This window comes from Arsukibacterium tuosuense (assembly GCF_900215315.1).
Classification (GTDB): domain Bacteria; phylum Pseudomonadota; class Gammaproteobacteria; order Enterobacterales; family Alteromonadaceae; genus Alishewanella; species Alishewanella tuosuense.
This window is the reverse complement of sequence record NZ_OBEB01000001.1, coordinates 173014-230684: the sequence shown is the minus strand read 5'-3', so window position 1 is coordinate 230684 and position 57671 is coordinate 173014. Positions and strand designations below refer to the sequence as shown.

Annotated in this window: 52 protein-coding genes and 6 tRNA genes (2 of these 58 only partly in view); 43 read left to right on the top strand and 15 right to left on the bottom strand. The window is 46.9% G+C overall.

The features are described from left to right. Nucleotides 1-8 carry the beginning of an alanine dehydrogenase gene (gene ald, locus CRO03_RS01030; protein ID WP_097110346.1) on the bottom strand. It extends 1114 nt beyond the left edge of the window, so only the first 8 of its 1122 coding nucleotides appear in the window; it begins with the start codon at nt 6-8; its stop codon lies off the left edge, out of view. Nucleotides 9-143: 135 nt separating this feature from the next. Between ald and lrp the strand changes: the two genes are divergently transcribed. The 5 genes from lrp to serS all read left to right on the top strand — a co-directional run bounded on the left by lrp (nt 144) and on the right by serS (nt 6752). Next, complete coding sequence (gene lrp, locus CRO03_RS01025) at nt 144-632, top strand: leucine-responsive transcriptional regulator Lrp (RefSeq protein ID WP_097109718.1); 489 nt, start codon at nt 144-146, stop codon at nt 630-632. A gap of 204 nt (nt 633-836) precedes the next feature. Continuing rightward, on the top strand, nt 837-3320 hold the full coding sequence (locus CRO03_RS01020; protein ID WP_097109717.1) for a DNA translocase FtsK: 2484 nt from the start codon (nt 837-839) through the stop codon (nt 3318-3320). Then, nucleotides 3321-3992 (top strand): outer membrane lipoprotein periplasmic chaperone LolA, encoded by a 672-nt coding sequence (gene lolA / locus CRO03_RS01015; protein WP_097109716.1) that lies wholly within the window; start codon nt 3321-3323, stop codon nt 3990-3992. 5 nt (nt 3993-3997) lie between these two features. Next, nucleotides 3998-5350, top strand: coding sequence for a replication-associated recombination protein A (locus CRO03_RS01010; RefSeq protein WP_097109715.1), 1353 nt, complete (start codon nt 3998-4000; stop codon nt 5348-5350). 112 nt (nt 5351-5462) lie between these two features. Beyond that, the gene (gene serS, locus CRO03_RS01005; RefSeq protein ID WP_097109714.1) at nt 5463-6752 is read left to right on the top strand and encodes a serine--tRNA ligase; all 1290 of its coding nucleotides are present in this window, start codon (nt 5463-5465) and stop codon (nt 6750-6752) included. 53 nt (nt 6753-6805) lie between these two features. Here the strand turns inward: serS and CRO03_RS01000 are convergent, their stop codons facing one another. The 5 genes from CRO03_RS01000 to CRO03_RS00980 form a co-directional block, all read right to left on the bottom strand. Continuing rightward, a complete protein-coding gene (locus tag CRO03_RS01000; RefSeq protein WP_097109713.1) occupies nt 6806-7147 on the bottom strand; it encodes a TusE/DsrC/DsvC family sulfur relay protein in 342 nt (113 codons plus the stop codon). Then, nucleotides 7138-7404, bottom strand: a complete 267-nt coding sequence (locus CRO03_RS00995) for a DsrH/TusB family sulfur metabolism protein (RefSeq protein WP_097109712.1) — start codon at nt 7402-7404, stop codon at nt 7138-7140. Before CRO03_RS00995 ends, CRO03_RS01000 begins: the two co-directional genes overlap by 10 nt. Further along, nucleotides 7405-7761 carry a sulfurtransferase complex subunit TusC gene (gene tusC, locus CRO03_RS00990; RefSeq protein WP_097109711.1) on the bottom strand — a complete coding sequence of 119 codons (357 nt, stop codon included), beginning with the start codon at nt 7759-7761 and terminating at the stop codon, nt 7405-7407. It abuts the gene before it with no gap. Continuing rightward, entirely contained in the window at nt 7761-8108 is a 348-nt protein-coding gene (locus CRO03_RS00985) for a DsrE/DsrF/TusD sulfur relay family protein (protein ID WP_097109710.1), read from the bottom strand. Before CRO03_RS00985 ends, tusC begins: the two co-directional genes overlap by 1 nt. A gap of 87 nt (nt 8109-8195) precedes the next feature. Beyond that, nucleotides 8196-8861 (bottom strand): Bax inhibitor-1/YccA family protein, encoded by a 666-nt coding sequence (locus CRO03_RS00980; protein ID WP_097109709.1) that lies wholly within the window; start codon nt 8859-8861, stop codon nt 8196-8198. 161 nt (nt 8862-9022) lie between these two features. Here CRO03_RS00980 and CRO03_RS00975 point away from each other — a divergent pair. The 9 genes from CRO03_RS00975 to CRO03_RS00935 all read left to right on the top strand — a co-directional run bounded on the left by CRO03_RS00975 (nt 9023) and on the right by CRO03_RS00935 (nt 13245). Further along, nucleotides 9023-9113: transfer RNA gene (locus CRO03_RS00975), tRNA-Ser, on the top strand. Nucleotides 9114-9314: 201 nt separating this feature from the next. After that, a tRNA-Ser gene (locus CRO03_RS00970) sits at nt 9315-9405 on the top strand. A 240-nt stretch (nt 9406-9645) separates the two neighbouring features. Continuing rightward, the gene (uvrY, locus tag CRO03_RS00965) at nt 9646-10287 is read left to right on the top strand and encodes a UvrY/SirA/GacA family response regulator transcription factor (RefSeq protein ID WP_245861448.1); all 642 of its coding nucleotides are present in this window, start codon (nt 9646-9648) and stop codon (nt 10285-10287) included. 4 nt (nt 10288-10291) lie between these two features. Further along, nucleotides 10292-12109: an excinuclease ABC subunit UvrC gene (gene uvrC, locus CRO03_RS00960; RefSeq protein WP_097109707.1), complete on the top strand. Its 1818-nt coding sequence runs from the start codon at nt 10292-10294 to the stop codon at nt 12107-12109. 32 nt (nt 12110-12141) lie between these two features. After that, a complete protein-coding gene (gene pgsA / locus CRO03_RS00955) occupies nt 12142-12699 on the top strand; it encodes a CDP-diacylglycerol--glycerol-3-phosphate 3-phosphatidyltransferase (RefSeq protein WP_097109706.1) in 558 nt (185 codons plus the stop codon). A gap of 131 nt (nt 12700-12830) precedes the next feature. Further along, nucleotides 12831-12906: transfer RNA gene (locus CRO03_RS00950), tRNA-Gly, on the top strand. 31 nt (nt 12907-12937) lie between these two features. Continuing rightward, nucleotides 12938-13011, top strand: a tRNA-Cys gene (locus CRO03_RS00945). 32 nt (nt 13012-13043) lie between these two features. Further along, nucleotides 13044-13130 (top strand) — tRNA-Leu (locus CRO03_RS00940). Nucleotides 13131-13169: 39 nt separating this feature from the next. Beyond that, nucleotides 13170-13245 (top strand) — tRNA-Gly (locus CRO03_RS00935). Nucleotides 13246-13310: 65 nt separating this feature from the next. On the opposite strand, the gene CRO03_RS00930 is transcribed toward CRO03_RS00935, so the two are convergent. From CRO03_RS00930 to CRO03_RS00915, 4 genes are all read right to left on the bottom strand, one after another. Then, nucleotides 13311-14741: an SLC13 family permease gene (locus CRO03_RS00930; RefSeq protein WP_097109705.1), complete on the bottom strand. Its 1431-nt coding sequence runs from the start codon at nt 14739-14741 to the stop codon at nt 13311-13313. A gap of 8 nt (nt 14742-14749) precedes the next feature. Continuing rightward, nucleotides 14750-15511, bottom strand: a complete 762-nt coding sequence (gene rluF / locus CRO03_RS00925; protein WP_097109704.1) for a 23S rRNA pseudouridine(2604) synthase RluF — start codon at nt 15509-15511, stop codon at nt 14750-14752. 68 nt (nt 15512-15579) lie between these two features. Beyond that, on the bottom strand, nt 15580-17769 hold the full coding sequence (locus tag CRO03_RS00920; protein ID WP_097109703.1) for a hypothetical protein: 2190 nt from the start codon (nt 17767-17769) through the stop codon (nt 15580-15582). A 193-nt stretch (nt 17770-17962) separates the two neighbouring features. Then, the gene (locus CRO03_RS00915; RefSeq protein ID WP_212682329.1) at nt 17963-19597 is read right to left on the bottom strand and encodes an electron transfer flavoprotein-ubiquinone oxidoreductase; all 1635 of its coding nucleotides are present in this window, start codon (nt 19595-19597) and stop codon (nt 17963-17965) included. 197 nt (nt 19598-19794) lie between these two features. Between CRO03_RS00915 and CRO03_RS00910 the strand changes: the two genes are divergently transcribed. The 3 genes from CRO03_RS00910 (at nt 19795) to CRO03_RS00900 (ending at nt 22085) form a co-directional block, all read left to right on the top strand. Next, nucleotides 19795-20544 carry an electron transfer flavoprotein subunit beta/FixA family protein gene (locus CRO03_RS00910; RefSeq protein ID WP_097110344.1) on the top strand — a complete coding sequence of 250 codons (750 nt, stop codon included), beginning with the start codon at nt 19795-19797 and terminating at the stop codon, nt 20542-20544. Beyond that, nucleotides 20544-21470 carry an electron transfer flavoprotein subunit alpha/FixB family protein gene (locus tag CRO03_RS00905; protein WP_097109702.1) on the top strand — a complete coding sequence of 309 codons (927 nt, stop codon included), beginning with the start codon at nt 20544-20546 and terminating at the stop codon, nt 21468-21470. Before CRO03_RS00910 ends, CRO03_RS00905 begins: the two co-directional genes overlap by 1 nt. Before the next feature lie 117 nt (nt 21471-21587). Beyond that, nucleotides 21588-22085 carry a GNAT family N-acetyltransferase gene (locus CRO03_RS00900; protein WP_097109701.1) on the top strand — a complete coding sequence of 166 codons (498 nt, stop codon included), beginning with the start codon at nt 21588-21590 and terminating at the stop codon, nt 22083-22085. A 76-nt stretch (nt 22086-22161) separates the two neighbouring features. On the opposite strand, the gene fur is transcribed toward CRO03_RS00900, so the two are convergent. Further along, nucleotides 22162-22602: a ferric iron uptake transcriptional regulator gene (gene fur, locus CRO03_RS00895; RefSeq protein ID WP_097109700.1), complete on the bottom strand. Its 441-nt coding sequence runs from the start codon at nt 22600-22602 to the stop codon at nt 22162-22164. A gap of 154 nt (nt 22603-22756) precedes the next feature. On the opposite strand from fur, the gene CRO03_RS00890 reads away from it, so the two are divergent. Further along, complete coding sequence (locus tag CRO03_RS00890) at nt 22757-23221, top strand: DUF4442 domain-containing protein (protein WP_097109699.1); 465 nt, start codon at nt 22757-22759, stop codon at nt 23219-23221. 105 nt (nt 23222-23326) lie between these two features. Here CRO03_RS00890 and fldA read toward each other — a convergent pair whose 3' ends face one another. From fldA to CRO03_RS00870, 4 genes are read right to left on the bottom strand one after another with little or no spacing between them, the layout of a single operon-like run. Continuing rightward, nucleotides 23327-23857 (bottom strand): flavodoxin FldA, encoded by a 531-nt coding sequence (gene fldA / locus CRO03_RS00885; protein WP_097109698.1) that lies wholly within the window; start codon nt 23855-23857, stop codon nt 23327-23329. Between the two features lie 14 nt (nt 23858-23871). Next, entirely contained in the window at nt 23872-24144 is a 273-nt protein-coding gene (ybfE, locus tag CRO03_RS00880) for a LexA regulated protein (protein ID WP_097109697.1), read from the bottom strand. A 14-nt stretch (nt 24145-24158) separates the two neighbouring features. Continuing rightward, nucleotides 24159-24356, bottom strand: coding sequence for a DUF2788 domain-containing protein (locus CRO03_RS00875; protein ID WP_097109696.1), 198 nt, complete (start codon nt 24354-24356; stop codon nt 24159-24161). A gap of 48 nt (nt 24357-24404) precedes the next feature. After that, on the bottom strand, nt 24405-25181 hold the full coding sequence (locus tag CRO03_RS00870; protein ID WP_097110343.1) for an alpha/beta fold hydrolase: 777 nt from the start codon (nt 25179-25181) through the stop codon (nt 24405-24407). Between the two features lie 107 nt (nt 25182-25288). On the opposite strand from CRO03_RS00870, the gene seqA reads away from it, so the two are divergent. The 25 genes from seqA to CRO03_RS00745 form a co-directional block, all read left to right on the top strand. Then, entirely contained in the window at nt 25289-25822 is a 534-nt protein-coding gene (gene seqA / locus CRO03_RS00865; protein WP_097109695.1) for a replication initiation negative regulator SeqA, read from the top strand. 9 nt (nt 25823-25831) lie between these two features. Further along, nucleotides 25832-27481 carry a phosphoglucomutase (alpha-D-glucose-1,6-bisphosphate-dependent) gene (gene pgm, locus CRO03_RS00860; protein WP_097109694.1) on the top strand — a complete coding sequence of 550 codons (1650 nt, stop codon included), beginning with the start codon at nt 25832-25834 and terminating at the stop codon, nt 27479-27481. Between the two features lie 174 nt (nt 27482-27655). Beyond that, entirely contained in the window at nt 27656-30136 is a 2481-nt protein-coding gene (locus tag CRO03_RS00855; protein WP_097109693.1) for a glycogen/starch/alpha-glucan phosphorylase, read from the top strand. 131 nt (nt 30137-30267) lie between these two features. Continuing rightward, nucleotides 30268-31194, top strand: a complete 927-nt coding sequence (locus CRO03_RS00850) for an ABC transporter substrate-binding protein (protein ID WP_097109692.1) — start codon at nt 30268-30270, stop codon at nt 31192-31194. A 37-nt stretch (nt 31195-31231) separates the two neighbouring features. After that, nucleotides 31232-32029 carry an SAM-dependent methyltransferase gene (locus tag CRO03_RS00845; RefSeq protein ID WP_245861375.1) on the top strand — a complete coding sequence of 266 codons (798 nt, stop codon included), beginning with the start codon at nt 31232-31234 and terminating at the stop codon, nt 32027-32029. After that, a complete protein-coding gene (locus CRO03_RS00840) occupies nt 32029-32580 on the top strand; it encodes a GNAT family N-acetyltransferase (RefSeq protein ID WP_097109690.1) in 552 nt (183 codons plus the stop codon). The genes CRO03_RS00845 and CRO03_RS00840 overlap by 1 nt, the downstream gene beginning before the upstream one ends. A gap of 25 nt (nt 32581-32605) precedes the next feature. Continuing rightward, nucleotides 32606-32905, top strand: coding sequence for a hypothetical protein (locus CRO03_RS00835; protein ID WP_097109689.1), 300 nt, complete (start codon nt 32606-32608; stop codon nt 32903-32905). A gap of 394 nt (nt 32906-33299) precedes the next feature. Then, a complete protein-coding gene (locus CRO03_RS00830) occupies nt 33300-34721 on the top strand; it encodes a tetratricopeptide repeat-containing diguanylate cyclase (RefSeq protein ID WP_212682307.1) in 1422 nt (473 codons plus the stop codon). A 51-nt stretch (nt 34722-34772) separates the two neighbouring features. Beyond that, nucleotides 34773-35819 carry a succinylglutamate desuccinylase gene (gene astE, locus CRO03_RS00825; RefSeq protein ID WP_097109688.1) on the top strand — a complete coding sequence of 349 codons (1047 nt, stop codon included), beginning with the start codon at nt 34773-34775 and terminating at the stop codon, nt 35817-35819. Nucleotides 35820-35992: 173 nt separating this feature from the next. Next, nucleotides 35993-37177, top strand: a complete 1185-nt coding sequence (locus CRO03_RS00820; RefSeq protein WP_097110341.1) for a thiamine pyrophosphate-dependent dehydrogenase E1 component subunit alpha — start codon at nt 35993-35995, stop codon at nt 37175-37177. Then, entirely contained in the window at nt 37177-38154 is a 978-nt protein-coding gene (locus CRO03_RS00815) for an alpha-ketoacid dehydrogenase subunit beta (RefSeq protein WP_097109687.1), read from the top strand. Before CRO03_RS00820 ends, CRO03_RS00815 begins: the two co-directional genes overlap by 1 nt. 9 nt (nt 38155-38163) lie before the next feature. After that, entirely contained in the window at nt 38164-39720 is a 1557-nt protein-coding gene (locus CRO03_RS00810) for a dihydrolipoyllysine-residue acetyltransferase (RefSeq protein ID WP_097109686.1), read from the top strand. 90 nt (nt 39721-39810) lie between these two features. Then, nucleotides 39811-41271, top strand: a complete 1461-nt coding sequence (locus CRO03_RS00805; RefSeq protein WP_097109685.1) for an AAA family ATPase — start codon at nt 39811-39813, stop codon at nt 41269-41271. Nucleotides 41272-41316: 45 nt separating this feature from the next. Further along, nucleotides 41317-43155, top strand: a complete 1839-nt coding sequence (locus CRO03_RS00800) for a protein kinase domain-containing protein (protein ID WP_097109684.1) — start codon at nt 41317-41319, stop codon at nt 43153-43155. A 153-nt stretch (nt 43156-43308) separates the two neighbouring features. Further along, entirely contained in the window at nt 43309-43782 is a 474-nt protein-coding gene (locus CRO03_RS00795) for a GAF domain-containing protein (protein ID WP_097109683.1), read from the top strand. Then, complete coding sequence (locus tag CRO03_RS00790; RefSeq protein WP_097109682.1) at nt 43779-44117, top strand: hypothetical protein; 339 nt, start codon at nt 43779-43781, stop codon at nt 44115-44117. The genes CRO03_RS00795 and CRO03_RS00790 overlap by 4 nt, the downstream gene beginning before the upstream one ends. Before the next feature lie 7 nt (nt 44118-44124). Further along, nucleotides 44125-44868, top strand: a complete 744-nt coding sequence (proQ, locus tag CRO03_RS00785) for an RNA chaperone ProQ (protein ID WP_097110340.1) — start codon at nt 44125-44127, stop codon at nt 44866-44868. Between the two features lie 17 nt (nt 44869-44885). Next, nucleotides 44886-46910: a carboxy terminal-processing peptidase gene (prc, locus tag CRO03_RS00780; RefSeq protein ID WP_097109681.1), complete on the top strand. Its 2025-nt coding sequence runs from the start codon at nt 44886-44888 to the stop codon at nt 46908-46910. 86 nt (nt 46911-46996) lie between these two features. Further along, complete coding sequence (locus CRO03_RS00775; protein ID WP_097109680.1) at nt 46997-48328, top strand: sodium-dependent transporter; 1332 nt, start codon at nt 46997-46999, stop codon at nt 48326-48328. Between the two features lie 78 nt (nt 48329-48406). Continuing rightward, nucleotides 48407-49876: a Na+/H+ antiporter NhaC gene (gene nhaC, locus CRO03_RS00770; RefSeq protein ID WP_097109679.1), complete on the top strand. Its 1470-nt coding sequence runs from the start codon at nt 48407-48409 to the stop codon at nt 49874-49876. Between the two features lie 78 nt (nt 49877-49954). Continuing rightward, nucleotides 49955-52537, top strand: a complete 2583-nt coding sequence (gene pepN / locus CRO03_RS00765) for an aminopeptidase N (RefSeq protein WP_097109678.1) — start codon at nt 49955-49957, stop codon at nt 52535-52537. After that, nucleotides 52534-52758, top strand: a complete 225-nt coding sequence (locus CRO03_RS00760; protein ID WP_097109677.1) for a DUF2835 family protein — start codon at nt 52534-52536, stop codon at nt 52756-52758. Before pepN ends, CRO03_RS00760 begins: the two co-directional genes overlap by 4 nt. Before the next feature lie 320 nt (nt 52759-53078). Continuing rightward, nucleotides 53079-55160 (top strand): DUF1302 domain-containing protein, encoded by a 2082-nt coding sequence (locus CRO03_RS00755; protein WP_097109676.1) that lies wholly within the window; start codon nt 53079-53081, stop codon nt 55158-55160. Nucleotides 55161-55176: 16 nt separating this feature from the next. Beyond that, nucleotides 55177-56538 (top strand): DUF1329 domain-containing protein, encoded by a 1362-nt coding sequence (locus CRO03_RS00750; RefSeq protein ID WP_097109675.1) that lies wholly within the window; start codon nt 55177-55179, stop codon nt 56536-56538. A 228-nt stretch (nt 56539-56766) separates the two neighbouring features. After that, nucleotides 56767-57671, top strand: partial view of a WD40/YVTN/BNR-like repeat-containing protein gene (locus CRO03_RS00745; protein WP_245861372.1) — the 5' portion only. It continues 31 nt past the right edge of the window; 905 of the gene's 936 nt are visible here — the first part of the coding sequence; it begins with the start codon at nt 56767-56769; its stop codon lies beyond the right edge, outside the window.

The window sequence follows — 57671 nt, the reverse complement described above, 5'->3', positions numbered from 1 at the left end:
ATGATCATAATGTTCCGCCCTGTAGGTGATAAGTAAAATTTGTGCGCAGTATACAGCGTAAAATTCAGAATTAATGCTTGTTTTAATATGCAGGCTTGGTGCAAAATCCTGTTTATTTTTTAAAATAGGTAGTTTTCACTGCTATGTATTCTTTAAGTAAAAGTATCAAGAAGTTAGACCGGATTGACCGTAAAATACTGACTGAACTGCAACACGATGGCCGCCTGGCCAACGTGGAATTAGCCAGACGGGTGGGTTTAAGCCCGACCCCCTGTCTGGAGCGGGTACGCAAGCTGGAAGCCGAAGGCTACATTACAGGCTATACCGCTCAGGTTGACCCACATAAGGTGGGTGCAGCCTTGCTGGTATTTGTTGAAATAACTTTAAGCAAAACTTCGCCGGAAGACTTTGACGAATTTAGTAAAGCGGTGCAGAAGCTGGCTGAAATTCAGGAATGCCACCTGGTGTCTGGCAGTTTTGACTTTCTGCTGAAAACCCGGGTAGCTAATATGGCTGCTTATCGTGAACTATTAGGTGAAACCTTGCTCAGATTGCCGAGTGTGCGGGAAAGCCGGACTTACGTGGTAATGGAAGAGGTTAAGCAAAGCAGTTTTGTTGCCATGACATCCTAACGAATGGCGATAGTATTGCCGGGTGTTGTCAGAGATAAAGCTTCGGTTAATGTTAGCTGCGGTAGCGTGAGCAAAGCTGCCTGATAGCGTTAACTGAAGGCGTTATTTACCATGCGCTACGTAATGGTGCAGATGCACTTTTTCGCTGGCTCTGTTATGGTAGTAAGGTCTGCGCAGACAGAATAAAATAATGAGGCCCATCATTTGCAAAGCAAACAATTATTTCCGTTAAATGGCGTGCAACGCTTGCTCGAAGTGGGGTTGATCCTGTTCTGGGCGCTGGCATTGTTTTTATTGCTGGCGTTGTTTTCGTTTGACCCGGCTGATCCAAGCTGGTCACAAACTGGCTATCAAACCAGTGTAAACAATTATGCGGGTCCGATTGGCGCGCGGGTGGCAGATATGCTGCTATTCAGTTTTGGCTGGGTGGCGTATCTGGTGCCATTTCTGATTGCGGTATTTGGATATTTATTGTTTAAACGATACCACGATGTGTTTGCACTTGATTATCTTATTCTGGGGCTGCGGCTGATTGGCCTGCTGTTAACCCTGGTTTGTGCTACGGCCATCAGCAGCATGAACTTTAATGATATTTATTATTTTTCGTCCGGTGGGGCAGTAGGGGACGTAACAACCAGCGTTTTACTACCGTCCTTTAATTTTATCGGTACCAGCTTGCTGCTATTGGCAGGCTTTGCAACCGGTCTGACCCTGATGACCGGTATTTCCTGGCTAACAGTAGCCGATTATGTTGGCGTCGCCTGCTTCAGGGCTGGTCAATGGCTGGCTGCACTTCCTGGCTGGTTAAGTGAGCGTTTTGGTAGTGCACCGCCTGAGCAGGATGACTACGATTCAGCTGAGTCTGCTCCACTACAGCTGAATCAGCCCAAAGACCTGTCACAAAAGCAGCTCAACAAACAGCGAGCGGAACCTGCACTATTTGCTGAACCAAAAATAACCGAGCCGTTACCGATTAAACCGCTTAACCCGCAAACCGAAGCAAAATCATATTACAGTATGGATCAGCTTGCTGATGAGCAACTGTCGTTTAGTGCTGTTGATGAGCCGTTGAACCGGGAGCATGTTTCAAAAACCCTGGCTCAGCTCGAGCCACAGGAACAGCTGGATCCATTAATGCAGTTCCCGGATGACGACGAAACAGATGACAGTGAAGAAGTTCAGCACACCATGGAAGAGCTGCCATCACTGGCATTGCTGGATCGCCCTGATAAGGCTCAGAATCCGATTGACCCTGCCGACTTGGAACGGGTGTCAAGATTGGTTGAAGCCAAACTGCTTGATTTTAATGTCGAAGCCCGGGTTGTTGGTGTACACCCTGGCCCGGTGGTTACCCGCTTTGAGCTGGATTTAGCTCCGGGCGTTAAAGTTAGCAAAATTACCGGTCTGGCCAAAGATTTAGCGCGTTCTTTGTCGGCAATCAGTGTCCGGGTAGTGGAGGTTATTCCGGGTAAATCCTTTATCGGCCTGGAACTGCCGAATCAACATCGGGAAATAGTCCGGCTGTCAGAAGTAATTGGCGATGAAATCTTTACGGAGTCTAAATCAGCATTAACCATGGTGCTGGGCAAGGATATAGCTGGTAAATCAGTGGTCGCTGACTTAGCCAAAATGCCGCATTTGCTGGTTGCAGGTACTACCGGTTCAGGTAAGTCAGTGGGCGTTAATGTAATGATCTGTAGCTTACTGTATAAGTCGACCCCGGATGATGTACGGTTTCTGATGATTGACCCGAAGATGCTCGAGCTATCAATTTATGAAGGTATACCGCATTTATTAACTGAAGTGGTTACCGATATGAAAGATGCCGCTAATGGCCTGCGCTGGTGCGTAGGTGAAATGGAACGGCGTTATAAGCTGATGTCGGCGTTGGGTGTGCGCAATCTGAAAGGCTACAACCTTAAAGTGAAAGAGGCGATAGCGGCCGGCGAGCCATTAAAGGATCCGCTATGGAAGCCATCAGATGATATGCGCACCGAAACCCCCTTGCTGGAAAAACTCCCGGCAATAGTCGTAGTAATTGATGAATTTGCCGACATGATGATGATTGTTGGCAAAAAGGTAGAAGAGCTTATCGCCCGTATCGCTCAAAAAGCCCGGGCAGCAGGTATTCACCTGATCCTGGCCACGCAGCGGCCTTCAGTTGATGTAATTACCGGCCTGATTAAAGCCAATATCCCGACCCGGATTGCGTTTCAGGTGTCTTCAAAAATTGATTCGAGAACCATTCTCGATCAGCAAGGCGCTGAAAGCTTATTGGGGCAGGGTGATATGTTATACCTGCCGCCGGGCTCAGGAGTACCAAACCGGGTGCACGGTGCTTTTGTTGATGACCATGAAGTGCATGCAGTCGTTGCCGACTGGAAAAAACGTGGTAAACCGAATTATATTTCAGAAATTTTAAGTGGCGAAACCAGTGAAGAAAGTTTGCTCCCAGGTGAGACACTGGAGGGAGATGATGGTGAGGCGGACCCATTGTATGATCAGGCGGTAGCACACGTTATTGAAAGCCGTCGGGCGTCGGTTTCCGGCGTGCAGCGTAAATTCCGGATTGGGTATAATCGGGCAGCAAGGCTGGTAGAACAAATGGAAATGAGTGGGGTGGTCAGTGGTCCTGGCCATAACGGTAACCGTGAGGTCATGGTGCCGGCACAACCTAAAGGGTACTAAATGAAAAAACTGGCGTTGGTTGCATTATTGTTCAGTAATCTCAGTCTGGCGCAACAAGCACCTGCTGTTGATTTTGCCCCGCATTTAAAACCGGTACAGCAACAACGGTTGAGCGCGCCTGATGGTAGTGCTGAACTTCTGGCTGAACTGGCTAAAATTGACAGTTTTTCAGCTCGCTTTCAGCAACAGGTGTTTGATGATCAGCAACAGCTGTTGCAACAGGGCCAGGGCAGATTACAGCTGAAAAAAATTGCACAGTTCAGGTTTGAAGGGGAAGAGCCGGAGCCGGTATTGTTGGTGAGTGATGGTGAAAACCTGTGGTTTTATAATGAACTGCTGGAGCAGGTCAGTATTTATGATGCGAAAGCGCAGGTAGGACAAACCGCATTCGCATTGCTTACTACTACTGATCCTGAGCTATGGCAGCAGTATCAGGTAATTGCTCAGCAAGAGATGTTTATTATTCATCCACTGGATAGCAATAACCCGGTGCAACAACTGATGCTGGCGTTTGATGATAACGGTATCAGTGAGATGACCGTTATTGATATTAACCAGCAGCAAAGCGTATTTCGTTTTACCGAAGCCAGTTTAAACCCGGACATAGACGACAACCAATTTCAGTTTACTGTGCCGGATGGCGTTGATATTGATGATCAACGCCAACAATAGCAGCCATGACTAGTTTATCGTTAGATTTCAGTGATGACATCAGGCCATTGGCCGCCCGCCTGCGGCCCGTCACGTTAAGTGATTATGTCGGCCAGCAGCATTTAATTGGCCCTGGCACACCGTTGTATCAGGCGATAATGGCCGGCAAGGTGTTCTCGCTGATTTTATGGGGCCCTCCGGGTACTGGCAAAACGACCCTGGCTGAACTGATTGCGGATCATGCTGATGCTAAATTGCAGAAGCTGTCAGCGGTGACCAGTGGTGTGAAGGATATTCGTCAGGCGATCACTGACGCCCAGCAACGCCAACAGCAATATCAGCAACGGACCCTGCTATTCGTAGATGAAGTGCATCGCTTTAATAAAGCGCAGCAGGATGCTTTTTTACCCTACATTGAAGACGGCACCATTATTTTTATCGGTGCCACTACTGAAAACCCGGCTTTTGCGCTTAACAACGCAATTTTATCGCGGGCCAGGGTCTGTGTCCTGAAAGCCCTGACCGATGATGACTTACGTCTGGTATTGCAGCGCGCATTAACCGATCAGAAACTCGGTCTTGGCGTAATGCAACTGAGCATTGAACCTGACGCTGAGCAGTTATTGCTGCAACTGGCAAATGGCGACGCCCGTAAACTGCTGAATATTCTCGAGCAGGCGGCTGAACTCTGTCTGGCAGACCCGGCAAGTGCATCCGGAGCGAACATTACCGCTTTGCTGATTAAGCAGATTGTGCCAAAACAATTGCCCGGCTTTGATAATCAGGGTGATATGTTCTACGACCTGATATCCGCTTTTCATAAATCGGTGCGGGGGTCTAATCCCGATGCAGCGTTGTACTGGTATTGCCGGATTTTAGCAGGCGGCGGTGACCCGCTGTATGTCGCAAGGCGCTTGCTGGCAATTGCCAGTGAGGATATTGGCAATGCCGACCCCAGAGCATTAACGCTGGCATTAAATGCCTGGGATACCTTTAGCCGGGTAGGGCCGGCAGAAGGCGAGCGGGCAATAGCGCAGGCTGCGGTTTATCTGGCGCTGGCACCGAAAAGCAACGCGGTATATACCGCATTTAATCAGATGCGAAAGCTCGCTGAAGAGCTGCCAGACTATCCTGTACCGCTGCACCTGCGCAATGCGCCAAGTAAATTGCAAAAGCAGCTTGGCCATGGCGAAGGCTACCGCTATGCGCATAATGAACCCGGCGCCTATGCCGCTGGTGAGTGCTATCTGCCGCCAGAGTTAGCTGACAAACAATTGTATCAGCCGTCTGAGCGCGGCATGGAGAAACAGCTGGCCGAAAAACTGCGTTATTTGCGCCAGTTAGACGCCCAAAGTCAGCAGCAACGCCGGAAAGAATAACCTTTATTTAAGCAAAGCATTTCAATTTCAGCCCGAGCTGGTTAATATTCGGGGCTGTTATTTTAACCTTGTCTGCCAGTTTTGGCTTCAGCCGACAGAAGAACTTATTACTATGCTAGATCCAAAATTTTTACGAACCGAATTAGCAACAACGGCGACGCGTTTGGCCAGCCGTGGTTTTACCCTTGATGTTGAAAAGTTCTCGCAGCTGGAAGAACAACGTCGGGTACTACAGATCCAGACCCAGGAATTGCAGAATCAGCGCAATAGCAAGTCTAAGGGAATTGGCCAGGCCAAAGCTCGCGGTGAAGATATTGCCCCTTTGCTTAAAGAAGTTGACGGTTTAGGCGCTGAACTGGACGCAGCAAAAAACAAGTTGGATGCAGTTTTAGCCGAAGTCGAGCAATTAGCATTAACGCTTCCGAACTTACCGGATGACTCGGTACCAGTGGGCAAGGATGAGACTGAAAATCAGTTGCTACGCCAGGTAGGCGAGCCACGCCAGTTCGATTTTGCAGTTAAAGACCATGTTGAGCTGGGTGAAGCTTATGCCGAGGGGCTCGATTTTGCAGCCGGTGTAAAATTATCAGGTACCCGCTTTATTGTAATGAAAGGTCAGATGGCGCGGCTGCACCGGGCCCTGGCCCAGTTTATGCTGGATTTACACAGTGGCGAGCATGGCTACACCGAATTATATGTGCCTTATCTGGTAAATCATACCAGCTTATACGGTACTGGCCAGTTACCTAAATTTGGCGCTGATTTATTTCACACTCAGCCAGCAACGGAAGAGGGGCAGGGCCTGGCATTAATTCCTACCGCTGAAGTGCCGGTTACTAACCTGGTACGCAATAGTATTGTTGATGCCAACGAGCTGCCATTAAAATTTACCGCCCACACGCCTTGTTTCCGCAGTGAAGCCGGCTCTTATGGCCGTGATACCCGAGGCCTTATTCGTCAGCATCAGTTTGATAAGGTTGAACTGGTGCAATTGGTTCAGCCTGAGCAATCAATGCAGGCACTGGAGCAACTAACCAGTCATGCAGAAAAGGTGTTGCAGTTATTAGGGTTGCCTTACCGGGTTATGTTGTTATGCACCGGCGATATGGGCTTTGGAGCATGCAAAACCTACGATTTGGAAGTTTGGTTACCCGCGCAGAATACCTATCGGGAGATTTCGTCCTGCAGTAATATGGCTGATTTTCAGACCCGGCGGATGCAAGCCCGCTATCGCAGCGCTGAGATGAAAAAGCCTGAGTTGCTGCACAGTTTAAATGGCTCGGGACTGGCTGTTGGCCGCACCCTGGTGGCTATTCTGGAGAATTATCAGCAAGCTGATGGCAGTGTGGAAATACCTGAAGTACTGCGGCCTTATATGGCAGGGCAAACCCATTTGAAGTAAGCATTCTGCTACCCAATTGCAGTAACTGCTGCAAATGTTTCTGCCCGCTGCAGTTACAGGCAGCGGGCGGGTTTTGGTAAGCCGGCCAAGCGGGTTGCTTGTTTAGCAGGCCCTTGTGGAAATAGCATAAATAAATATTTGCTATTGCCTTTATCCGGACCCAGTTGTTGCGCCATCGCTTTAACTAAAACCCTGATGGCAGGTGACGTACCAAATTCCTGATAAAAATCCCGGACAAATTGGATCACTTCCCAATGTGCGGCAGTCAGGGTCAGTTGCTCCAGTTCAGCAAAGTGTTCAGCTACTGCTGGTTGCCATTGACTGAGGTCGGCCAGATAGCCATGTTTATCCAGTGCCAGTTGTTGTCCTGCTACAGTAATGGTGTTTAGCGCCATAACATCACCTGTGACGCTGTGGCAGTTAACTCAACCCACTCCGCGTCACTGATAGCACTGATACCGGCAATCGGGGTTAACTGGCGCACCTCAAGATCAGATTTTAACGCCAATATATTGTTACATGGCCAGTGTATGTCATTGCGCCCTGCCAGATATACTGCATCTTGTCGCAACAGCAACACGTCAGCTTGTTCGCAAAGCAAAGCTAACTCAGCAAAATTGAAGGCAGGGCTGGTCAGATTAATCAGTTTCATTTAAATACACACTATTTGTTGCTGACTTGCCAGCAGTTGCTGCAACTGTTCAGGGCTTACTTGTTTAGCATTGAGAGCGAAGTCAGCGCTGTCCAGCTGACGTTGCTGCAATGACTGCTGACATACATATATCTGCTCGATATCGTACAGGCCAAACAACTTAAAACTTTGTTGATATCGTTTCAGGGGGAAATCGCTGGTTTGATTAACAGTGAGTAACTGATACACAGCGTCACCACTGAAAATAACGGTCAGCTGATGTTCAACGGCAGCGAGTGCCAGAATTAAATCGAGTGCTTCACGTCCGGCGCCGTGGTTAAAAGGACTTTGCCGCTGAATAATAGCGATGTTTTGCATCAAAACTGCACCAACTTGCTGTTAGTTAGCCGCATGGCAAACTCAGCCAGCCCGGCGCCAATAAAACCATTTTTAACAGGTGCTAAGCCACGCTTTTCGGCAGCGGTCACACAATATAACAGAGAGATTTGATTAGCCTGGCAAAAGTCGGCCAGTTGCTGGCTCAGGTTTGCTTCATCTGCGGGCAAGTCGATATTGGCTGCAGCGGCCAGTACGGCATCCTGATACAAAAAAACCTGTTCAATCTTATAGCCACCCGCCACTGCTGCGCTGGCAAATTGCAGCGCACTGGCAAAGTCCTGGCTGGCCAACGGACTGGTGGTTAACAACAGACTAAAAGCAGTCACTGCAACCTCATAAAAAGTGCGATCTCATAAAAAAATACCCCGTACAGGACGGGGTATTCTAGCGGAACATAGCGAAGCGGCAAAGGGTTACTCGTCGCCCATGATACCCAACAGGCTTAACAGGTGAACAAAGATATTAAAGATGTTCAGATATAAACCAACCGTTGCCCGGATATAATTAGTTTCGCCACCGTGAATAATGCGACTGGTATCGAACAGGATAAAACCAGACATGATCAGAATAACTGCCGCACTTATTGCCAGGTTAAGTGCCGGCATATTTAAAAATATATTCGCAATAATGGCGATAAACGCGACGATTAATCCCACCATTAAAAAACCACCCATAAAAGAGAAGTCTTTGCGGGTTGTTAACACATAAGCGGACAAAGCAAAGAAAATAACTGCGGTGCCCCCCAGCGCTTGCATAATCAGGCTTGGACCATTGGCCAGGCCGGCATAAGCATTAAGTAGTGGCCCCAGTGACGCCCCCATTGCGCCGGCAAAGCCAAATACCCAGAAAATACCACTGGCTGAATCAGCCTTTTTGTTAACCACAAACAACATTATAAAGCCAGCGACAAAGCAGACAATAGAGGCCATTGGTGACAGGTTCATCGCCATGGCAATTATGGCAGTCAGCGCACTGAATGCCAGGGTAAGACCAAGTAAAAAGTAGGTATTACGTAGCACTTTGTTTATTTCAATACCGCTACTGACGGTGTTGATAGTACTGGTTTCTCTGTACGACATATGCAGTCTCCTGTTAGCTGAATATTATGTCTCTTTGGCAGTTATCATACTGACTAAGTTCCCGTAGCTCCAGTAGTTATCAGATAAAAATCAGCATTGGCTGAATTTTTTTAACTTTTGGCTTTCTTTTCTCAGCCAAACTGATTAGTATACGCAGCGCTGGAGGGATGGCAGAGCGGTTTAATGCACCGGTCTTGAAAACCGGCGTGGGTTAATAGCCCACCGAGAGTTCGAATCTCTCTCCCTCCGCCACTTTCTTAGCTATTATTGTTAAGTTATACGCAAACCACCGTTAGGTGGTTTTTGTATTTTAAAGGTTCATAAAAGCATGGCTATGCCAGGTAAAGTATAAAAAATCACACTTTACTGGCGGATTTATAGCCAAACAGGTAAAACCTGGTAAAAAGCGCTTTACAAAGCCGGGGGGAATTCTTAATATTCGACCCACAGCGCGGAGGGATGGCAGAGCGGTTTAATGCACCGGTCTTGAAAACCGGCGTGGGTTAATAGCCCACCGAGAGTTCGAATCTCTCTCCCTCCGCCACTTTAATTTCAGGCATTTCATCTTCCTGTCTGCTCACCATAAGATATTAACTTCTTCTGTATCAGGTTAAATAGTTATGGAATATTGTTTCCTAATTTTTACCTTTCTGGCACACTAACCTTTGAAAAAGCCAAGATCAATAATATTGGTGTCGAACCAGTTAGCAGAAAAGCTCAGGCTCTACTATGCTAGCTGCATAAAAATAATAACCAGTGAGACGGAGAAGCCAAGTTGATTAACGTGCTGTTAGTTGATGACCATGAGCTTGTACGAACTGGGATCAGTCGCATACTAATGGATGAGCGCGGTATCAAGGTGATAGGCGAAGCTGGATCCGGTGAAGAAGCTCTGCAATTTTGTCGTCAGAATGAACCCGATGTGGTGCTGATGGATATGAATATGCCTGGCATGGGCGGCATGACGGCCACTAAGCGAATTTTACATTATTGTCCTGATATAAAAGTACTGGCGTTGTCAGTATCCTGTGAAGAGCCGGTGCCAACCAAGGTTATGCAGTTGGGTGCGGCAGGTTTTATTTCAAAAAATTCAGCGCCCAAGGAAATGGTATCCGCGATCCGCAAGGTATACAGCGGTGTGCGACACATCTCAGATGAAGTTGCGCAAAAAATGGCGTTGGCTAAAGTAAATAATCATAGCGAAAACCCGTTTGAAGGCCTGTCAGACCGTGAATTGCAGATTATGCTGATGATAACCCGTGGCCAGAAGGTCAATGATATTGCTGAACAGCTAAGTGTCAGTGCCAAGACTGTTAACTCTTATCGCTACCGGATGTTTGAAAAGCTTGCTATCAACGGTGATGTTGAATTAACCCATTTGGCTTTACGACATGGCATGATTGATATTGCCAAGGTATCGTCCTGATTTGATGTTTGACCCTAAGTCTTTTTTAGCTTCAGTACCTGCTCAGCCCGGCGTCTACAGGATGTTCAACCAGGCTGAACAGGTGATTTACGTCGGCAAAGCCAAAGACTTAAAGAAGCGTTTGAGTAGTTACTTCCGACAACAGGTAGACAGTGTTAAAACCCGCGCCCTTGTTGCGCAAATTGCCAGTATAGAAATTACCGCCACCCATAGTGAAACTGAAGCGCTGATCCTGGAAAACAACCTGATCAAGCAGTTCATGCCCAAGTACAATGTGTTGCTACGGGACGACAAATCCTATCCTTATATCTTTATCTCCGGACATAAACATCCTCGGATCAGTTCACACCGGGGCCCGCGAAAACATAGCGGCCAGTATTTCGGGCCTTACCCTAATGCCGGGGCTGTCTGGCAAAGCCTGAAAACCTTGCAAAAAATTTTTCCAATTCGCCAGTGCGAAGATGGTTTTTACCGGGCGCGCACTCGTCCTTGTCTGCAGTATCAGTTAAAACTGTGCTCGGCGCCTTGTGTCGGCAAAATATCTGATGAAGAGTATGCAGAACAAGTTCAGCTGGCCAGCTTATTTCTCAGTGGCAAAAACCAGCAAGTGGTTGAGCAACTGGTGCAGAAAATGAATGTGGCCAGTGAGCAGCTTGCTTTTGAGCAAGCTGCCAGTTTTCGCGACCAGATAACAGCATTACGCAAGGTGCAGGAACAACAGTATGTTAGCGGTGAACATGCTGAGCTGGATATTATTGGCTTTGCCAAGTCGGGGCAGGTCGCTGTTGTGCATGTTTTGTTTGTTCGCCAGCAAAAGATACTTGGCTCAAAGTCATATTATCCAAAAGTACCGGCTAATACTGAACCAGAAGAAGTGCTTAGTGCTTTTTTACTCCAGTTTTATCTCAGTGGCGGTGGCGGCCAGCAAATACCCCCCGAGATCATTGTGCCGCTTAGTCTGGAAGATGCGGAGTCATTGGCAGAAGCGGTTAGTGAAGCCGCCGGACGAAAAATTAGAATTATTGCCGCAAAGCGCGGTGAAAAGTCGCAGTATCTTAGTCTGGCACAGAAAAATGCTGAGCTTGCGTGTGATAGCCGACAGTCATCGGGTCAGAAAATGCAGTTGCGCTACTCTGCGCTACAATTACTGTTGGGACTGAGTGACGATATCAGACGAATGGAGTGTTTCGATATCAGCCATACTATGGGGCAGGCCACCGTTGCCTCCTGTGTGGTATTCGATGGAGAAGGCCCCTATAAGCAGGAGTATCGTCGCTATAATGTGACCGGCATTACCGGCGGTGATGACTATGCGGCAATGCAATTTGCTTTGGATAAACGTTACAGCCGGTTAACTGACGATACTAAGATCCCTGATATTATTTTTATTGATGGCGGCCAGGGGCAACTGAACATAGCCCTTGCTCAGTTTGAGGGCTGGACTCATCAGAAAATGCCATTATTAATAGGGATTGCGAAAGGAGTGAGTCGTAAGCCCGGCTTGGAAACGCTGATCATAGGTGACAGTGGCAGACAGCTGCACTTGCCCGGCGACAGTCCGGCGCTGCATTTGATTCAGCAAATCCGGGATGAAGCACACCGTTTTGCTATTACCGGCCATCGTAGCAAGCGGGGCAAAAGTATGACTAAAAGCCCGCTGGAAAATATATCCGGCATTGGTGAGAAACGACGTCAGGCTTTGCTGCAGTATCTGGGTGGATTACAGGGAGTGCTAAAGGCTTCAGTGACAGAGCTGAGTTCTGTACCAGGTATTTCCCGCTCGCAAGCAGAAAAGATTTACCAGGCCTGTCATAACAAGTAGCATAGCGACATCGATTTTGTGAGAACCGTTATATGTGGAATATTCCCAATCTGTTGACAATGTTCAGGCTGCTGCTCATTCCTGTTTTTATTTTTTGTTTTTATTCTGGCTGGGAATACTATCGTTTTTGGGCTGCATTAGTATTTTGTCTGGCGGCAATAACCGACGCTTTGGATGGTTATCTGGCTCGTAAGCTGGAACAATCTACGCCGTTCGGGGCTTTTTTAGATCCGGTAGCCGACAAAGTTATGGTAGCCGTTGCACTGGTGGTTCTGGCTATTCATGAGCAATCACTCTGGTTCAGTATTCCGGCGATTATTATCATCAGTCGGGAAATTGCTATTTCTGCATTACGTGAGTGGATGGCTGAAATAGGTAAGAGAGCCAACGTAGCGGTGTCTAATCTTGGTAAGTATAAAACTATTGCCCAGATGCTGGCATTAATTGGCCTGATCTGGCAGCCGCAGTTCACTCTGCTGGCCTGGTTTACCCCGGTAGGTTATGCCATGTTATATTTTGCTACCCTGTTAACGTTATGGTCGATGTATCAGTATTTAACGGCTGCCTGGCATGATTTATCACAGCAGTAGACTGACTGTCGATAATTAGCGCAAGTCAGTTAAAAATTAAGCAGTCAGTTGTAAAACTGCTAATTTGTTATTGACTGGCTTAATTAAAACAGTAGAATGCGTCACGTGTTAAGGCACATGGCCAAAGCATTGCGAGTATAGCTCAGCTGGTAGAGCGCGACCTTGCCAAGGTCGAGGTCACGAGTTCGAACCTCGTTACTCGCTCCAACTCTTAATCAGAGTGAAGCATTGATTTATTGGCGGGTTGGCAGAATGGCCATGCAGCGGATTGCAAATCCGTCCATCTCGGTTCGACTCCGGGACCCGCCTCCATAACACTGCTCAAATTAGTAAAAAAGTTGTCTGCCCGGGTGGTGAAATCGGTAGACACAAGGGATTTAAAATCCCTCGCTCGAAAGGGCGTGCCGGTTCAAGTCCGGCCCCGGGCACCATTTACTTTAGGCTTAAAACCTGAGTAATACCAGATTTTCGCGAGTATAGCTCAGCTGGTAGAGCGCGACCTTGCCAAGGTCGAGGTCACGAGTTCGAACCTCGTTACTCGCTCCAAATTAGAAAAAGCAGCCTTCAGGCTGCTTTTTTGCTTTGTGCGATTTATTCTGTGACAGTTCGGTTCAGAAATCAAAGAGGTAAGGGCTGATAAACCAGACTGCACTGGTGATCACGATAATTGCCAGCAGGTTTAACACAAAACCGGCTTTAGCCATATCCGCAATTTTCAGCTTGCCTGAACCAAAAACAATAGCATTAGGAGGCGTGGCGACCGGCATCATAAAGGCGCAGCTGGCTGCAATAGCCGCTGGAATTACCAGCATTGAAGCGCTGGTATTTAACGATACTGCAACGGGTCCTAATAGAGGCAGGAAAGCGGCAGCGGTGGCAGTGTTACTGGTGACTTCAGTTAAAAAGATAATAATGGTGGTAACCAGTACTATCAATAGTATCAAATTGATAGCGCCGAGTGTGCTAACCTGGCTAGCGATAAAATCTGCCAGACCGGACTGCTGAATTTGTGCAGCAAGGGTTAAACCGCCGCCGAATAAAATTAAAATACCCCAGGGTAATTTGGCACAGTCTTCCCAAACCAGTACCCGCTGGCCAGTTCTAATGCTTACCGGGATAACAAACAACAGGCTGGCACAGAAAATTGCCGTCAACGTATCGTTTAGTGGCAGGCCGGTAAGATTGGCAAGCCATGGCCTCAGCACCCATAAGCTGGCTGCCAGCAAAAACACTGCTAACACTATTTTTTCAGCCCGCTGCATTGGCCCAAGCGCATGGAGTTTATCCAGATACAATTGGCGACTGACCTGGACTTCATTGTGGCTGAATCGAAAATGACACTGCGTAAGCCAGTACCAGGCTGCGAACAACATAACGACAGCGACGGGTAAGCCCAACAGCATCCATTCAGCAAAACCCACATCTAATTGATACTGATTGCGTAAATATCCTGCCAGCAACGCATTCGGTGGTGTGCCAATTAACGTGGCAACACCGCCTATGCTGGCCGCGTAGGCAATCGATAACAGCATGGCTTTGGCAAACTTTTCGCTGATATTGTCCTGCATACCGATAATGGACAAGGCAATAGGCAACATCATCACAGCGGTCGCCGTATTAGACATCCACATAGATAAAAAGGCGGTGACCAGCATCATGCCGGCAATTTGCTGGCTGGGCTTGCTACCCACCATCAGCATGGTTAACAACGCTATGCGTTTATGCAGGTTCCAGCGCTCCATGGCAATAGATAACATAAAGCCACCGAGGAACAGAAATATTAGTGGGTCAGCATAGGGGGCAGTGACATTGGCGACTGAATCGAGGTTAAGTAACGGCACCACAACAATGGGTAACAGTGAAGTCGCCGGAATAGGCACGCTTTCGGTTATCCACCATATTGCCATCCATGCTGTTAAGCCACTAAGTAACCAGGCTGCGTCCGATATACCGCTAAACATTGGCTCATTTAACAGTACCAGAATAAAAACCGCCGGTCCGGCAAGCAGTGGTAGCAAATAACCTGAGCTAAACCGGTTCATGGTTGTTGTTACTCCTCGTCGTCCTGCACATTGTCATTGCAGTCATTTGCTGTTTTGCTTGAGTGCTGCAGTAACTGATCCATCTGTGCCAGCTCGTACTTGTCTAACAATCGCCACTGGCCGGACCGCAGTTCGGCCAGGCGAACATGCATAATCCGGGTCCGTTTCAGCTTAACGACTTCGTAGCCTAAATACTCGGCCATCCGTCGGATTTGCCGGTTAAGACCCTGGGTTAAGATAATTTTAAAGGTATTTTTAGATATCTGGCTGACGCTGCAGGGCAGGGTAACAGTATCGAGAATAGGCACGCCGCTGGCCATTTTATTGATAAAATTAGCGGTTATCGGCTTATTGACGGTGACCGAGTACTCTTTTTCATGGGCGTTGCCAGCGCGCAGTACCTTGTTAACGATATCGCCGTCATTGGTCAGGAATATCAGGCCCTCTGACGGTTTATCCAGCCGGCCAATCGGAAATATCCGCTCCGGATAACTGATAGCGTCAACAATATTACCTTTAATATGCCGCTCTGTGGTGCAGGTAATACCGACAGGTTTATGGTACGCCAGATAAATCCGGGCTGGTTTCTCCTTTAGTGGCTTGCCTTCAACCCTTACTTCATCGCTGGCAGATACTTTCAAACCAACTGGTGCAACCTGGCCGTTTACAGTAACTAAACCTTGTTCAATATATTTGTCTGCCTGGCGGCGGGAGCAATAACCGGTGTCACTGATAAACTTATTTAAACGATATTGGGTAGGTTCTGTCATCGGATTCTTGAGTCAAAAAAAACAGCCCCTAGTTTAGGGGCTTGCAAAGCACTCAGCAAGTATTAGCCTTAATCAGCTGAAGCTGATTTTTTACCGGCAGGATTGTTAAGGGAAATAACCTTGGTTTTACTGATTTTATGCCGATAAATTTCTCGCAGATATTTAATAGCTTTTTTAACACTGTCACGACTTAGCCGAATATCATTTATGGAAATAAATTTATCTTTATTATGAATAAGTTCGCGGTATTTTTTCTCGTACATTGGTTTAATCGCGTACCAGTTGGTGTCGAGAATCTTCGCCGGATTTTCAAATTCATTCAGCATGGCATCGACTTTCTGCTCATCAAACTCGTCACTGCGGATAAAATCGAGCATCGCCTGGTCCAGCTTTTCGTCAAAACGATAACTGTCTTTGGCAAAGCAACGTTTTATAAAAGCCACGATCAAGGTTAGAAAGTCATCGCTTAAACAAGGGCTTTTTACAATTAACGTAGTCAGTGAAATATTAGCTGAAGCCCCGATAACTAGCGCGTAGCGCTTTAACGTGGTGTTCGGAAATAAGTTATTTAAATGCGACTTTAAGCGGTTCAGATCCATATAAGACAGCTTGTAGTCTTTTGGTAGTGACACAATGGACACCACTGATGAACAGTTTTTGAAAAAATGCAGATCATTTAATTCGGCGGCGTTGTAGCCATTTTTAACATAGCTGGCCAGCGTTTGGCGGTAACGGCCTGACTCTATTGGTAATAAACTGATCCCTTCAATGGCCTGAGTCACTTTATTAAAGTGCGGTAAATCGATTGAACGGAAAAATAAGTCGTCGATATTCAAACCATTTTTATCAGAAGCTTTGCTTTTTTCAGTGCTATCCCGCTGGTTAGCCGGAATAACTGATTCAGCATATGCTACCGCAACCGGGCCAGCCAGGCTCATAAATAAGTCATTGGCATCGAGCCGGATGGTTTCGCCAATATCAATACCCGCGCGGCGGAAATAATTTTCATCGTAGTCGGTAGTGACCGCCTGCGCCGTCAGAATATTAAATATTTGCTGTGAGATATATTGATTGGCGTATTTTTCCATGGCGTTAACGTCGATATGTTGAATATCGCCATCGTCTGTCTCTTCAGCGTAACGCATAATATCATTGGAAATAAGCATCATAGCGTTCCATGGGCGAATGCGGTGCATCACGCTGGACTCGCTACTGTCTTCATTATCAAAGTTATAAGAAAAATCCCATTCCTCTGCCAGATATTTGCACAGCAGCCGGCCGGCATTAATATGCAAAGCCTCTGACATTTCAACACCATGGTCGGAAATATTAGGCAAAATACAAATGCCGCTGGTAAATATAGGTTCAAAAACAAAGGAATGGCCGCGGTTTTCCTCATTTTCTGTAACAGGACGAGTGTCAAAGGTTTTACTCATATACGCATACTGCTGGGCCAGGCCAAACTCTGAGGCCATACCCGAGCCGGTGCCGCCACCGGCACTGAAAATATAAAAGTACAGCCGCGACTGATTCGCTTTGATACCACAAGAATCGATAAGGTAAGAATGAATAAACTTCCACTCAGCATTAGAAAAACGCTGAGTATCCTTATTTAAGATAATCTTCGCTAAGTATTGACCCAGAATAGGAGCGTTACCGGCGCCGCCGGCATGGACTTCCGATAAGTCCATTATTTTCATTTTAGTATAATCATGTAAAAACCCGCTTTTTTCACCTTTATGTGAAAAACGGATCCGGCCTTCAATATCTTTATCCAGATCACCCAGCATCACTAAGGGCTCAATTAAAAAAACCGGTTTTAAACTATTGTCCGGTGTCAGGTGTAAACTGCGTTTAATCCAGCGCATAGGCCGGTATTCCTGTTCGCGACTTTGCTTCTCTTCATTGTTAAACTCATTTAAGTAAAAGTTTCTGGCGCTGTACACCAGCGAGGCAACGTCCAGCGCGATATTAGAGCCGCAGCGACCGAGCCCAATCAGACACACCGAGGGGAAATGTTGTTGTTTACGGTTTTCCAGTTCGTTATCTGTCTGAACTTGCGGAAAAACACTACTGCGCAGCGCGTCCAGATTAGCCAGAATGCGGTTTAAATCACGTTCAGTGAAGTAAAGATAGCCTTCACTGGCGAAGGCCACAGCGGAGTCACTCTGCGTGTCGTCCGGTTGCTCCGTCAACTTTGATTTGCTGCTGACAGTGGTAACTGCATTCGATTGTTTATTTATAATTTTATTGGTCATCACGCTCACCCCGGTTAATACCTGAAAGCCAGTCCAAAGCAAAACTACGCAGGTTTAAACTCACAGGTTTAAATTACGCAGATTTAAACGTAGTCGGGATTTAAGCGTAATACAATTCAGACAAAAAAAAAGCGGCGACCAGGTCACCGCTTTTTAAATACGATTTCTTAAAGAATAATCTCACAACAAGATATTACATATTAGGGTAATTGGGCCCGCCGCCGCCCTCTGGTGTTACCCAGGTTATGTTCTGGCTTGGATCTTTAATATCGCAGGTTTTACAATGAATACAGTTTTGTGCATTAATTTGAAAGCGCGGTTGCTTACCATCTTCATTAATAACTTCGTAAACACCAGCCGGGCAATAACGCTGGGCCGGTTCATCATATTTGGCCAGATTTACCTCAATAGGTATGCTGGGATCGGCAAGTTTTAAATGGCAAGGCTGCTCTTCTTCATGGTTAGTATTAGATAAATATACCGAAGTAAGCCGGTCGAAACTGATAATATTGTCTGGTTTTGGATAGAGAATTTTTTCAGCGTCTGCAGCCAGTTTCAACTGCGCATAATCCCGGTTGTCATCCTTAATGGTAAAAGGCAGTTTGCCGCCAAACCAGTTTTGGTCAATAGTGTTAAACACACCACCCCAGAAGGTACCAAATTTGTGCATTGCCGGGCCAAAGTTACGCGAGCTTTGCAACTCCTCGTATAACCAGCTTTGTTTTACGGCGTCGGCGTATTCTGTCAGATCTTTACCGCCGGTTTCTGCATTATTTAACGCGGTAAATACCGTTTCTGCCGCCAGCATGCCGGATTTCATCGCGGTATGGTTGCCTTTAATCTTGGCAAAATTTAAGGTGCCAGCATCACAGCCCAATAATAAACCACCGGCAAAACTCATTTTCGGTAAGCTGTTCAAGCCACCTTTGGCAATGGCCCTGGCACCATAACTGACCCGTTTGCCGTCGGTCAGGTATTGCTTAATAACCGGATGTTGCTTGTAACGTTGAAACTCAGCAAAGGGATCCAGATGTGGATTGCTGTAATTTAAATCAATAATTAATCCCACCACGATTTGCTGACTTTCAGCATGGTACAGATAACCGCCGCCTGAGGCTTCGTTCGCCAATGGCCAGCCCGCAGAATGCACCACCAGCCCCTGGTGATGATTATTGGCAGGGACATCCCAGATTTCCTTGAAACCAATGGCGTAGTGCTGGGGTGAGACATCTTTATCCAGCTGGAAATGAGAAATAAGTTGCTTGCCCAGATGGCCACGGCAACCTTCAGCAAACAGCGTGTATTTTGCGCGCAATTCCATGCCCGGGGTAAAACTGTCTTTGGGCTTGCCGTCGCGGTCCAGGCCCATATCACCAATTAAAATGCCTTTAACCACATTATCTTCAAGCAGCAATTCACTGGCGGCAAAACCCGGGAAAATTTCCACGCCCAAAGCTTCGGCCTGTTCGGCCAGCCAACGGCATAAGTTGGCCATTGAGACGATATAATTGCCGCTATTATGCATAGTTTTTGGCACTGCAAAACCCGGCAACTTTCTGCTGCTTTCTGCGCCGCTGAACAGATAAATATCATCGTGGGTTACCGGAGTAGAGAGCGGGGCACCGGTTTCCTGCCAGTTGGGCAATAATTCATTCAAGGCTCTGGGTTCAAATACCGCACCAGACAATATATGGGCGCCAACTTCAGAGCCTTTTTCGACCACACATACCGTAATTTCTTTGCTGGCCTGCTGCGCTTGTTGCATCAACCGGATCGCGGCCGATAAGCCCGCTGGCCCGGCGCCAACGATTACTACATCGAACTCCATTGCTTCTCTTTCCACGATGGTTACCTCTTGGATGCTTATATTTACAGTATTCACTGCGTTTATTGTGCTGATAAGGGTATTGCAGGTTGACGTTAACGTCAACAGTAAGTAGATTGTCCAGCAATATACATTGTTATGTTTACCTTAACGTAAAGCTGCTGTCAGGCAAGCGATTGCATGCAATTCAAGAGGATTATATGAAGATATTAGTTCCGGTAAAGCGGGTTATCGATTACAACGTCAAAGTCCGGGTTAAAGCAGACCAAACCGGTGTCGATTTAGCCAATGTGAAGATGGCACTTAATCCGTTTTGTGAAATTGCGGTAGAAGAAGCAGTGCGTTTAAAAGAAGCGGGCGTTGCGACAGAGGTGATCGCGGTATCTATTGGTCCTAAGGCGGTGCAGGAGCAACTGCGTACTGCTTTAGCATTAGGAGCCGACCGTGCTATTCATCTGGAAACTGAGCTGAATCTGGATTCATTGCAGGTGGCTAAGCTACTGGCAAAGCTGGTTGCAGAAGAACAGCCGCAGCTGGTGATTCTGGGTAAGCAGGCAATTGATTCAGATAACAACCAAACGGGTCAGATGCTGGCAGCACTAACCGGCATGGGCCAGGGCACCTTTGCCTCTAAAGTTGCTGTTAATGGCGATAAAGTTCAGGTTACCCGCGAAATTGATGGCGGCCTGCAAACGGTTGAATTGAGCTTGCCGGCTGTGGTGTCTACTGATTTGCGTTTGAATGAACCGCGCTATGCCTCGTTGCCTAATATTATGAAAGCGAAAAAGAAACCGCTGGATATTAAAGCTGCTGACAGCCTGGGTGTAAGCCTGAGCTCGAACGTTACGACGCTGAAAGTCACCGCACCACCAACCCGGCAGGGTGGGGTAATTGTAGAGTCGGTAGCGGAACTGGTTGAAAAATTAAAGCATGAAGCGAAGGTGATCTGATGACAATTTTAGTAATTGCAGAGCATAGTAATGATGCGCTTAAAGCCGATACCCATAAAGTAGTCCAGGCGGCAACAAGCATTGGTGGTGACATTCATTTGCTGGTTGCAGGTGAAAATTGTGATGATGCGGCAACGGCCGCAGCAGCTATCGCCGGCGTTTCAAAAGTATTGGTTGCTGATGCCAGTGCTTATGGTCATCAGCTTGCTGAAAACGTCGCAGCGCTGGTTGCCGAAATTGGTAAAGACTACAGCCACATTATGGCGGCAGCGACGACCACAGGCAAAAATATGTTACCCAGGGTTGCGGCGTTGTTAGACGTAGCTCAGCTGTCAGACATTATTGCCGTTGAAAGTGACGATACCTTTGTGCGGCCGGTATATGCCGGTAATGCCATTGCGACTGTGCAGTCTGCCGATGGCATTAAAGTGCTGACAGTTCGCGGTTCAGCGTTTGCAGCAGCGGCAGAGGGTAATAATGCTCCGGTTGAAAAACTGGATATTGTGAAAGATTTGCAGGTATCGACCTTTATTGGTGAAGAGCTGACAAAATCAGCGCGGCCAGAGCTTACCGCTGCTAAGGTGATTATTTCCGGTGGTCGCGGTATGCAAAATGGTGAAAACTTTGCCATGTTAAATGGTATTGCTGATAAGCTTAACGCCGCTATTGGTGCCTCTCGTGCTGCGGTAGACGCCGGCTTTGTACCAAATGATATGCAGGTTGGCCAGACCGGTAAAATTGTCGCACCGGATTTGTATATTGCAGTGGGTATCTCGGGGGCGATTCAGCATTTAGCCGGCATGAAAGACTCAAAAGTCATAGTAGCAATTAATAAAGATGCAGAAGCACCGATTTTTCAGGTTGCAGACTATGGTTTAGTTGCTGATTTGTTTACGGTATTGCCAGAGCTTGAGCAGCAGCTCTGATACTTCGCAACTGCCACCAGAAAGCCAGCATTTGCTGGCTTTTTGCATTTTAGGACTTGTTGCCAGTATGAATTCCGACTTAAGATAAACCTCTAATTTGCCAGGGACGCCAGAACCATGCCTGTGATAATCCGCCATGCTGAACCTGTTGATATCGAAGCGATTAAAGCGATATATGATCAACCCACCGTTTACTCGAATACCCTGCAACTGCCTTATCAGCCCGTCGCCAGCTGGCAGAAACTCTATAACGCCGGTGCCGGTTTCTATAATCTGGTGGCGGAAGTAGAGGGGATCGTAGTGGGGCAACTCGGTCTACAGGTTTGCCAGAACCCCAGGCGACGTCATGTGGCAGAGTTGGGGATGGGCGTGCTGGAAGAGCATCAGGGGCAGGGGGTGGGCTCGGCCTTGCTGCGGGCGGCGCTGGAAATGGCTGACAACTGGCTGAATATCCGCCGCATGGAGCTTACTGTATACAGCAGCAATGAGGTTGCAATAGCATTATATGAACGTTTTGGCTTTGAAGTGGAGGCAGAGCTTGCTGACTTTGCTTTTCAGTATGGTAATTATGTCAGTGCCTTGAGCATGGCCCGGATTAATACCGGTATCAGTTGACACGAATCATTTTGACAGATTGCAACGATAAATAAAAACGGCACCCATGGGTGCCGTCGTCAATACCAGGTAGTAATTAATTAGAGTCAGCGTTTTTCTGACACTGTTCGGTGTCAGTACATTCACCATATAAATACAGACTGTGGTGGGTTAACTTAATGCCATTTTTCTCAGCAATTTCTAATTGCTTGGCTTCAATAATCTCATCTTCAAACTCAATCACTTTGCCACACTTTAAGCACACCAGATGATCATGGTGACTGTTACCGGTCAGTTCAAATACTGATTTACCACCTTCAAAGTGGTGACGGGTTAAAATACCGGCGTCATCAAACTGGTTAAGTACCCGGTATACTGTTGCCAGACCAATGTCCTCACCCAACTCTAACAGAATTTTATATACGTCCTCAGCACTGATATGTTGATGGTTTGGGTCTTGTAAAATCTCAAGTATTTTCACCCGCGGCAGGGTAACTTTCAGGCCGGCCTTACGTAGCTCACTATTATGATCTGACATAAAAAACTCTGTCTTGCTGGTGGATTTGCATCGATTATAAAGACATTAGCACAATATTGAAATGGCCGATTACCGCTGATTTAACCCTGATGCTCTTGTACTTTCACTTTGGCAGGTTAAAATGACCCTTTAACAGGTCATACCAGGTGGAGCTATGCGTTGGGCGTTTAAACCGCAGGTTATGCGAAAATTACTGAATTTCTGGCCACCCTTTCTGTTCAGTGGCATTAAAGTAGCGGTGCTTGCTGACGATTATCGTTACGCCAGGGTAGAACTTAAAAGCCGGCCATGGACCCGTAACATTAATAACAGCCAGTTTGGCGGCTCAATGTTTGCGATGACCGATCCGATATACCCTTTGTTGTTAATGGGTGCGCTTGGCAAAGAATACATTGTCTGGGATAAACAAGCCGATATTGATTACATTAAACCCGGTTTTGGCAAGCTAAGCGCAGAGTTTTTGCTGACAGACGAAGCTGTGGACGATATCAAACAGCATACAGCAGAGGGCGACAAGTATTTTCCGCAGTTTCTGGTTCATATCAAAGATGCTGATAGCAATATTGTCTGTGAGGTAAACCGGACAGTGTATATCCGTAAAAAGCCAAAATATCGGTAACATATTTTGTCGACAAGCCAGCGTGCAACCTTTTAAGACAATAAAAAAGAGGCATACTGCCTCTTTTTCTACACAAACTCTGAATTTTTCACCGGAAGCACCGGACTACAGGTTGGCAAATTCCTGCAGACTCATTTCTTCATAAACCTGTTTGCACCATTGTTTCACCCGTTGCTCGGTTAATTCTGGCTGGCGATCTTCATCCACACCCAGACCAATAAAGTGGCTGTCATCGGCCAGGGCCTTAGAAGCAACAAAGTTGTAACCTGCAGTCGGCCAGTGACCTACGATAATCGCCCCTTTTGGTTCAATAATATCGCGCAGCGTCCCCATCGCGTCCAGAAAGTATTCGGCATAATCTTCCTGATCACCACAACCAAATATTGCGACTAATTTATTATTAAAATCAATGCCTTCTAACTCTGGAAAAAAGTCGTCCCAGTCACATTGTGCTTCACCATAATACCAGGTTGGAATACCCAGTAGTAACAGGTCAAAGCCGGCAATGTCTTCTTTGCTGCTTTTAGCAATATCGCGGATCTCTACCAGATTTTTGCCCAGCTCTTTTTGGATCATCTTCGCGATATGCTCAGTGTTGCCGGTATCGCTACCGAAAAATATTCCTACAGTTGCCATGGTTTATTGCCTTCTTACCTGGATAAAGCTTGCTCTAAAAGTTGTTCAATTAAGTTACTGCGTGTGGTATTAGCCTGCTCAGCGGCCTGACTCAATGCTGCATATAATTGGCCAGATACCTTAAATTCAATACGCTTTAACCCGTTATTACGATCGCGTTTAATTTGATTGCGTTTATTTAATTTAAGCTGTTCTTCACGCGGTAGTGGGTTGGTTTTAGGCCGCCCCGGCCGCTTATCAGCCGCAAACAAATCAATAGTGGTGCGATCAGTGGCGATTTTGGCCATTAATCTCAACCTTGTTATTCGATAAAGTGCTGTACGACAGTTTTAATCACAAATACCAGTGGTGATAAAAACAACACCAGCCAGACAAAGAACCGCCCAAAACGTGGCGCCTGACTCTTTTTCAGCACGTCATTAATGGCCAGTACAATAAAAACATACAGGGTGGCTAAACCAAGCCATAAACCAACGGTTTCAAATTGTGCAACTGTCATCAATGCTGGCCATACCGAAAAAATTGGCCGCACTATAGCATAAAAAAGTTATTTTTTAGTGTGCTGGCTCAATAAAAAGTCACGTACTAACTTAGCAAAAGCAACGGGTTTTTCAGCATGTAACCAATGACCGGTGCCGTTAATGATTTTTGCCTCAGCTGCAGGGAAAAGCTGCATAATTTGCGGCCTGTGCTCCGGCAAAATATAGTCTGACTCAGCGCCCTTAATGAACAATACCGGGCCTGCATACTTATCTTTGGCAGCAGGGGCGCCAAGTAATTCGTCATAACATTTTGACAAGACGCCTAAATTAAAACGCCAGTGAAAGCCCTGTTCAGTTTTATGCAGGCTTTTTAGTAAAAACTGGCGTACACCTGGCTCTTTTATATGTACTGCCATCTGTTTGTCTGCATCACTGCGATTACTAATTGTGGCCAGAGTAACGGCGTTTAAGCCGGCAAATACCGCCTGGTGACTGCGCTCGTAGCGAACCGGGGCAATATCGGCAATAATTAGCTGGCTTACCCGCTTGGGATAAGTAAGCGCAAATGCCATCGCCAGTTTACCGCCGAGGGAATGCCCCAACAAAGCGCATTGTGTAATATCCAGGCTATCGAGGGTTTCAGCTAGATCGGCTACCATGTTGCTGTAACTCATTTGGTCACTGTGGGCAGATTGACCATGGTTTGGTAAATCGATACTGATAATTTGCCACTGGTCACTTAAAGCCCGGGCAATACCCGCTAAGTTTTCATAGCTGCCAAAAAGACCATGGATTAGCACCAGCGGTTCACCGGAACCTATACTGTGTGAATGTAAAATCATCGCTAACTCACTGAAAAGGTTGAAGCGGTATTTTATCAAATTAAGCCGCTGGCGTCAGTGGCAAAGCCTTTATATAATGGGACAACTTTCAGTTGACGGAAAAACCTATGAAAACCATTGAAATAGATGACGATTTATATCATTACATTGCTGCACAAACCCGCCAGATTGGCGAAAGTGCCTCTGATATTCTACGTCGCTTACTGCTGGGTGAGCAGCAAGCAAGCCAAACTTCAGTGGATAGCAGCAAACCTGAAGCAGCTGTAACGGCGCCAGCCAAAGAACTGAAGGACAGCAATAATCCGGGTACCATATTCGACTTAGTCAGCCGCCAGGATTTGCAGGCGGAATCCAGTGTAGTGGGGCGCTTTCTATATTTATTGTCGGTACTGGCACGGGTTCATAAAAAGCAATTTAATAAGGTGCTTGATATTAAAGGCCGCAACCGCCTGTATTTTGCAACCTCCGCCGAGGCGTTGTCAGAAGCAGGTAGTAGCACTAACCCGAAGCAAATTCCAAATACCGGTTTTTGGGTGATTACCAATTCCAATACCACCAGAAAAAAAATGATGCTTACCGAAACCGCCATCAAACTGGGTTATAGTGAGCATGACGCTGAGCGGATCCGCGATTTATTATAAGGAAAGAGTATGTCTTTACATCCCCTGGCCGGACAGCAGGTACCAAACGATCGTATTCCCAATATCAGTCGGTTAATGACTGCCTACTATGTGCTGGAACCTGACGTGCATCAGCACCCGGAACATAAAGTCAGCTTTGGGACGTCGGGTCATCGGGGCAGTGCGCTTAGTTGCTCATTTAATGAGCCACATGTCCTTGCTATATGCCAGGCTATTGCTGATTACCGCAAGGCGCAGGGTATCAACGGCCCGTTGTTTCTGGGCAAAGACACTCATGCGTTGTCAGAGGCCGCTTTTGCCTCCGCCCTTGAAGTATTAATTGCCAATAAAATTCAGGTGTGTATCCAAAAAGATTTAGGCTATACCCCGACCCCGGTCATTTCACATGCCATTCTGACCCAAAACGACGGTGCTGAGGGCAAACTTGCCGACGGCATTGTAATAACGCCATCGCATAACCCGCCGGAAGATGGCGGTATCAAGTATAACCCACCACATGGCGGGCCGGCAGACACTGATGTAACTAACTGGATCCAACAACGGGCCAATGAGCTACTGGCGAAAGACTTAGAAGGCGTGAAAATGATGCCCTACAGTCTGGCGATTCAGTCTGGCTACTGTCAGCACATTGATTATATTCAGCATTATGTTGATGATTTAGAAAACGTTATTGATATGGCGGCTATTGCCAAAGCAGGGATCCGGATTGGTGTCGACCCATTAGGTGGTTCTGGTATTGGTTACTGGCCACGAATCGCCGAGAAGTATGGGCTGGATATTACTGTCGTTAATGACAAAGTTGACCCGGCTTTTGCTTTTATGCCGCTGGATAAAGATGGCCAGATCCGGATGGATTGCTCGTCAGCGTGCGCGATGGCTAATTTAATTCAGTTAAAAGACCAATTTGATGTCGCCATCGGTAACGATCCAGACTTTGACCGCCACGGTATTGTTACCCGCAGCGGCGGCTTAATGAACCCCAATCACTACCTGGCTGTGGCAATTAACTATTTATTGTCTAACCGGCCAGACTGGCCTGCCAGCCTGGCAATTGGTAAAACCCTGGTATCCAGTGCGCTGATTGACCGGGTAGTGGCGGCGCGTGGTCGCACGCTATGTGAAGTACCTGTCGGTTTTAAGTGGTTTGTTGATGGCTTATTTAATGGCACCCTGGCCTTTGGCGGTGAAGAAAGTGCCGGTGCCAGCTTTTTACGGTTAGACGGCAAAGTATGGTCGACTGATAAAGACGGCATCATTCTGGGGCTGCTGGCAGCCGAAATGCTGGCGAAAACCGGGGTAGACCCATACAAACAATATCAGGCGCTAACCAAAGAGCTTGGCTCACCACTATATCGCCGGATAGACGCACCGGCGTCAGCACAGCAGAAAACGGCGCTTAAATCATTGGATATTGCCAGTGTGTCGCAGACTGAACTGGCGGGCGACCCGATACAAGCCGTGTTAACGCGGGCGCCAGGTAATCAGGCTGATATTGGCGGGGTTAAAGTGGTTACCCGCAATGGCTGGTTTGCTGCACGGCCTTCCGGCACCGAAAACGCCTATAAAATTTATCTTGAGAGTTTTGTTGACCAGCAGCACTTACAACAGCTTGAGCAAGATGCTAAAACCTTTGTAGACAAGGTGTTCAGTACTATTTAACTACTAAATTGGCCGCTTCGTATGTAATTTTATTACGAAAGCGGCCTTTATTTTGCCAAATGAAGCAAATTGAGGTATCGTTTTCGTAATATTTCTACATTTAACAATAATATTAGCTGACTCAGCTATGTTGGTTAGCCTAATTAAAATGCTCAGTAAATTTCAGGATTGGCAATGAACAAAGCAACCTCACCGAAGACCGCTGCTGGCGGTGCATCTACCGAACAGCTTAAACAAAATATAATTAAGCACTTACACTCAAGCCTGGGTACCGACGTGAACAAGGCTAGTAGCCAGGCATGGTGGCGAGCTACCTGCGCTGCAGTTAACGAGCAGGTTTTTGATGGCTTACGCAATACTCAGCGTACCCACTATCAGCAAGACACCCGCGCTCTGCATTACTTTAGCCTCGAATACCTGATGGGACGTTTGTTCAGCAATAACCTGCATAATCTGGGGTTATATGCTCAGGCTAAACAAGCTTTGTCTGAGCTGGGTATGAATATTGCTGATCTGGAAGATCAGGAAGAGGATATGGCGTTGGGCAATGGTGGGCTTGGCCGCCTGGCAGCATGTTTTATCGATTCATTAGCGACGTTAAACTACCCGGCAATTGGTTATGGCATTCACTACGAGCACGGCCTGTTTAAACAAAGTTTTCAGGATGGCCGTCAGATTGAGCGCCCTGATAGCTGGCGCGAATACGGTAACCCGTGGGAGATTTGCCGGCCGGAATCGGTGCAGGAAGTGTCAGTATATGGTTATGTTGAAACGGTATACGACCTGCAGGGCACCATGAAAAAAGTCTGGCACCCGGGCCGTATTATTAAAGGTGTACCCTGGGATATTCCCGTAGTTGGTTACAACGGCAGTTCGGTTAATGTGCTGCGTTTATGGGAAAGCCGTGCCAGTGACTTCTTTAACTGGGATGTGTTTAATTCCGGCGGTTATATTGACGCTGCCCGGCAGAACATTGAAGCTGAAACTATCTCCAAGGTGCTGTATCCGAACGATGACACCGATGCGGGTAAAGAGCTGCGGCTTATTCAGCAATATTTTTTCTGCTCCTGCTCGTTAAAAGACATTATTCGCCGTTACAAACGGGCGCATGGTGATGACTGGAGTAAATTTCCACAGCAGGTGGTTATTCAGCTGAACGATACCCATCCGGCTGTCGCCATTCCCGAGCTGATGCGCATTCTGATTGACCGGGCCGACATGAGCTGGGACGACGCCTGGGCGCTGTGTCAGCAAGTATTTGCCTATACCAACCATACATTGCTGCCAGAAGCGCTGGAAAGATGGCCGGTACGGTTGTTTGAAAAAGTGCTGCCACGGCACATTGAAATTATTTATGAAATTAACCGCCGTTTTCTGGTGGAGCAGGTCGACGTGCTGTGGCCTGGTGATAACGCTAAAAAACGCAAACTTTCTATTATTGAAGAAGGCGATGAGCCGATGGTCAGAATGGGCCATCTGTCAGTGGTCGGTTCGTTTAAAGTTAACGGCGTAGCGGAAATTCACTCTAAACTGGTGCAATCAGACTTGTTTCCGGAAATGGTCGCGCTGTGGCCGGATAAGTTTACCAACGTGACAAATGGCGTCACTCCCAGGCGCTGGTTAAAGGCCTGTAATCCACGTCTGGCTAAACTGCTAGATGAAAAAGTTGGTAGTGGCTGGCCGGTTGACCTGAAATTGCTAAGTAAACTGGCAGAGTTTGCTGATGATGCGCAGGTTCAGGATAACTTTATGGCGATTAAACAGCAGAACAAAGCTGATTTTGCCAAAGAGGTAAAGAAACTAACCAAGATTGATATCGATCCTGCAGCCATATTTGATATTCAGATTAAACGTTTGCATGAATACAAACGCCAACATCTTAACTTACTGCATATTCTGGCATTGTACCGGCGAATTCTGCAAAACCCGGATTACGACATGGTACCCCGGGTATTTATTTTCGGCGCGAAAGCAGCACCTGGTTATAAACTGGCAAAAGAAATTATCTATGCCATCAACAAAATTGCCGACAAAATAAATAATGACAAGCGGGTTAAAAACCGGCTTAAAGTGGTGTTTATGCCAAATTACCGGGTTACGTTGGCTGAGAAAATGATCCCGGCGGCAGATGTATCTGAGCAAATTTCTACCGCTGGAAAAGAGGCGTCAGGTACCGGCAATATGAAACTGGCGTTAAACGGCGCGGTAACTGTTGGTACCCTGGACGGCGCCAATATTGAAATTGCTGAGGAAGTCGGTAATGACAATATCGCGATTTTTGGTCTGACAGTGGATGAAGTAAAAGCACTGCATGCTAAGGGTTACCATAGTTACGACTATTACCACAATAATCCGGAAATTAAAGCTATATTAGACTGGCTGGAAACCGATTATTTTACCCCGGGTAAACCAGGCGAGCTGGCGGCGATTAAACACAGTTTGCTCGAAGGCGGCGACCCTTACCTGGTGTTGGCTGACTTTGAATCCTATGCCAAGGCACAACAGCAGATAGACAGCTGGTATCGCGACAAGGCGGGCTGGGCCAGAAAAGCTATTCTTAACACGGCGTTGGTAGGTAAATTCACCTCTGACCGCTCAATTGAGGATTATGTCAGCCGGGTCTGGCGCTTAACGCCCTGTAAAGTGGCCAACTAAGCCAGCTTGTTTCGTTCAGTACATTACAAAGCCCATCATTGGATGGGCTTTTTTTATTGGTTGTTAGTTGGCAATTCTGCCAGCTGAACGTTACGCTGTAAGGCATAGTTACTCACGCAAGGGCTACGCTGATGAGGTTGTTATTCAGAAGACCTGCTGCAATTTTGCTGCTGCTTTATAGTGCAAGCCTGACAGCGCAACAGCATAGTAGGACGGGAGTACTGGCAGCAACTCAGGATAATACCGTTGAAAATACGCCAATTCACTGGACAATTAATGATGCACCACCGTTTCATGTGCTCCATGGCGAGTACCAACGCCAGGGGATTTGTGATGTCTTAACCAGAGTGGTACATCGCTACCTGCCAGCACAACAAGCCAGCTATCTGCAAATGCCGCAGCCGAGAATTGCTCAGGCGCTGGACAATAAAGAACCCGTTTGTTTCCCCTGTATGATTTATAAACCAGCCGGTGAACCCAGAGCCGTTTATAGTTTGCCCACCCATGTTTACTACCCTCATCACATTATTACCAGCGAAACAACGGCCAGAACACTTCGGGCGCTATACGGCGAGCCGATTTTGTTGGAAAAGTTGCTGGACGACTCGCGCTTTCGACTGGGCTATCCGGCAGGAAGACGATATGGCATCTTGCAACCCTTGTTAAATGAACACGATCCTTACCTGGCCCGGGCAGGCGCGGGCGGTGCTGTCGCCATTTTGCATATGATAAGTTCAGGCCGGCTTGATTACACCATTGACTATCCAATAGTCGCCAACTATTTTCAGCGACTTTATAACCGCAGTATGGTCACCCTGGAAATTACCGAAAATCATCAGCAGCCAGTAGCAGGCGCTATTGGCTGTGCCAATACTGATTGGGGCAAGAGTAAAATTGCTGAAATAAACCGGGTGATCAAACAAATACGAACGGATCCTGAGCTGTCAGAGGTATTACAGTTATGGCATAGTAACGGCCTTAACAACAGCAACGATTATGACTACTTTAACCAACAGTGGCTGCAGGTATTTGATGGCGGGAAAGCCAGACAGCAATAACAGTTTTGTTAATGATATAAACATAGTGGAGTAGTACTTGAAACAGCAAGGAAGTTTAGTTTGTGTCGGTACCGGCATGACATTAGGGTCACATATTAGTCCGCTAAGCCGCAGCTATATCGAGCAGGCAGATGTGGTTTTTTTGCTGGTAGCAGATGGTATTACTGAACAATGGGTGCAGCAAATGAACAGTGATGTTCGCTCGTTGCAGCCCTATTATCAGACCGGTGTATCACGGATGTTAAGTTATCAGCAAATGGTCGCTGCCATGCTGGCTGAAGTCAGACAAAACAAAAAAGTGGTTGGTGCCTTTTATGGCCACCCGGGAGTATTTGCCTGGGTACCGCATAAAGCGATTGCCGAGGCGAAAGCTGAGGGTTTTGCCGCCCATATGGAGCCAGGTATTTCGGCCGAAGATTGTCTGATAGCCGATTTAGCAATAGACCCTGGTACCTATGGCTGCCAGCATTTTGAAACCAGCCAGTTTATGTTCTATAAGCGCACTATTGACCCGGCAGCTTACCTGATTTTATGGCAAGTGGGGGTAGCGGGCGATCGCAGCCTGGCTAAGCGTGGCACAGATAGCCGTTACCGACAGTTACTTGTTGAGGTATTGGCAGAATATTATCCGTTAAGCCATCAGGTTATATTGTATGAGGCGGTAACCTTGCCTATTCAGCAGCCGCGGATCACAACCTTGGCGCTGGCTGAGCTGGTGACTGCCGAGATGGATCCAAAAACCACGCTAGTGATCCCGCCAGCCACCAAAATGGTCGCCAACCAGCAGATGCTGGATAAACTGGCGGCGTTGCAGGCTGATGATGACAAATATTGATGATGATAAATATGGGGAATCCGCTTAACCACAGCTGTAACTTTGAGACACCATTGTTGCGGCTACGAGCAATGGCCGCATCTGATCAGTCACTTTACCGGCAGCTTTTTAGCAGTAAAGAAATAATGCAATGGATTGCTGAGCCATTAACTGATGCCCGGTTAACCAGCAGTTTTGCCGCGGCGCTGCAGCATAACAACGGCGCAGCGGACGAGCTGGTGGCGGGAGGCCGGCTTTTTCTGGTGATTGCTGAACGGCCAGCTGAGGTAGCGGTTGGCTTAATGGCCGCCACATTTACAGCAGCCAATGCAACAACTTCTGCTGCCAGCGTTAACGCAGAAGTTGGCATAATGCTGTTACCCTCTGCTCAGCGTAAAGGCCTGGCTAAGGAGGCTTTAGCTGGCTTGTGCCAAAGGTTGTCGCAACGTAGCGTAGTCAATAACATAATATGTAATATTACCGAGGGTAATCTGGCGGCAAAAAAGCTGGTTAGTGGTCTGGGCTTTGTGTATTGTAAGCAGGCTAATCACTATAAATTAGAAAAACAATAATAAAATAACGTACAGGGCGTTCAGCATGAATAATGTATTACAGTTATTACAACGGTTGGGTGAAGATGCCGCATTGCGCCATCTGGCAGATACCCAACTGGAACAAGTTATTAACCCGTTAAATCTGGATCCGGCAATCCAACAAGCTATTTGTCAGCAAGACGAAATTACATTGGCCCGGTTGCTTCATGCCAAAAATAAAATTGTCTGCATGATATATCCTGCTGAAGAACCAGCGCCAGCAGATGAGCCGGCAGAACAACCGGTCAAACAGCCAGACGACACCCCTGAGCCAACCGATACCGAGATAAAACGGGCCAGCTAAGTTGAACTCAACAGCGATAAGCGATCTGTTGGTGCTGTTGAGCAAACTAACATTATCAATAGCACTATACTTTTTGTTTTTAGCAACTGCTGCGCCGGTTGTCGCTAGTGACAGCGGCAATGTTGTGCCCGGTGAAAATGTTTTAAGCCATCTAACAGTGCAGCAACAGTTAGCAGAGCTAGACGAAATTAGACTAGAAAATTTACCTCGTTTTAGAGCTGAACTGGCAAGAATAAGGGAGTTAAAGCTTACTCAGCCAGAAGATATTGAATACTTTACGTTACTTACCGCATACGAGTTTGCTTTACAAGGACAGTATGACAAAGTACTCCCGACTCTTACACCATTATTAAATCCGTCGTCGAATTCTGTTTTTACTACCAGAGCTCAGCTTATGGCGGTAAACGTTCTTTTTTTGTCCAACAACTATAAGTTAGGGTTCTCCTACTTTGAACAGCTGATAGATAGTATTCCAAGCATTACTGATCCAGAGCTATTGGCAAATGTTATCGTCATAGTAATGTTTACATACAATCAGTTAGAACGTTTTGATTTAACATTGTTATACGAGCGCTATATTGACTTTGACACCATCTCTCCAAAAATGTCTTGTCTTATTCGCGCTACGTCTATTGATGCTAAATATCAACAACATGATCTCGCTTTTATGGAAGCAGAGGCCGGTAACGTTATAAATGAATGCATTGCGGCCAAACAAATAATTCCAGCGAATCTTGTCAGAAAAGAGTTGATGCGAGCTTTTATAAACGACAACAATCACAAACGAGCTTTGTCATTTTTTCAGCAACATATTGAGGAAATTCAGCAGATACAGTATCCCATGCTGATCTCACAGATAAACGCGTTGGCGGCGCAAGCGCATTTAGAAGAAGGGTACCTAAAAAAAGCACTTTTCTTGGCAGATAAGGCGCTGGAATTTGGTCAGGCTAGCCCTAATAATATTGCGCTGGTTGAAGCTTACGACGTGTTATATCGAATTGCCAAAGCAGAGCAGAACTTTCAGCAGGCATTAGCTTATCTGGAACGCAAACAGCAGATTGAAAACGAATTTAAAGCCAGTAAAACCTCACAGCAAATTGCTTATCATACGGTTAAGTCGGAAATTGAACTGAAAAATCAGCGTATAAATTTGCTGGATCGGGACAACGAACTGCTGTTTTTACAGCAAAGTATCTATAAGGAAGAAGCCAAAAATAGTCGTTTAATGTTGATTCTGGCGACTTTAATTGGGACTATTGCACTGGTGTTAGCCTACCGTGGGTTGACCGGCCGTAAGCGTTTTAAATTGATGGCTGAATATGATCAGCTGACCGGGATTAGTAACCGCTATAATTTTAATAATCAGGCAAAACAGGCGCTTAAGCATTGCCAGGCCAAACACGTACCAGTAGCAATGATTTTATTCGATTTGGATCATTTTAAGTTGATAAATGACCAGTTTGGCCATGCCACAGGTGACTGGGCGTTGCAGCAAATCGTGCTGGCCTGTAAGCAGTTTATGCGTTCAAATGATATTTTTGGCCGGATTGGTGGCGAGGAGTTTGTTATTATGATGCCCGGCTGTGAGTTGGATAAAGCCACCTTATTGGCCGAGATATGCCGTGATGCCATTGTTAGCATTGATTGTAATAGCAATGAGCATCAGTTCAGCCTTAGCGCCAGTTTTGGTGTCAGTGGTAGTGAGATAAGTGGTTACGATTTAAAACAACTATTAGCAGATGCAGACAAAGCAATGTATCAAGCCAAAGCCAAAGGCCGTAATCAGGTCGTCGAATATCAGCAAACTGAACACTAATACGGTTGCCATTAGTCCTTTTGATTTGCCAAACACATGGAGTAGTAATGTATGGTACAGCAACTCATACCTGCTGGAGACTTTCTTAAACTCACCCTGGAAAACCCGGATGGCCTGGCGCCGTTTAAATTTTCGCTGAATAATGGTATCTCAGGGCAGGTTTGGGATACCGGTGTTATTTGTTTTGAACCCTCGCAAGCAACATCTGATGATTTGGTATTGTCATGTGGTGTGCATGGTAATGAAACGGCGCCTATTGAAATATGTGCTGCGATAGTACAAGACATTCTGTCTGAGCGGCTATTACCAAAAGTAAGGCTGCTGGTGCTGTTTGGAAACCCGCCGGCGATAAATGCAGGGACGCGGGAAATCAGTGAAAACCTTAACCGGCTTTTTTCCGGACATCATAGCAAAGGGGCTGGCCTGATTAACGGCGAAAGACGCCGTGCCAAGGCGCTGGAGCACTATGTCAGCCAGTTCTATCAGCAGTCACACGTAACCGGGTCGGTGACGCGTAACCGAAGCTTGTATGATTTACACACCGCTATTCGTGGCTCTCGCTTCGAGAAGTTTGCCGTTTGTCCATTTTTGCATGGTAAGCCATGGCGCCGGGCAGAGTTTGCTTTTTTAGCTGCCTGTGATGTCCATACTGTACTACTGATGCAAACGCCTGCTACTACCTTCAGCTATTATGCGTCTAATGAACATGCCGCGAATTCGTTTACTATTGAACTGGGCAAGGTTAAACCGTTCGGCCAGAATGATATGACTCGTTTTGCAAAGGCGGATGCCAGTTTAAGGGCGCTAATCCGGAACGAGTCGGTTAAAGCCGGGACTTATAGCGATGCGCAGTTTAATATGTATAAGGTGTACCGCTCGATAGTAAAACAAACTCAGGATTTCAAATTACACTTTGCCGATGATATTGAAAACTTCACCAGCTATCCGCCAGGTACCTTACTGGCGACGGATGGCGATATTGAATACCGGGTAGAGCAGGAAGGTGAGGCGCTTATTTTCCCCAATGCCAACGTTGCCATTGGTCAGCGAGCGATGTTGATGGTAATACCTGCTTCAGTTGCTGATAATCTGCAATAAAACACAGTTAGAGCCGCTAAGAGTGGGCTGACAGACAGTAAATATAACCTGACAGCTCAGCCGGACGTCAGGTTTTTTTGTACCAGGGCAAAGTTGCAATGCAGTTTACGTAAAGGTAAAGTTCCCCGCAAATAATGATAATCGACAGCGTGTCCACAACCCAAGAGATTGCTATGACAAACCCTAATAACGCCACCATCACCACGGTGCATACTGCAGCTTTTACTGCCGGTGATGCGTTAAAAATTCCTACTTTGCGAATTCTGCAAGATGACGGCAACCTGTATGACGGTGCCGACAAGCCGACCCTGGATAAAGACACTGCACTGAAAATGTACGACACCATGGTGTTTACGCGGGTGCTGGACGAACGGATGCTGGCTGCACAGCGGCAGGGCCGGATCAGCTTTTATATGCAATGTCTGGGCGAAGAAGCCACCACGGTGGGCAGTGCTGCCGCACTGGATGAGCAAGATATGATCATGGCGCAGTACCGGGAACAGGGCGCTCTGCGTTATCGTGGTTTTAGCCTGGAACAGTTTATGAATCAGCTGTTTTCTAACGAGAAAGATCTGGGTAAAGGCCGGCAGATGCCAGTGCACTATGGCAGTAAAGATATTTACTACATGACGATATCTTCACCGTTGGGTACTCAAATTCCTCAGGCCAGTGGCTATGCCTATGCCCAAAAGCTGCGTGGTTTGGCTAAGACTACCATTTGTTACTTTGGTGAGGGTGCTGCATCAGAAGGCGATTTTCATGCTGGTTTAAATATGGCGGCAGTGCACAAAGCACCTGTGCTGTTTTTCTGTCGCAATAACGGCTATGCCATTTCAACCCCAGCGAATGAACAATTTGTCGGTGATGGTATTGCTTGTCGCGCCGTAGGCTATGGTATGAAAGCATTGCGGGTAGATGGTGCTGATATTCTGGCAGTATATCAGGCAACAAAAATGGCCCGCGAACATGCGCTTAAGCATAACGAGCCGGTGTTAATTGAGGCAATGGCTTACCGGTTAGGTGCCCACTCTTCCTCTGATGACCCAAGCGGCTATCGTTCAAAGGAAGAAGAAGAAATCTGGCGCAAAACGGACCCTATATCCCGTTTTAAGTTGTGGCTGGTCAAACAGGGCTGGCTGGATGAAGACGCTGACAAAGCAAAAATTGAAAAGCTCCGAACTGAAATACTTGATGCCTTAAAAGTGGCTGAAAAAGTAGCAAAGCCTGGCATAGAACATTTAATTTCTGATGTGTATCAACAGCCGATCCCGGCGTTACAACAACAATTAGATGAATTAAAACAACATATCAGAAAATACCCGGATGCCTATCCGGTGACATCGGGGAGAATGGACTAATGGCGAAAATGAATATGCTGCAAGCGATTAATAATGCGCTTGATTTAGCCATGGCAAAAGATGACACCGTGGTGTGTTTTGGTGAAGATGTTGGCCATTTTGGTGGTGTTTTCCGGGCTACCAGCAAATTGCAGGAAAAATACGGCAAAGCGCGCTGCTTTAATACGCCGTTAACGGAGCAGGGCATTGCCGGCTTCGCTAACGGTATGGCGGCACAGGGTATGAAACCGATCGCGGAAATTCAATTTGCTGATTACATTTTCCCAGCGTTTGATCAAATCGTTAATGAAACAGCGAAATTCCGCTATCGCTCCGGCAATGAGTTTGACGTTGGTGGCATAGTGTTTCGCAGCCCATACGGCGGCGGTATCGCCGGCGGCCACTACCATAGCCAGTCGCCGGAAGCTTATTTTGCTCACACTCCGGGCTTAAAAGTGGTGATCCCGCGGGATCCCTATCAGGCAAAAGGTCTATTGCTGGCATCGATTGCCAGCCCGGATCCGGTTATTTTCTTTGAACCGAAAAAACTGTACAGGGCGTCAACCGGCGAAGTACCGGAAGACTATTACGAAATTGAGCTGGGTAAAGCTGAAGTCGTGCAACAGGGTAAGGATGTGACCGTGCTGGCATGGGGTGCGCAGATGGAGATAGTCGATAAAGCAGTAGCTATGGCGCAGGAGCAGGGCGTGTCCTGTGAAGTTATCGATTTACGCAGCATTTTGCCATGGGATGCCGATACCGTTGCGGCCTCCGTTCAGAAAACCGGCCGGCTGGTTATTAATCATGAAGCGCCATTAACCGGCGGCTTTGCCGGGGAAATAGCAGCAACCATTCAGAAAATGTGTTTTTTGTATCTGGAAAGCCCGATTGAACGGGTGTGCGGCTTAGATACGCCGTATCCGCTGGCACTGGAAAAAGAGTATGTTGCCGATCATCTTAAAACCTACGAAGCCATTATGCGCTCGGTTAAATTCTAAGGAGATGGCATGAAACAGGATTTTATACTGCCGGATATTGGCGAAGGTATCGTTGAGTGCGAAATCGTAGAATGGCTGGTCAGCGAAGGTGACACCATTAAAGAAGACCAGCCGGTTTGTGATGTAATGACTGACAAAGCGTTAGTGCAAATACCCGCAGTACATAATGGCGTGGTTAGCAAGCTGTATTATGCAAAAGGTGAAATTGCTAAAGTGCATGCGCCTTTATTTGCGATGGAGATTGCTGATAACGCGGCGGCTGCAAAAGCTACTGACAAAATTAAAGAGTCGCCAGCAGAAGCCAGCACAGACTCGGCTTCATCTTCGGATAGCGGCACCGAAGACTTTATCTTACCCGATATTGGCGAAGGTATCGTTGAGTGTGAAATTGTTGACTGGCTGGTAGCTGAAGGCGACACCATACAAGAAGATCAGCCGGTATGTGATGTGATGACCGACAAAGCACTGGTGCAAATACCGGCTAAATACTCGGGTGTGGTCAGTAAGTTATATTATGCTAAGGGCGAAATTGCCAAAGTCCACTCACCGTTATTTGCGATGCAGATAACTGGCGAGACTGCAGCAACAGCAACTACACAGCCTGCCTCGTCGCCAAAACAAACAGAGCAAAACCTCCAAAGCAAAGGCAATATTGCCAGTGGTAAAGCGCTGGCCAGCCCGGCAGTGCGCAGGTTAGCTCGTGAGCTGAGCATTGATTTGGCAAAGGTGCCGGGTTCAGGTGATAAAGGCCGGGTGTTTAAAGAAGATGTTAAGGCATATGCCGATGGCCCTGTAAAACAATCTACAGCCACTAAAACTGAACCCAGGGCCGATTCGCCGGTCCAGAGCAGTGCTAAGGCTGCGGACAGAGTCGAACCTATTAAAGGTATTAAAGCGGCGATGGCACGGCAGATGGCAGACTCTGTCGCCACTATTCCGCATTTTACTTACTGCGAGGAAATTGACTTAACTGAGCTGATAGCGCTGCGTTTAAGCCTGAAAGACGGTTATGCTAAGCAAGGTGTCAAGCTGACGATGATGCCGTTTTTTATGAAAGCGATGTCGCTGGCAATTAAAGATTTTCCGGTAATGAACAGTCAGCCAAACAGCGATTGTACTGAGCTGCGTTTTTTCAGCGAACACAACATCGGTGTTGCCGTTGATTCAAAAGTTGGTTTACTGGTACCAAATGTTAAAGGCTGCCAGAGTAAATCGATTGTGGATATTGCCCGCGAGCTCGGCCGTTTAACTGATGCAGCCCGTGAAGGCAGGGTTAGCCCGGCAGACTTAAAAGGTGGCACCATTACCATCTCTAATATTGGTGCAATTGGTGGTACTGTAGCAACGCCTATCATCAACAAACCTGAAGTGGCAATAGTAGCGCTTGGCAAAGTACAAAACCTGCCACGTTTTAATGCTAAAGGTGAAGTAGAAGCCAGACAACTGATGCAGATAAGCTGGTCAGGTGATCACCGGATCATTGATGGCGGCACTATTGCCCGCTTTACCAATTTGTGGAAGCAGTATCTGGAGCAGCCATCATCTATGTTGGTTAACATGATTTAAGCAGTTGGCAAGCTTGATTGTTTCTGATAAAACCCACGATAGCAGTGGGTTTTTTTATGGCTGCCGGTATAGACGGCTCAGGGAAAAAAGATGTACGAATTTGAAGATTTAAGGGTACTGGTGCAAGCGAAAAGCCCGCTGATTATCATTGAAACCTATGAAGAGCTGCGGGCACTGGCGTTAATCAAGCGCCTGGCGGTGAATTTAATGCGGCCGGTGTTTCAATGGACGATTACAGACGGCTTGCAGCGCACTGATCGGGAAAGCAGCCCGCAAGCATTCAATACTGAGCCGGCTCAATTGCTGGCCCAGATTAAAGGTACCCGTATTCCCGGTATTTATGTGCTATGTGACTTTCATCCCTTTTTAGCAGAACCCCGGCATATCCGTTTTATTAAAGAAATTGCCCAGGCTCATGACAGTCTGGGACATACCCTTATTTTACTAAGTTACGCGTTGGAAACGCCGCCGGAACTGGCGCGGTTAAGCTATCGTTTTCAGTTGTCGTTACCGGGCGAGCAGCAAATAAGGCAGATGATCAGTGAAGCGGCTGACAAATACAGCCGCGAGCATGGCCAGCTGGTGGACATGGCGCCGGTTGATGTCAGCGCGCTGGTTCAGAATTTACACGGCTTGACGTTTGACGAAGCGAAACGGCTGGCTTACAAGGCGATAGCAGATGATGGTGCTATTACCGGTGACGACATCCCCAGAGTTAACCGGGCAAAATTCAATTTACTGCAAAGTGGCGGCACCTTAAGTCAGGTTTTTGATACCAAGACCCTGGATGACGTGGTCGGCCTGCCGAATTTAAAGCGGTGGCTAGGTCAGCGACAACAGGCCTTTATACTAAATGGTCAGGATACACCGAAGGGAATTTTGCTGACCGGAGTACAGGGAACCGGGAAAAGTCTGGCCGCTAAGGCAATTGCCGGTGCCTGGTCCATTCCGTTACTGCGCTTAGACATGGCGGCGTTGTACAACAAGTATATTGGGGAAACAGAAAAGAACCTCAGTCAGGCATTGGCTCAGGCTGACTCCATGGCGCCTTGTGTATTGTGGATTGATGAAATTGAAAAGGGCCTGGCCGGTGGCGACAACGACAATGGCGTTACCCGGCGGATCCTCGGTACATTGCTTACCTGGATGGCAGAACGGGATAAACCGGTTTTTCTGGTTGCTACGGCAAACAACATTGAAGAGCTGGCGCCCGAATTATTGCGAAAAGGCCGTTTCGACGAGATATTTTTTGTCGATTTACCTGATGATCAGCAAATTAAAGCGCTGCTGGCTTTGCATTTGCAACGGCGCAATTTAAGCCTGAGCGACGCTGAGCTTAGCCAGTGTCTGGCTTTGGCACAAGGTTTTTCCGGCGCGGAGCTGGAGCAGGCAGTAGTCAGTGCCAGTTACCGGATGCACAGTGATGGTGACGGTTTTAGCTTACAGCATTTACTGACTGAGCTGGCCGAAACCCAGCCGCTATCAGTGGTGATGGCCGAGCGGGTAACCCGTTTACGACAGTGGGCACAACAGCGCTGTGTTATAGCCTAACAGTTAGTCGCTGTTAGCGGTTAATTCAGAATCGACAGGATGCTTATGCCGGACAAAGCCGATAAAACCCCGTTGCGAAATTTTTATATACCGGAAGAACAGTCGGTATATTTGCTTAATGCCAATGACGCCAAAAAGCTGAAAGACTGGGTCGCGCTTTGTATCGAAGAGCTGGAAAAGCTGGGGTATCGCCAGATAGAACTAATTGGAAAAGGTGCATATGGCTTTGCGTTCGCTGGTTTCGGCCAGGATGGCGCATCCTGTGTATTCAAGTTCTCCCGGATTAATCTGGCTCAGCACATCCAGGAGCGGCTTGCTGACGAAGCTTATATGCTGTCGCTGGTTAAGCATCCTGCGGTGCCGTCATACATTACTTATCAGGTTATTAAAAAGCAGGGCATTTTGATGATGAGCCGGGCTAAGGGACTGGATCTGGAGCAATACAGTCTTAAAGCAGGTCGGTTGCCGGTAAGGTTAATAATTGACATTGCTGCTCAGTTGGCTCAATTGCTGTTGTTTTTACGTCAACAGCAAATTGATGGTAACAGCGCACCAATAGTCCATGGCGATATTAAGCCTTCAAATCTGGTGTTTGATGAACAAAGCGGCAAAATAAGTTTGATTGACTGGGGATCGTCAGTCCATGCCCAGTTAGATTGTCAGGGCCAGTATCTGGCTAACAATGTAATGCAGTTGATGTCGGCTGATTTGCAAAACTCCAATGCCAGAATGGGAGATGTATACTTTATTGGTCCTGAGCAGCGGAACGGCGAGCTATCGAGTCCGCGTTTTGATGAGCAGGGCGTTGCCAGTACCTTATATGCGCTGGCATCGGCACAGTCCTGCCGGTTTGGCCGCCAGGCAATACCGGCGCGCAGCTTAGGATTGCCGGTTGAGTTTGCAACTATGCTTGACAGCATGCTGGCCGATGATCAGATGTTGCGCCAGCAGGCCGGTGATTACTTTATCAGCAGAATGCCGCAACTTACCCGCCTGGTTCTGCCCCCCCTGAACTTGCTACCAGATAGTCCTTTGCTACCGGTATGGTGTAGTGACCAACTCCAGGAGCTTGATACCGTTGTTTACTCATCCCGTAAATCATTTCTGCGTGAACATCAGGAAGATGCCAACCTGCACTATGTCGACGATGTGCAGCTGGAACGCTATTACAAAAATTATCTGGAAGGAATGGGGGAGACTGAGAAGGCGTTTATTGCTGCAGTAGGGCGTCTGGCACGCTACCCGGTGGTCGGCGGGTTGGCTATTCACTGGCAGGCTGGCGGGGTATATATCGATTCCAGTTTAAATCTTTACAATGCCAACCTGAAAAAAGCGTTTAGTCATGCGGTTAATAATGTGGTTAATCTTGGGCGGGCCATCGGCAAACTGGGGGTATTTAAAGCGTGTTTGTTTGATGCCCGTAACACTATCCATATCAGCCGGGAAACAATGGAACAGCCCTTTGTTGTTCCGGCTGATGCGAAAATACAGTATCAGGCAGCGCCGGTGCTCAGTCAGGAAGAAGCCAGTAAACAACACTCATACTTCGAAGATGGCAAAGATCCTGACGAGCAGCTGGTGTTACCTGAAGCCATTATGGACGATATTGCTAAGCTGAATCTGATTCGCCATACCGGATGCATTATATTTGAAGTGACTCCGCTTTACATGAAAGTACACAGTTACTATCGCTTGCTGGATAGTACTGCTGAGCCGGAATTTGCAGCTCTTTTGCAGAGCATTCTGGCTAAAGTACCTTTGATTAGCGGGGAAGGTGTCGGTGGCTTTATGAAACTACCGTATAAAGACACCCGTTTTTTTGAGCATCAGCGGCAAACCAGCGCCTGTTATTATCCGCCAAACCCCTTGCAATTTAGTCCCTGAAATCATCGTTCGGATGATTTATAACCAGTTTCGTTAATTCTGTGCAGAATTCATGCGGATCGGGGCAGTCTTTCACACTAAAAAGGTTTAAATTAGCCAGCAAACCAAGTAATGTAGTGCCTTTGATACCAGGTAAGTTGAAACCGCAAACCGATGTCTAGCGAAAAACATACTCAATACGACTTGTTGCTGCAGCAAGCGCAGGCGCTTATCGCCGATGAACCCGATGTTATTGCCAATATGGCCAACCTAAGTGCTCTGCTATATAACAGCCTGCCAGATTTAAACTGGGCTGGTTTCTACATTATGCGTGCTGGTGAACTGGTATTGGGGCCGTTTCAGGGGCAGGTCGCCTGTGTCCGGATCCCGGTGGGTAAAGGTGTATGCGGAACGGCAGTTGCCAGCGGTGAAGTACAGCTGGTTGCGGATGTGCATCAGTTTGCCGGGCACATAGCCTGCGATGCTGCCAGCAATTCAGAAATTGTGATACCGGTAAGGTATAACAACGAAATTGTTGCTGTCCTGGATATAGACAGTCCGAAGTTCGCGCGTTTTGACAATAGTGACCAACAGTATTTAGTGACATTGGTTCAACTGCTTGAGAAGCGTTTAACAGGACCATTATGAAAGACGCACTGACCGTTCAGGATTACCTATTAAATGAATCTGAAGTCGGTGACTGGGATGGTGAAGAAGAGCTGGTAACTGATAAAATTAACAGTATTATTCACGCGGTCTGGGATGCGTTACCCGATGATCTGGCAACGGAACAAATAGAGCGGATAATGCCGCAATTTTGGCAGCAATTAGGTGGTGACACCGTATTGCTCGATGTTGATGAGCACGAATTGACCGGTTGGGCCTTGGTCTATATGCGGCAACAAATTGAACTGGGCATTGATGATGCTGAAGCTGCCGATGCAGTAGATGCGGATGTCAATGCAGACGATGAAGAAGAGTGAAATTTTAATGACAACCTCCACTGAAGCTTTAAATACCGCCGAAACCACTGCGTCAGAGCAAGAGACGACAGCCAACAAGAGTGAACCCAGTAAACTGGCAAATGTAAAAGAAGTATTGGCATATCTGGCCCAGCAATTTCCTTTATGCTTTAGTGTTAAAGGTGAAGCTAAACCGCTCAAAATAGGTATTTTTCAGGACCTTGCGGCTCGGTTGGAGCAGGACAGTCTGGTCAGTAAGACGCAACTAAGGCAGGCTTTACGGGTATACACCTCAAGCTGGCGATATCTGGAAGCAATCCAGCCTGGCGTTGCCCGCGTAAATCTTGAAGGAGAAGCTGGTGAGCAGATTGATCAACAGCAAGCTGATCATGCACTTAGCACTCTTACAGATAGCAAGCAGAAGGCAGCGGAGGTGCGTAAAGCACGAATAGCTGAGCAGAAAGCAAAAGCCAAACCCGTCTCCGACAAACCTGCTTACAAAAAAAAGCCGAACAAATCGACTAATAACGTCTCTAATGACACTAAGCTAAGCAGTAAAGCAGTAACTAAAACTGTCAGCCCCACGGCAACAGCACCTGCTTTACAGGCTATAGCTAACGAGCAACTTAAAGTAGGTGCTGGTGTACTGGTTAAGTTAGGTCAGTCACCGATGACAGCGACCGTACTCGAGGTGCATAAAGACGATGTAACCGTGCAGCTGACGTCTGGAATGGTGGTGAAAACCCGTCGGGACAGTTTGTACCAAGCCTGATTAACGCAGAGTAGCTTATGAAAAAATTATCCATTTTAGCGGCAAGTTTGATGATGGCTTTGGCTGTAAGTGCCGAGCCCAAAAAATCTGAAGAGAATCTGGTATTGCCTGTTATGGCACAGGCGTCTCATCATGCAACAGCCAGTAAAAGGATAACAGCGCTGTTTACCCGCAGTCATTACGTGCCAGTGCAACTCAACGATGAGTTGTCTGGTCGTATTTTCGACATGTATCTGAAAAATTTAGATTATTATCGCAATGTTTTATTAAAATCTGATGTCGAGGCATTTTCTCGTTATCGCGAAGAGTTCGACGACGGATTAAACAAAGGAAATTTAAATTTCGCGTTTGATATGTTTAACCAAACGCTGGAGCGTCGTGCTGAACGTTTTGATTTCGCAATCAGCTTGTTGGCGCAAGAGTTTGATTTCAGTAAAGACGATAATTATCAGTACGATCGTGAAGACGCCCAATGGCCAGCAGATCAGGCAGAAATGAATGAACTGTGGCGGCAAAGGGTTAAGTTTGATGCGTTAAATTTAAAACTTACCGGCAAAACCGATGATGAAGTCAGAGAAATCCTGACTAAGCGCTATCGTAATAGTCAAAAACGGCTGAGTCAGACTAACAGCGAAGATGTATTTCAGTTAGTTATGAATTCTTTTGGCAGAGCTATTGAAGCGCATACTTCTTATTTGTCACCCCGTAACGCTGATCGCTTTCAACAGGAAATGAACTTATCGCTGGAAGGTATAGGTGCAGTGCTGCGCGCGGAAGAAGATTATACCGTGATCCAAAGCCTGGTGCCCGGTGGTCCGGCCGACCAGACACAGAAATTGAAGCCCAAAGACAAAATTATTGGTGTTGCGCAGGATTCCAAGGAATTCGTTGATGTCATCGGCTGGCGTCTGGACGATGTTGTTGATTTAATTAAAGGCCCGAAGGGTAGCACGGTGCGGCTGCAGGTGCTGGGTGGCAGTGACATTGCCGCCAATAAAGCTGACGTGGTGACAATAGTACGCGATAAAATCCGGCTGGAAGATCGTGCTGCCAAAGCAGAGGTGCTGGACCCGAAATTATATGAACTCGAACAGAACATCGGCGTCATTAGTATCCCGGGATTTTATAATAATCTGGCTGAAGATGTTAAAAAGCTTCTGGTCGAACTTAAAGAGCAGAAGGTAGACGGTATTGTGGTTGATCTGCGCGGCAATGGTGGTGGTTCTCTGCAGGAAGCCACCTTGCTTACCGGCTTGTTTATTGACCGCGGTCCGGTGGTGCAGATAAGACAGGGCGACGGTAAAGTAACGGAATCGCCAGATACTGACGGTGTCAGTTATTATGAAGGTCCGTTGACTGTATTAGTCGACCGCTACAGCGCTTCCGCCTCTGAAATCTTTGCTGCAGCTATGCAGGATTATGGCCGGGCATTGATAGTTGGTGAACAAACCTTTGGTAAGGGGACTGTGCAGCAGCACCGTGGTCTGGGCCGGATTTATGATATGTTTGAGGAGCCTTTGGGTAGCGTGCAATACACTATTGCCAAGTTCTATCGGATTAATGGTGGTAGTACCCAACATCAGGGCGTGATACCCGACATTCATTTTCCAACTGCTATTGACCCGGCAGAGTGGGGCGAAAGTAAGGAGCAGCATGCTTTGCCGTGGGATTCTATTCCACCGGCCAACTATGCCAGTGTAAATGATATTCAGGCCGTAGTGCCGGTTCTGCTTGAAAAACATCAACGCCGGATCAGTAAAGAGCAAGAGTTTGCTTATTTGCTGTCTGATATAGATGATTACCAGCAACGCCAGGACGATAAAACAGTTTCTTTAAAAGAAGCGGTTCGGGTAAGTGAACGCGATGAAGAAAAAGCAGAACAACTGGCCAGGATTAATGAACGGTTAGTGCGGTTTGAACTGGAGAAAGTTGAATCTGTTGATGACGCGCCTGAGCTGATAAATGAGCTTGATCCATTTCTGGAAGAAGCGGCCAGCATTACCGCAGATTTATTGATGGTTAGCCGTCTGGCAAAAAAATAACTGAACGTTAATAATAAATAACAAAAAGCGGTATTGGATACCGCTTTTTGTTAGGCTAAAACAAATAATAATTATAAAGGTTAACTATGACTTCACGGGGTGTATTTTCATCAAGGCTGGGTTTTATTCTGGCCGCTTCTGGTTCAGCCGTAGGTTTAGGAAATGTTTGGGGGTTTCCATCCCAGGTTGCCAGTAATGGCGGTGCGGCTTTTGTTCTGATGTATCTCATTCTGGCCTTCGTACTGGCGTACCCGGTGTTAATGGCTGAGTTGTTGATTGGCCGGGCAACGGAATCTAATGTTGTTGATGCGCTGGGGAAAGTATCAGGAGGACGCTCTGGCCGCGCAGTTGGAATGTGGGGTATTGCTACTGTATCGCTTATCCTGGCTTTTTACGGCATAGTCGGTGGCTGGATGCTGTCCTATACGCTGGAGGCACTTGCCAGTTTAGCAGGGCTTGATCAACTGGCGCAGTGGCTGATAGCGTCGTCGCTGTCACGCAACATTCTGTTTTGTGGTTTGTTTATGCTGTTAACAGTAGGTATTGTTAGCGGCGGAGTGGTTAATGGCATTGAGCGTTGGTCAGTGCGGTTAATGCCAACCTTATTTGCCTTAATGTTACTGTTGTTCGGTTATGTTATGACTCAGGACGGCGCTATGGACGGCCTGCGAGTCTACCTGCTCCCCGATTTCACTGAAGCGCTCAATCCTGATTTATTAATAAGTGCCATGGGCCAGGCTTTTTTCTCCATGTCATTGGGCGTGGGCACTATGCTGATATATGGCTCCTACGTCAGCCATAAAGAAAATCTGCCAAAGTTGGGCGCGTCGGTTGCGCTGGTAGATATTGGTGTAGCAGTATTAGCCGGTTTACTTATTATTCCGGCAATGTATGTTGCATTACATAACGGCGTTGAAATTTTTGGCGAAAATGGCCAGTTACTGGCTGAAGATACATTGATTTTTACTGTTTTACCTTCGCTGTTTACCACGATGGGCTCGGTAGGGCTGGTGGTTGCCTGTGCCTTTTTCCTCTTAATGTCAATTGCCGCTCTAACCTCGTCAATTTCTATGCTTGAGGTACCGGTTTCCTATGTTGTTGAGAACCGCAAAGTCGCCCGCAATAAGGCAGTATGGATTATTGCCGCCATTATATTTTCACTGAGTGTGCTTATCCTGTTAAATTTTGAAACCCTGTTTGGTTTCGTCATTGCCTTAACTACACGTTACAGCCAGCCGCTACTCGGCTTGATGCTGTGTATATTTGCAGGTTGGGTATGGCACCGCGATCGTATTCTGGATGAGCTGAAAAAAGGTGATGCTGCGGCTGAACATAGCTGGTTCTGGCGCGTGTGGCCATGGTATGTCAGGTTTGTTTGTCCGGTGATTATTTTGTTGATGTTTTATCGGTCGTTATAAGTGTCCGCAACAACAATTATCCATCAATAATAACAAAATAAGACGCTACGAGCGTCGTTGCCTAACGGAGCAATTTTAATGACTGAAAAACATCCCAGTTTTCTGGATGCAGCCTTGCCGCTTATTGTGTTGATAGTTTTACTGTCAGCATCGGTGTACTTGTTCGGTAGTGACTCTTCTTATGGTCCGAACCAGATAGCGTTATTTGTGGCCACTGCCGTCGCTGTTATTGTCGGCCTGAAAAACGGTTATAAGTGGCAGGCCATGGAACAAGCCATGGTTAATGGCATTTCATTGTCACTCGGCGCGGTGCTGATATTGCTGTCAGTCGGGGCCTTAATTGGCACCTGGATGCTATCGGGTACCGTACCCACATTAATTTACTACGGTTTACAGTTGTTAAGCCCAACCTGGTTTTATGCTGCCAGTTGTTTGCTATGCGGTATTGTAGCAATGAGTATTGGTAGCTCCTGGACAACCGCTGCAACAATAGGTGTTGCATTGATTGGTGTAGCATCGGGTCTGGGGTTGTCGCCAGCAATTACAGCTGGCGCTATTGTCTCAGGCGCCTATTTTGGCGATAAGCTTTCACCGTTAAGTGAAACGACTAATCTGGCGCCGGCCGTCGCAGGTGCCGAGCTGTTTGAACACATCCGGCATATGTTATGGACAACCGTTCCCAGCTACATTTTGGCTTTGTTACTGTTTACGATTATTGGCTTTAACAGTGATATTGCAGCTGACTTTGCCCGGATTGAGCAAATAAGCACAGTATTACAGCAACATTTTGCTATCAGTCTGGTATCTCTGGTACCACTGCTGGTTTTACTGGCGATGGCAATCAAGAAAGTACCGGCATTTCCCACCGTTTTTATTGGTGCTTTACTTGGCGCGGTATGGGCAGTATTTTTTCAGCAGGACTTACTGGCGCAACTCGTAGACAAAAACCTGTCCGCAGCAGTGGGGATAATTAAACTGGTGTGGCATACCTTTTACGCTGGTTTTGCGGTAGAAACAGGTGATAGCAACTTAAACGATTTATTAAGCGGTGGCGGTATGGCAAGCATGCTAAATACTATCTGGCTGGTATTTTGTGCCATGATGTTTGGCGCCACTATTGAAAAAATTGGTTTGCTGCGTAAGTTTGTCGAGTCTATTTTGTTCTTCGCCCGCAGCACCGGCTCATTAATCACCAGTACTATAGCGACGTGCTTTGTAACCAATTTACTTACAGCAGATCAATATATGTCAATTGTGATGCCCGGCCGTATGTTTAAAGAAGAATATGAACGTCGCGGCCTGGCGCCGGTTAATTTGTCACGATCGCTGGAAGATGGTGGCACTATCACCAGTCCATTAATTCCATGGAACACCTGTGGTGCATATATGCATGGCGTACTGGGGGTGAGTCCGCTTGACTATGCTTTTTATGCGTTCTTTAACTTAATTAATCCGCTATTGTCTATCGTCTATGCTTATCTGGGAATAAAAATTCTACGACTGTCTCCACCCGCCAGCATGCCAAATACCCAGGTGGTGAAAAATTAATTAAATACAAATGGCCTGAATAACTTCAGGCTTTTTTTCCTGAGAATCAGAGTGTTTTAGCGGTACCAAGGAGCGCACATGAGCAGTAATTCAGCACGCAGTAGCCGTCGTCTTGCCGATTACCGGCAACCGGACTTTTTAATTCCGGAAATTGAACTGAGCTTTGAATTAGACCCTGACGCGACCCGGGTAACTGCTTTGATGCAGGTAAAACGGCAAACTGAAGGCGCGCCTCTGATATTGGACGGACAGCATCTGGATTTGCATTACATCGCATTAGATGGTGTAGAACTTAGGGCTGAGCAGTATCAGATTACTGATGATCAACTGATTATTGCCAGGGTACCTGCTGAATTCAGTTTGCAGATAACGACAGGGGTTAACCCAGCCGCGAACACGGCTTTAGAAGGGTTATATCTGGCGAACAATGTATTTTGTACTCAATGTGAAGCTGAGGGATTTCGCCGGATCATGTATTTCCCGGACCGGCCAGACGTATTGACGATTTATACCACTCACATTATTGCTGATCAGAATCACTACCCTTATCTGTTGGCCAACGGCAACAAAACCGCATCCGAAACCTTAGCTGATGGCAGAACCAGGGTAAGTTGGCATGATCCTTTTGCCAAGCCCTGCTATCTGTTTGCGCTGGTAGCCGGTAAATTTGATTGTCTGAACGATAGCTTTACGACGCAAAGTGGCAGAGTAGTAGCGCTGCAATTGTTTGTAGAGCCCGGCCAACTGGAAAAAGGCCATTTTGCCATGGCAGCACTGAAGCGGGCGATGCGCTGGGATGAGACCCGATATAATCTGGAGTATGATCTGGATGTCTATATGGTTGTGGCCGTTGACTTTTTTAACATGGGAGCAATGGAAAACAAAGGGTTAAACGTTTTTAACAGCAAGTATGTTCTGGCAGATGACAGCATTGCTACTGATAAAGATTATTTCAATATCGAGTCAATTATCGGTCACGAGTACTTTCATAACTGGACAGGAAACCGGGTAACCTGCAGGGACTGGTTTCAACTTAGCCTGAAAGAAGGGTTGACTGTATTCCGGGATCAGGAGTTCAGTGCCGATATGGGTTCAGCGACGTTAAATCGGATAGACGCAGTAAAACTGATCCGAACTGCCCAGTTTGCTGAAGACGCCGGACCAATGGCTCATCCCATCCGGCCGGAACAAGTGCTGGAAATGAATAATTTTTATACCGTTACGGTTTATGACAAAGGTGCCGAAGTCATCCGGATGCTGCAGACTTTGCTCGGTAAGCCTGGTTTTAACCGGGGCCTGGCGTGTTATCTGCAGCGTCATGATGGCCAGGCTGTCACTTGCGATGACTTTGTCAGTGCTATGGAAGAGGCCAACGATGTTGATTTAAATCAGTTTCGTTTGTGGTATAGCCAGGCGGGCACGCCTTTAGTAACTCTGAACCAACGCTATGACGCAAAACATGCCACCTTACACCTTGAAATATGCCAGCATCACTCAGCGTCGGCCGACCAACCTGACAAGCAGTCACTGCTTATTCCACTACAGATCCAGTTGCTCAGCAGCGACGGGCAGGTAGACCAGCAGCATCTTATTACCCTGAGCCAGTTTACCGAACAGTTCAGTTTTACCGGTGTGACCAGCGAGCCCGTTGTTATCTGGGAAAATTTTTCTGCACCAGTGAAAATGCAACAGGATTATCAGTTGGGCCAATTACTGCTTATTGCTGAAAAAGCCACTAATGGTTTTGCCAGATGGGATGCAATGCAGGTTTTCTGGTCGAACCTTATTCGTCAACACGCCAGGAAACCGGATGATCAGCTTGAATTACCCGAAGCACTGTTGGATGTTATGCGCCATTGGTTACAACAGCCATTATCCGACCTGGCACTGACCGCGGAGTTACTTTCACTGCCAGACTTTGATACGCTGGCCGAGCAATATGACCAAATTCCGGTCGATGTAATTATCAGTGGCCTGCAATCTATTAGACAGCAACTGGCTGAGTTACTGGAACAAGATTGGCAGCTATGTTACCAGACGACAGATTCTGCTCCTTATCACTACAGTGAACAGGCAGTGGGAGCAAGGGCGCTACGAAACAGGTGCTTAAGTTATCTTGCGCTCACCAGCCAGGGGACTGAACGACTTGAGCAGCATTATAAACATGCCGACAATATGACCGATACTATGGCGGCACTGGCTGCCGCGCAAGATGCAGGTTCAGCGGGCTTTGCCTCCCTGGCAGCTGATTTTGCTGATAAATGGCAGGACAATGTACTGGTAATGGATAAATACTTTTCATTGCTGGCGTGTGATCCCAGCAGTGAAGTGTTTAATAATTTGACAAAATTAAGCGCACATCCGTTATTCAGCTGGAAAAATCCGAACCGGGTACGGGCGTTATTCGGTGCCTTTAGTATGCGTAATCCTGAGCAATTTCATCGCGCCGATGGCCAGGGCTATCGCTGCCTGGCTGAAGTAGTAGCCCGAATGGATGCCATCAACCCACAAGTTGCTGCGCGGTTGATCACCCCTTTGCTCGCGTGGCAACGTTTTAATGATCAACGCCGTGAAAATATGCTGGCAGAATTAAAACAACTGGCCACGAAATCTGATTTAAGCAATGATTTATATGAAAAAATCTCTAAAAGCTTATCATGAAACGTCAGTATCTGTTTAGCGCCTTTCTGGCCAGGGAAAAATGTTTGCTTTATTACCAGGGCACAATTCGCTATGTAGTGGTAACTGCTGACTCCGGCGAGCGGATCCAGCTTGGTCTTAAACATTTTCAGCCTTATTTTTCTGCTTTAGGCTTGCGTGGCCGATTCAGACTAACATTAACTGAAACCGGTGCTTTTGATAGCCTGGAACAAATTAATTAGAGTTATTACTTTAAACGACAGATTAAAACGGAGCCTTGCGGTTTCATCTGGTTTGACCTTTAATTTCATTGGCTTATAGATTAGCTACTGCAAGGTTCAGTCAATGGTTAAACTGAAACAGTCATTATCGGATAAAGCAGAAGTGTCAATATGTAAAAATTGAATAAAAATCAACAGATTTACGCAAGGAGAAGCCTTGCTAACACCCTAAAATGATGTAATTATTTCTGTGATGCAAGCTGAGCTCCGAGCAGTTGGTTCAGCATAATAATTAAAAAGACACAAAAACATACCTGCAGGGACAGGGGGGAGATCACAAGATGAATAGAAGGCCTAATACTTTTTATAAAAGTCCGTTAGCCTTGGGGGTTGCATCTGCATTGCTGGCATTGTCCGTTGTGCCTGCACAAGCAGCAACCTTTGATGTTGGCAATTTCCAGGTTGTATTTGACTCAACCTTTTCTTATGGCGGCAGTATCCGTACTGAAGATCGCAATTGGGATACGATATCGAAAGTAAACCATCCGCGTTTTGACTGGACCGGCTACAACGCTGCAACCAATGTCATATATCAGCCAGCTGATATATGGGCGCAACCTGGCGCCTATTCCAGCAATGGTGATGCCGGCAATCTTAATTTTGACCGTGGTGATATGTTCTCCAGCCTGTTTAAAGGCTTACACGAATTATCAATTACTAAAGATAACATCGGCTTTTTTGGCCGTTTTATGTATTTCTACGATTTTGCCATGAACGATGGTGACTTCGCGTACAGCAATCCATTAAGTGGCCAACGTGTTGACCCTTGTGCTGATGAAGGCTCACGGGAACTCGCTTGTAAAGATTTCAGGGTTTTAGATGCTTACCTTTATGGCAACTTCTCATTTAACGATGGCATGAATCCAGTTACTGTGCGGGTGGGTAATCAGGTACTGAGCTGGGGTGAAAGTACTTTTATCCCGCATGGTATAAATATTACGCCAGTTGATGTTGGGATCCTGCGGGCACCAGGTGCTGATTTAAAAGAAGCGTTTATTCCAACCGGTATGGTCACTTTGTCTGTTGGCTGGACAGAGAACCTGTCAACCGAAATGTTTTATCAGTATTCATGGCAGGAAAGTTATCTGCCACCTCCGGGCACCTACTTTTCTACTAATGATTTTGCTGGTCGTGGTGGCTATGCACAAAATATCCAGCTGGGTTTTGCTGGTAACCCAGATATAGACCTTGCTTATTTATTGCAAAACTTAAATGGTATTGGTTCAGCTGTTGCTGCCGGACAATTGGATCCCGCTACTGCTGCCCAGCTGTATCTAGCGTATCCAACTAAGGTTGCTTTACGCCCATCAGGCGTAAATGGTGAAATTAAGCCGGAAGACGGTGGCCAGTATGGTTTAAAAGTTGAGTATTTCTCACCCGATTTAAATGATACAGAATTTGCTTTGTACTACATGAATTATCACAGCCGGGTGCCGGTAATATCTGGTGTGGCTTCTGATTTCAGAGGGCCGGCTATTCAACAGGATATTGGCTACTTAGCCCAACAGGCGGGTAATTTAACCGCAGATAACATCAACAACTTACTGGCTTTCTCTAAAGGTAAACTGGAATATCCGGAAGATATAAAACTTTACGGCTTCAGCTTTAATACCACGCTAGGGACTACTTCAGTCGCCGGTGAAATTGCATATCGTCAGGATGACCCGTTACAAATAGATGACGTGGAAATTTTATATGCCGGTATGCCTGAACAACTTGCCAACGCAGGTATCAGACCAGATTTGGACGGTATCTCACAAATTGGCCGGGAAATCGGTGTTAAAGTTCAGCCAGGTGATCCGGCGCAGGGCTATATTTTAAGCGATACCGTGCAGGCTCAGGTTACTTTTACTCATTTATTCGGACCAACCCCCTTGCTTGCTGCCGACAACTTCACCATGCTGGCTGAAGTAGGTGGTATCAAGATAAGCGATATGCCTTCGCAGGATGTATTGCGGTTGAATGGTCCGGGTACTGATCGCAGTGGTGCACCATTGATTGGCGTTAACGGCCCTTCACAAGGCTTGCATACCGGTTTATCTGACGGCGCTGAGACTAACCCGTTCCCAACTGCCTCAGCCTGGGGCTATCGTATTCTGGCAAAGGCTGACTATAACAACGTTTTTGCCGGAGTAAATATGTCACAACGTATTGTGTTCTCACATGACGTTAACGGTATTACGCCAGATCCACTGTTTATGTTTGTTGAAGACAGAAAATCAGCAGCTTACGCAGTCAGCTTTGATTACTTAAGCAAGTGGTCAGCTGAACTATCATACAATTGGTTCTGGGGCGGTGCAGGGACTACGAATAACGTAGCCGACCGTGATTTTGTATCTTTCAATATTAAATACTCTATTTAAGGGACGAGAGCTGATTATGAAAAAACTCACCCTATTATCTTCAGCGGTTGCACTGGTGTTCAGTTGCAATGCTCTGGCAAAAATTACAGCAGAACAAGCTGCCAGATTAGGTAACGATTTAACACTGGTAGGTGCTGAAAAAGCAGGCAATGCAGATGGCTCTATCCCCGAGTGGACTGGCGGTATTACCAGCGCACCTGCAGGTTACAGTGCCGGTGATCATCATGTTAACCCGTTTGCATCTGATGAAGTTGTCTTAACAATTGATAAGTCAAACGTAGCAGACCATCGGCAGTTTTTGAGCCCCGGCATGTTGCAATTGTTTGATATTTATCCTGATACCTTCAAGATGAATATTTATCCAACCCGGCGCAGTGCCTCATACCCACAGTATTTCTATGATGCGACCAAACAAATTGCTACTGAAGCGGAATTGGTTCAGGGCGGCAATGGTTTAATTAATGCTGCAATTGGCATTCCATTTCCAATACCGGAAAATGGGTTAGAGGCGGTCTGGAATCATATTGTCCGGTATCGTGGTGTGGCTGCCAGCCGAAATGGTGGTCAGGCCGCACCAACATCAAACGGTGCTTACACCGTTATCGGATTCGATGAGCAGATCATGTTCAAATATTCTCACCCGGATGCCACCGCAGACGCGTTAGAAGCAGAAAATATTCTGTTCCGGTTTAAGCAAAGTGTTACCTCTCCGGCCAGACTGGCTGGTACTGCGTTATTGGTGCATGAGACCATGGATCAGGTGGCTACGCCACGTCAGGCCTGGACTTACAACACCGGTCAACGTCGGGTTCGTCGTGCGCCAAACGTAGCATATGATGCACCAGGTACTGCGTCAGATGGCTTACGTACTACTGACGATTTTGACATGTTTAATGGTTCACCGGATCGTTATAACTGGGAGCTGAAAGGCAAGCAGGAAATGTATATTGCATACAACGATTACAAACTGCACAGTAAAGAAGCAAAATATGACGACATTCTGATGGCCGGTCATATTAATCCAGATTACGTTCGTTGGGAGAAACACCGGGTCTGGGTGGTTGAAGCTACGCTGAAAGAGGGTACCCGTCACGTGTATGGTAAGCGGGTGTTTTATATCGATGAAGACAGCTGGCAAATCCATATCGCTGACTTGTACGATAACCGGGGCGACATGTACCGGGTAGCGGTAGCGCATGGCTTGAACTATTATGAAGTACCAACGCATTGGAGTACGCTGGAAGTTTATCATGATCTGAATTCACGTCGTTATATCGCAATCGGCCTGGACAATGAAGACAGAATGTATGACTTCTCAGTTGAGCTTTCTGACAATGACTTCACCCCTGCGGCACTACGTCGGGCTGGTACGCGTTAATCAACGTTGTTAGGCAAACGGCTGGCATTAGCCGGCCGTTTTTTTTAGTTACGATTGCAGTCTGACAGCGTTTTGAGACAGCAATTTGTTTATTCACTGAATTTAAGAGTAATTACACTGCCTATGTTTAATAAACTTTTTCTGGCTTGTTGTTGTGTGTTGCTGAGTAACACAGCCTTCACAGTTATGGCTGATGTCAATTCCGTCGAAGAGGTTAAGGCAGCATACATGATGCCACTTGCTGAAAAATCTCTGCTGACTGATGTGCAAAAAGTTAGCAATAATTTTTTCGTAGCAGTGGGTGAACGCGGTCATATCCTGTTAAGTGATAACGGCAGTGATTGGCGGCAAGCTTCGGTTCCTACTCAAAGTATGCTTACCGCTGTTCATTTTATTAATGAAACTCATGGTTGGGCGGTGGGCCATGATTCATTAATTCTCTTCACCAGCGATGGTGGCGCCAGCTGGCAATTACAGCAATTTTTACCAGAAGATGATAAACCATTGCTTGATGTTTACTTCCGGGACGCCCGACATGGTATTGCGGTAGGGGCTTATGGTCTTTTTTACAAAACAACTGACGGGGGCGACACCTGGGAGCAGGCATTATTTATTGAGCTTGCTGCAGAGGAAGACAAAGAATACCTGCTGGATTTGCAGCAAACAGACCCGGAAATATACCGCTCTGAATTAGGGTCTATTTTACCGCATTTTAATCGACTGTTTGTCGATGGCAATACACTTTATATGGTCGGTGAAGCCGGATTTATTGCTAAAAGTGCCGACTTTGGCGACAGTTGGCTGCGTATGGAAGAATTCTATAACGGCTCATTGTTTGATTTACATCGGACCCCCGAAATGGGCTTACTTGCTGTGGGTCTTCGTGGTCACGTTTTTCGCAGTGAAGATAACGGTCAGACCTGGCAACAGGTTGAACTTAGCGAATCGGCAACATTAAACAGTGTGTTCAGTGATGCAAAAGGTACGGTCTATCTTGCGGGTAACTCTGGTACATTATTGCAGAGTATCGATGATGGCCTGACTTTTACAGAGCGCTCAGAGCCTGATGGCAAAGCTATTTTGAATGGCGTGGTTCTGGACAACCAGATGTTATTAGTTACTGAAGTTGGCAT

Excerpts from the sequence above, each read along its gene's own strand:
- lrp (WP_097109718.1), top strand. The coding sequence starts at position 144 with ATGTATTCTTTAAGTAAAAGTATCAAGAAGTTAGACCGGATTGACCGT.
- lolA (WP_097109716.1), top strand. The coding sequence starts at position 3,321 with ATGAAAAAACTGGCGTTGGTTGCATTATTGTTCAGTAATCTCAGTCTG.
- CRO03_RS01010 (WP_097109715.1), top strand. The coding sequence starts at position 3,998 with ATGACTAGTTTATCGTTAGATTTCAGTGATGACATCAGGCCATTGGCC.
- serS (WP_097109714.1), top strand. The coding sequence starts at position 5,463 with ATGCTAGATCCAAAATTTTTACGAACCGAATTAGCAACAACGGCGACG.
- CRO03_RS01000 (WP_097109713.1), bottom strand. The coding sequence starts at position 7,147 with ATGGCGCTAAACACCATTACTGTAGCAGGACAACAACTGGCACTGGAT.
- CRO03_RS00995 (WP_097109712.1), bottom strand. The coding sequence starts at position 7,404 with ATGAAACTGATTAATCTGACCAGCCCTGCCTTCAATTTTGCTGAGTTA.
- tusC (WP_097109711.1), bottom strand. The coding sequence starts at position 7,761 with ATGCAAAACATCGCTATTATTCAGCGGCAAAGTCCTTTTAACCACGGC.
- CRO03_RS00980 (WP_097109709.1), bottom strand. The coding sequence starts at position 8,861 with ATGTCGTACAGAGAAACCAGTACTATCAACACCGTCAGTAGCGGTATT.
- uvrC (WP_097109707.1), top strand. The coding sequence starts at position 10,292 with ATGTTTGACCCTAAGTCTTTTTTAGCTTCAGTACCTGCTCAGCCCGGC.
- pgsA (WP_097109706.1), top strand. The coding sequence starts at position 12,142 with ATGTGGAATATTCCCAATCTGTTGACAATGTTCAGGCTGCTGCTCATT.
- CRO03_RS00930 (WP_097109705.1), bottom strand. The coding sequence starts at position 14,741 with ATGAACCGGTTTAGCTCAGGTTATTTGCTACCACTGCTTGCCGGACCG.
- rluF (WP_097109704.1), bottom strand. The coding sequence starts at position 15,511 with ATGACAGAACCTACCCAATATCGTTTAAATAAGTTTATCAGTGACACC.
- CRO03_RS00920 (WP_097109703.1), bottom strand. The coding sequence starts at position 17,769 with ATGACCAATAAAATTATAAATAAACAATCGAATGCAGTTACCACTGTC.
- CRO03_RS00915 (WP_212682329.1), bottom strand. The coding sequence starts at position 19,597 with ATGGAGTTCGATGTAGTAATCGTTGGCGCCGGGCCAGCGGGCTTATCG.
- CRO03_RS00910 (WP_097110344.1), top strand. The coding sequence starts at position 19,795 with ATGAAGATATTAGTTCCGGTAAAGCGGGTTATCGATTACAACGTCAAA.
- CRO03_RS00905 (WP_097109702.1), top strand. The coding sequence starts at position 20,544 with ATGACAATTTTAGTAATTGCAGAGCATAGTAATGATGCGCTTAAAGCC.
- CRO03_RS00900 (WP_097109701.1), top strand. The coding sequence starts at position 21,588 with ATGCCTGTGATAATCCGCCATGCTGAACCTGTTGATATCGAAGCGATT.
- fur (WP_097109700.1), bottom strand. The coding sequence starts at position 22,602 with ATGTCAGATCATAATAGTGAGCTACGTAAGGCCGGCCTGAAAGTTACC.
- CRO03_RS00890 (WP_097109699.1), top strand. The coding sequence starts at position 22,757 with ATGCGTTGGGCGTTTAAACCGCAGGTTATGCGAAAATTACTGAATTTC.
- fldA (WP_097109698.1), bottom strand. The coding sequence starts at position 23,857 with ATGGCAACTGTAGGAATATTTTTCGGTAGCGATACCGGCAACACTGAG.
- ybfE (WP_097109697.1), bottom strand. The coding sequence starts at position 24,144 with ATGGCCAAAATCGCCACTGATCGCACCACTATTGATTTGTTTGCGGCT.
- CRO03_RS00875 (WP_097109696.1), bottom strand. The coding sequence starts at position 24,356 with ATGACAGTTGCACAATTTGAAACCGTTGGTTTATGGCTTGGTTTAGCC.
- CRO03_RS00870 (WP_097110343.1), bottom strand. The coding sequence starts at position 25,181 with ATGATTTTACATTCACACAGTATAGGTTCCGGTGAACCGCTGGTGCTA.
- seqA (WP_097109695.1), top strand. The coding sequence starts at position 25,289 with ATGAAAACCATTGAAATAGATGACGATTTATATCATTACATTGCTGCA.
- pgm (WP_097109694.1), top strand. The coding sequence starts at position 25,832 with ATGTCTTTACATCCCCTGGCCGGACAGCAGGTACCAAACGATCGTATT.
- CRO03_RS00855 (WP_097109693.1), top strand. The coding sequence starts at position 27,656 with ATGAACAAAGCAACCTCACCGAAGACCGCTGCTGGCGGTGCATCTACC.
- CRO03_RS00850 (WP_097109692.1), top strand. The coding sequence starts at position 30,268 with ATGAGGTTGTTATTCAGAAGACCTGCTGCAATTTTGCTGCTGCTTTAT.
- CRO03_RS00840 (WP_097109690.1), top strand. The coding sequence starts at position 32,029 with ATGATGATAAATATGGGGAATCCGCTTAACCACAGCTGTAACTTTGAG.
- CRO03_RS00835 (WP_097109689.1), top strand. The coding sequence starts at position 32,606 with ATGAATAATGTATTACAGTTATTACAACGGTTGGGTGAAGATGCCGCA.
- CRO03_RS00830 (WP_212682307.1), top strand. The coding sequence starts at position 33,300 with ATGGCGGTAAACGTTCTTTTTTTGTCCAACAACTATAAGTTAGGGTTC.
- astE (WP_097109688.1), top strand. The coding sequence starts at position 34,773 with ATGGTACAGCAACTCATACCTGCTGGAGACTTTCTTAAACTCACCCTG.
- CRO03_RS00820 (WP_097110341.1), top strand. The coding sequence starts at position 35,993 with ATGACAAACCCTAATAACGCCACCATCACCACGGTGCATACTGCAGCT.
- CRO03_RS00815 (WP_097109687.1), top strand. The coding sequence starts at position 37,177 with ATGGCGAAAATGAATATGCTGCAAGCGATTAATAATGCGCTTGATTTA.
- CRO03_RS00810 (WP_097109686.1), top strand. The coding sequence starts at position 38,164 with ATGAAACAGGATTTTATACTGCCGGATATTGGCGAAGGTATCGTTGAG.
- CRO03_RS00805 (WP_097109685.1), top strand. The coding sequence starts at position 39,811 with ATGTACGAATTTGAAGATTTAAGGGTACTGGTGCAAGCGAAAAGCCCG.
- CRO03_RS00800 (WP_097109684.1), top strand. The coding sequence starts at position 41,317 with ATGCCGGACAAAGCCGATAAAACCCCGTTGCGAAATTTTTATATACCG.
- CRO03_RS00795 (WP_097109683.1), top strand. The coding sequence starts at position 43,309 with ATGTCTAGCGAAAAACATACTCAATACGACTTGTTGCTGCAGCAAGCG.
- CRO03_RS00790 (WP_097109682.1), top strand. The coding sequence starts at position 43,779 with ATGAAAGACGCACTGACCGTTCAGGATTACCTATTAAATGAATCTGAA.
- proQ (WP_097110340.1), top strand. The coding sequence starts at position 44,125 with ATGACAACCTCCACTGAAGCTTTAAATACCGCCGAAACCACTGCGTCA.
- prc (WP_097109681.1), top strand. The coding sequence starts at position 44,886 with ATGAAAAAATTATCCATTTTAGCGGCAAGTTTGATGATGGCTTTGGCT.
- CRO03_RS00775 (WP_097109680.1), top strand. The coding sequence starts at position 46,997 with ATGACTTCACGGGGTGTATTTTCATCAAGGCTGGGTTTTATTCTGGCC.
- nhaC (WP_097109679.1), top strand. The coding sequence starts at position 48,407 with ATGACTGAAAAACATCCCAGTTTTCTGGATGCAGCCTTGCCGCTTATT.
- pepN (WP_097109678.1), top strand. The coding sequence starts at position 49,955 with ATGAGCAGTAATTCAGCACGCAGTAGCCGTCGTCTTGCCGATTACCGG.
- CRO03_RS00760 (WP_097109677.1), top strand. The coding sequence starts at position 52,534 with ATGAAACGTCAGTATCTGTTTAGCGCCTTTCTGGCCAGGGAAAAATGT.
- CRO03_RS00755 (WP_097109676.1), top strand. The coding sequence starts at position 53,079 with ATGAATAGAAGGCCTAATACTTTTTATAAAAGTCCGTTAGCCTTGGGG.
- CRO03_RS00750 (WP_097109675.1), top strand. The coding sequence starts at position 55,177 with ATGAAAAAACTCACCCTATTATCTTCAGCGGTTGCACTGGTGTTCAGT.